This window comes from Mesorhizobium sp. B1-1-5 (assembly GCF_006443065.1).
Lineage (GTDB): Bacteria > Pseudomonadota > Alphaproteobacteria > Rhizobiales > Rhizobiaceae > Mesorhizobium.
On the sequence record NZ_VFWS01000040.1, the window covers coordinates 1 to 42,136 of the forward strand.

Sequence of the window (42,136 nt, forward strand, 5' to 3'; positions counted from 1 at the left end):
CGCCCTGGAATGACGATCGCGATGGGCGTTTCGGCCAATCTCCAACGCATGCCACCTGCCAACGCAAACAGAGCCGACCGGTCAAAATCCCTGTGCCGGGGAACTAGTCAGATCGCCTTGGCATGTAGCGCGCCTCGACAGGAATCGCGCAGATAGCCGAGCGTGGCGTCGGCATCGGCCGGCTTGCCGAACAGATAGCCCTGCCCACCGGCGCAGCCGAACTGGACGAGGCGGTCGGCCTGCGCTTCGTCCTCGATGCCTTCGGCGACGACATCCATGCCGAGCCCTTCGCACATGGCGAGGATGGCGCGGATGATGTGCTCCGAGGGCCGGTCGTCGAGGATGGAGGAGACGAAGGCGCGGTCGATCTTGAGCTTGTCGAAATGGAACTCGCGCAAGCGGCCGAGCGACGACTGGCCGGTGCCGAAATCGTCGAGCGAGACGCGGATGCCGACGCGGCGCAGGTCCTCGACGATCTTCTCGGCCGAGGCCGGATCGTTCATCAGGCCAGTCTCGGTGATCTCGATCTCCAGCCGGCGCGGATCGAAGCCGGTGCGGTCGAGGATGGCCAGGATATGCAGGCCGGTGTTCTGGTCGACGAGCTGCGAGGGCGACAGGTTGAAGGACAAGAACAGCTCCTTCGGCCAGCTGCGCGCCGCCTCGGCCGCCTTGCGCAGCACCAGCTGCGACAGCGGGCCGATGATGCCGCGTTCCTCGGCGATCGGGATGAAGACGGATGGCGGCACGACGCCGAGGTCGCGGTCGGTCCAGCGCGCCAGCGTCTCGAAGCCGATGGTGCGGCGGCTGCTCAGATCGACGATCGGCTGGAAATGCGGTTCGACCTCGCCGGCCGAGACGGCGCGGCGCAGCGCCTGCTCTATGCGGGTGACGCGCTTGGCCGCCTCTTCCATCTCGCGGGTGTAGACAACGACGCGGCCGCGGCCCGAACGCTTGGCGTGATAGAGCGCAGTCTCGGCCTTGTTGAGAAGGATCTCGGTGGTCTCGTCGCCGGAATAAAACAGCGAGCAGCCGACCGAGGCCGAAAGCCTTGCGGTGCGCTCGCCGACATCATAGGGCGCCGACAATATCTCGATCAGCATGCGCGACGTCTCGGCCGCCTGCTCCTCCGAGAACACCATCGGATAGAGGTAGGCGAACTCGTCGGCGCCGATGCGGCAGACCGTGGAATAGCCGTCCATCGAAGCGCGCAGCCGCATCGCCACCTGGATCAGGATGTCGTCGCCGGCCTTGTGGCCGAACAGGTCGTTGATAGGCTTGAATCCGTCGAGGTCGAGGATGCCGACGGTAAAGGGCGCGGGATCGTCGGCGCGGTCGCTGATCAGGCGATCGACCTTGTCGAAGAAGCGACGATGGTTGCCGAGCCCGGTCAACGAATCCGTGAAGGCCAGATCCGTGTTTTCCTTGCCTGGCTGGCCGGTGCCAAACGTCGTTTGCATCATGCCTCTGTTCTGATGTCGGTATTTATGGCCAGAGTGGCAGCAAAGCGTTTAGGAAAGGTATCGGAAAATCGATTTTCCATCGTCCAGAAGCTGCTTGGCTCGCCGGTGGCTCAGCTTTGGACAAGAAATGGCAGCCCAACCTCCAATATTCGTTTATGCATAATTTCTAATAGAAGTATCGAACGGTCTCTTCTGGCATGCAATTGCGCAGCGAAGGCTGTTTCGCACCTTCGGGAATTGCTTTAGCCAGCTTGCTTTACGCGATAGAGCTCGATCGGGCTGCCCTTCTCGCCGACCGGCTCGAGCCAGTCCGGCACGGAGCCGCGCAGCAGGCCGGCAAGGAAACCCTGCGGCGCCTTCCGGGTCAGGATCAGGGTCTCGACATTGCCGGGGCAGATGGCGACGAGGCCGACGCGATGCGCCTCGACGATTGCCCGTGCGTCATCGGCCGAGCCGAGAAAGGCGTCCAGCGCCAGCAGATTGCCGGCGACGTTGCGGTGATAGGGGCCGGCGAAAACGCGATGGCCGCTATAAGCGAGGACCGGCGCTCCGAGATTGGAGATCGTCAGCACGGTTGTATCGGCCATGCCGCCGAGCGGCGCAAAACTGGCCTTCTTCTGGCAAGCCCTGTCCGTGGCGCCACCGTCGGCGGCGGCCTTGCCTTTCTCGAACGCCACCGAGGCGGCCGCGGCGACGCCCGTCCAGACCGGATTGATCGAGACCAGCCAGACGGCCGCAAGGCGCAGCGCCACGCCGAGCGAGGAGCTGGTTTCGGCCCGCGCCCGCCATTTGGCGATCCAGGCCGACAGCGGAACGACGGCAAAGGCGATCGAGAAGGTGGTGCCGCGCACCTGCCAGGCGCCGACCGCGAAGGCGACGACGAGCAGTGCCGCAACGAGGCTGTCCTGCCGCCTCCAGCCGCCGCGGCGCAAGTGCCCTGCCATCAGGACGATCGCGACCAGCGGCGTGGCGTAGCGCGCCGCCACGCGCGCCGGATCGCGGACAAGCAGCGCGAACAGCGACTGGGCCTCGTCGATATGGTCGAGCCACAGCTCCTTGAGGCGCGGATCGAGGGAGGCATAAGGCGCGGAGAGGCATTGCGGGAACAGCACCGCCACAACCACACCGAGCACGACCCCCAGAAGGGCAAGCGATCCCAGCCTGCGCCGCCAGCTGCCGGCGGCGGGCTCGACGGAGGCGATTGCGGCAAGCCCCACGCCGGCAATGGCCGCGACGACGAACTGCGCGACCGAGAAGGCGTCGCACTGCGCCACGCCCCATGCCGAAGGCGGAACGGTGACGGCGAAGACAAGCGCCGCGACACCGGCGAAGCCGAGGCCGAAATCCCGGGCGATCGCCTGTTCGCCGGCTGGATCGGCGACGAACAGCAGCGTCACGCAAACGCCGATGGTGGCGACGTAGGGCAGGGTTTCCATGCCGACGGCGAGCGTCAGCGCAGCGCAGAGGCCGGACAAAAACGCGGCCCAGCGTCGGGAGGGCGCCTCGAGCAACGAAGCGAGGCTCGCCACGGTGAGCATCAGCTGGGCGTTGTGGTGGTCGAGCGCACCGGGATCGTAGATGCCGATGAAGTAATAGCCGGCGGCGCCGACCAGGATGGCGGGAAGCACCGCGCCGCCACCGCCGAAGCTGCGCGCGGCGCGGGCGGTGAAGAACAAGGTCGACCAAAAGAGCAGCGCCGGCCACAGCACCTGCGCCACGTCCTCGCCGAGTTGCCTGCTGCCGGTGAGCGCCGAGGCCGCAAGCGCGATGGCGGCAATCGGCGCGTCGACCAGCCGCGACCAGTGCATGACGAAGCCGCCTTCCAGCCCCATCCGGTATTGGTGCAGGTCGAACCAGCCCTGGCCGGCCAGCAGGTCGCGGACCTCGACGAGGCGCAGCAGATTGTCGTTGTCGCCGCCGGCATCGGTCAGTTGGCCGAAGCCGGCCCATGCATCGATAGCGAATGCGAGCAGGGCCGCAAGCAGCGCCAGCGCCAGATCGGACTTCCAGGCGGCGGCGCCGGTCTCGGCTGTGCCCATTGCTGTGGCCTTTGAAGGGAGAGGATCGGTTTTAAACCTAGCCTTAACGGCTTCAATAAATAGTAAAACGGCTCGACGGGGCCGGCATGAGGACGGCCGGAGGCTGGATCGGGCGTCCGGAGAAAGACATGCCGCATGCAGTCCGCCACGAGCCGGTTATCGCCGTGCTCCTGCCTTGCTACAATGAGGAGCTGACGATCGGCGAGGTCGTGCGGCGCTTCCGCGAGACGCTGCCCTCGGCCGCGATCTATGTCTACGACAACAATTCCAAGGACCTCACGGCGCTGAAGGCCCGCGCCGCCGGCGCCGTCGTCGTGCGCGAGCCGCGCCAGGGCAAGGGCAATGTGGTGCGGCGCATGTTCGCCGACATCGACGCGGATATCTATGTGATGGCCGACGGCGACGGCACCTATGCGCCGGAGGATGCGCCGCAGCTGATCAACGTCCTGCAGACCGAGCGCTCCGACATGGTGGTGGGCACCAGGCGCGGCGTGACCGACGATGCGGGCCGCAACGGCCATGCTTTCGGCAACCGCATCTTCAACCGCCTCTACAAGGGTCTGTTCGGGACCGACTTCACCGATATCTTCTCCGGCTACCGGGTGTTTTCGCGCCGCTTCGTCAAAAGCTTTCCGGCCGTTTCCGGCGGCTTCGAGATCGAGACCGAGATGTCGGTGCATGCCTCGCAGCTCAAGCTGCCGGTGAGCGAGATGGCGCTCGATTACGGCCGCCGCCCGGAAGGCTCGTCGTCGAAGCTGTCGACCTTCCGCGACGGCGCCAGGATACTGTGGATGTTTGCCATGCTGGTGAAGGAGACGCAGCCGCTGCGCTTCTTCGGCACGTTCGCGCTGTTCTTCCTGGCGGCCAGCATCGGCCTGATGATCCCGGTGCTGGTCGAGTTCGCGCAGACGGGGCTGGTGCCGCGCATGCCGACCTGGGTGCTGTCGATCGGCATGCTGCTGTTGGCCATGCTGTCGATGATGACCGGGCTGATCCTCGATTCGGTGTCGCGCGGCCGGGCCGAGCAGAAGCGCATCTTCTATCTGTCGATTTCCTCCGGCCGCGCCGAGCGCGGGATATCCGGGCAGGCCTCGCCCAAGAGCGAGCCGGGCAAGGCCCCACGGGCGGCCTAGGGGGCGGCATAGTGGATCGCCTCGTCCGCTTCATTCTTACCGGCGGCATCGGCTTTGTCGCCGACGCCGCGGCGCTCTGGCTGCTGCTTGCCGCCACGCCGCTCGGCCCGATGGCGGCGCGCCTGCTGTCGATCGGCTTCGCGCTCTGCGTCACCTGGCAGATCAACCGCCATCTGACCTTCGCGCCGTCGAGCCGGGGCATCGCGCAGGAAGGCGTGCGTTATGGCGGCGTCGGCATCGCCATCGGCATCGTCAACTATCTGGTCTATTGCGCCGTCCTGTTCGCCCTGCCCGCCCTGCCGCCGCTGGCGGCGTTGGCCTTTGCCTCGATCGTCGCGATGGCGCTGTCCTTCCTCGGCTACTCGCGCCTAGTCTTCGACCGCTGAGACCGTTTGGAAATTCTACTCTGGCGGCCATCTGATGGCGTTTTCTGCGCTACTGCAGCGCCGCGCGTCCTCTTGGACGCGCAAAGGACGCTGCAGCAATTTTACTTGGCGCATGATCCTTTCCGAAAATCGATTTCGATTTTCGGGGTCATGCGTAGGCTCACGGACCCAAATGTCTGCTCCGCTCCGGTTTTCGAAACCACCACCATATGACTCGCCAGAGCAAATTTCGAAACAGTCTCTGAGCTTCTGCACCAAGCGAGCACGATTGGCAGGCGCCGCCGATTTCCTTATATCGGGCGTCTGAGTTCCCCGGAGACCGCAAATGCCGTTGAAGATCGCCGTCCAGATGGACCATGTCTCCACCGTGTCGATTGCCGGTGACACCTCCTTTGCGCTGTCGCTGGAGGCGCAGCGGCGCGGCCACAAGCTTTTCCACTACACGCCCGACCGGCTGTCGATGCTGGGCGGCAAGGTGTTCGCGCGCCTCGAGGAGATGCAGGTGCGCGACGAGAAGGGCAACCATTACGCGCTGGGCGAGAAGGTGCGCACCGACCTCTCCGAGATGGACGTCGTGCTGCTGAGGCAGGACCCGCCCTTCGACATGAACTACATCACCACCACGCACATATTGGAGCGCATCCATCCGAAGACGCTGGTGGTCAACGATCCGGCCTGGGTGCGCAACAGCCCTGAAAAGATCTTCGTCACCGAATTCCCGGACCTGATGCCGGAGACGTTGATCACCAAGGATCCGATGGAAGTGGCCGCTTTCCGCAAGGAATTCGGCGATATCATCGTCAAGCCGCTCTACGGCAATGGCGGCGCCGGCATCTTTCATCTGCACGAGGCCGACCGCAATCTCGCCTCGCTGCTCGAAATGTTCGGCCAGCTGTTCCGCGAACCCTATATCGTCCAGCGTTACCTGAAGGACGTGCGCAAGGGCGACAAGCGCATCATCCTGATCGACGGCGAGCCTGTCGGCGCCATCAACCGCGTGCCGGCCGAGCACGATTCGCGCTCCAACATGCATGTCGGCGGCCGCGCCGAGAAGACCGAGCTGACCGAGCGCGAGCGCGAGATCTGCGCCCGCATAGGACCGGCGCTCAGGGAGCGGGGCTTCATCCTCGTCGGCATCGACGTGATCGGCGACTACATGACCGAGATCAACGTGACCTCGCCGACCGGCGTACGCGAAGTGCGGCGCTTCGGTGGAGCGGATATTGCAAGCCTGTTCTGGGATTGCATTGAGGGGAAGCGGGGGTAATTCTTCGCGAAGGCGCCAACGGAACGCGCGACGCGCGATGTTCCCGTAATGTTCTTGCCTAAGCCGCAAATCTGTGGTTGTCTGGCGTGAGGTCCTGCGCGGCCTGATCGCAGCGCCGCGCGGGAGCCGGCATCCGGGGGCTTGAAAAGATGGTGGCGCGGGTTCGCACGGTGGCTTTCCAGGGCATCGAGGCTTTGCCGGTCGATGTCCAGGTGATGGTTGGGCCGGGCAAGGTCGGCATGCAGATCGTCGGCCTGCCGGACAAGGCGGTGGCCGAAAGCCGCGAGCGCGTGCAGGCCGCGCTGCATGCGTCGGGCCTGTCGATGCCGTCGAAGAAGGTGACGGTGAACCTCGCGCCGGCCGATCTTCCCAAGGAAGGCAGCCATTACGACCTGCCGATCGCGCTCGGCCTGATGGCGGCGCTCGGCGCCATCCCGGGCGATATGCTCGCCGGTTACGTGGTTCTTGGCGAATTATCGCTCGACGGCACGATCACGGGCGTCGCCGGCGCGCTGCCGGCGGCGATCGGCGCCAATGCCGAAGGCAAGGGCTTGATCTGTCCCTTCGCCTGCGGCCCGGAGGCGGCTTGGGCAGGCAAGGATTTCGACATATTGGCGCCGCGCAGCCTGATTGCCGTCGCCAACCATTTTCGCGGCACGCAGGTGCTGTCGCGGCCCGAGGCCGGCATCCAGCTTGCGGCGCGCGACCTGCCGGATCTCGCCGACATCAAGGGCCAGGAGAGCGCCAAGCGGGCGGTCGAAGTGGCTGCCGCCGGCGGCCACAACCTTCTGACATTGTGGCTAATTAAACGGCGCGCCTTGGTCAGAACTCGGAAATAATCGCTAAGCGACAGAAGCCACACTCTCATCTAATGATCAAGAGCGACCGCCTTGGCCTGCTGCCGACGACAGGATCGCACCGTAGCCAAGGCTGCTCAGCACCGCCCCAAGCCGGGAAGCAGACGGCTTGCGCCACGACCCAAGAAAAGACGACAGAAGACCTGGACAACTGAACGAGCGAACCGGACGGCAGCTCGTAGGGATTTGACTTAGGGACGGCGCGGGTTCAGTCTATTAGCAAATTCAAATATTGAGCGGGCCGCGGGCCATGCAAGAGGGGAAAACGGCGAAACTCCGTTGTCCAACGGCGTCAGCGTTGACTACGACCTCATCGTTGTCGGTGGCGGTCTGGCGGGTTCTTCGCTGGCCATTGCCCCTGTCGGCCGAGGCATCAGGATGCTCGTCGTTGAACGACAAGAAAGTTCCGAGTCCGCATCCGCGTCGAGGCTTCTCTCGGACGCGGTGACTAATATAGCGAGAAACCGATGAGGCTCTTCACCAATGAGCGGGATTACAATTCGTTTGGCTCGCCTGGGCGACGAAATGGCGCTGCAGGACTTCCTAGTGCGGCATGCGGACAGCTCCCTTTACCTGCGCTACTTCATCGACAAAGGTGGCCTTGTCGATGACGGCAAACAGCTTCAGGGTACCTACGCAGCGGCGTTCCTGGGGAGGGATGTCGTCGGTGTGGCAATGCACAATTGGCAAGGCGGAGTGTTCCTGCAGGCCCCAGCTCATGCAGCTGAGCTTTCGAACGCCGTGGTCAAGGCATCAAAACGGGCGCTGATCGCCCTGCTCGGACCTTATTCACAGGTGGAAGAAGCACATCTTGGCCTGGGCGAACGCCCTGCGAGCAAGCGCGCCAAGGAAGGCCTCTTCGCCTTGAGTATCGGCGAAATGATTTGCCTGGACCATGTCTCCCCGTCGCTAGCGTGTCGGCTTGCCCGCAGCGAGGACCTCGCGCTGCTGCTGGATTGGCGCTTTCGCTACGAGATGGAGGCCACCGGACTTCCCGACACGGACAGCACGCGAGAATTCGCTAAGAGCGCAATCGAGGGGCATGTTGCCCGCGAGGAGGCCTTCCTTCTGGAAGCAGACGGGAAGCCGGTGTCACTGTGCACCCGGACCGCCCGAGCCTTCGAATCAATCCAGATCGGTGGCGTCTGGACACCGCCCGAACTTCGCAATCGTGGATATGGCCGGGCAGTCGTGGCGGGAGCGCTCCGAGAGGCAGCCCAGGGCGGCGTCACGCGCGCGGTGCTTTTCACGGATAACCCGGCGGCTCGGCGATCCTATGAGGCGCTCGGCTTCCGCCAGGTCGGTGATTACGGAATTACGATATATCCGCCCTGACCTCAGGCAAAGAGCCCTAATGCCAGGGACCATTTCTATGGCCGGATGCGACGCCTGGAGGCGATGCAGACAGCGATGCTGTTCGAAGGCGGAGACATTGTGGCTGCTTAAACGGCACGGCATGGTCGCGGCCAAAAAGGTCTAGTAAACGTCAAACTGCCGACGTCGACAATCAGTTGCGAGCCGATGGCCTGCTTGAAAAAGGTAGCGCGATACCGTTTTGCAGAAGGTGTTGAACGGCCCGGGTCAGCCCAAGAGAAGGTCATCTCAACCGTCAGTTTTCCAACCGCGTGGAACCAGATCGAGGCGGCGATGGCGTATGGCCGAGGCCGGCCGCCAACTAGTCTGATCGCCGGCAAACCGGGCGTTGCGGCGTAGGGGCCTACGTCGGCGATCCAATGAAGCCTGCGCTGCTGTGCAAAGCTGGTTTCAGGTGGCCATCGCTGTGATCATGGCGGCGATACGGTTGGCCTCTGCGCGTGTTAGGTCGCTGGGAAGGCCATCGATCTTAACCAAGCCGGCCCGGATCGGGATTGCAAGCGTGCCCATCGTGGCCGGCGTTCCGTCGGCCTTGCCTTCGGTCTTGGTGTACTCGGCAAAGCGGTTGATGGCGGCGCGAACACGACCTTCATACGATGCAGCCGTGTTGTCGCCCAGGCCCGTGTTGGCCTTGCGAAACTGGGCAAACAGAGCGTCGAGGTCGATGTTGAAGACGTTCGCCTTTTCTGCATCGGTGGCACTTTCAAACACGCGGCTGAGAGAGCTGTAATACGAATTCGCTGTGTTCGAGGTCAGCTTGCCACGAATGAGCTGCTGACCAATGAAGTGGTTGAGGGTATCAAAGTCCGTCTGCATGCAAGCTCCTTAAAATGCTTTGCAATGCAACTGATTGCATATCAATACGACAAAGGCAAGATCAATCGCGGGATTAGAAACGCCACTCATCGTTGTTCTTGGACCGCCGTAGGCGCTTAGGTTGGGTATTCTTGGGGAGTTGGGGATAGAGCGGTCAATTGGCGGGAGAGCTATCCTGAAGACGGTTATCCAGCTTTTCCATGCCCAAAATGTGAGAATGGGCTCCTCAAAAAAGAAGAACCCCGCCGTGTGAGGGCGGGGTCAAGTCCAGAGCCGGAGGACGCTGCCTCCCAGGCGCTTACATCGCGGCCTTTATAAGATCATACAAGCGACGTCGTTCGTCAGGATTGAGCATCGCAACGAAGCGAACCAAGAGGTCATCGTCTTCCTCCTGCTCCGTGGTCAGGCGATAGGTCGAGCCACTGCGGAAAACAGGATCGCGGCTGATCCTAACTCCAGTTTCATCGAGTTCGTAGCCCTGATCGGACAGGATCGCTCGAACAGCCATGCCAATAAACTGCCGAACCGGATTGGCCTTCAGATCTGGAACTTCTGGGAACTGTTCCTTGAGCATGTGACTGATTTTCGATACGGGAGGCACTTGTTCAGCGACCCCATCCTTCAGCGCCACGATGTATGGTGCGCTAGTTAGGGCGGCAAGAAGCTTGTCCCCGCCCACGATGCTTTTCGAAGCGCGATGAGCCTTTCGCACTAGGGCAGATGTTGGACGCATGTTATGTTCCTTCTGTTCGCGGCCGGGGCGGCAACCCCGATGCGGTTGATGTTTGTCATGTCATGTGACGTCACCTACATGCACCTGCAAATGGACTTCGTCAAGGAGCTATTTGCAGGTTTTTGTTTGAGTCCGAGGATCTGGAAAGGCCAGTTAATGATTATCGCCGTGCGCGGGTGATCTCAGAATCCTCAGCCCGTTCTAATATCTGGCAGCCCGCATTTGCTAACATTGTGGCGAATTGAAAGGGTCCGCCGGTTCGCGGTTCGAACGACTCGCTGAAGCCGTGATCATACAAAGAGGGCCGCCTCGCTTGATTAGTCCGGCACCAATGGGCTCTCCTTCCAGAGCAGTGTCACGATTGGTTCGTTCTTGTTGAACAACCATTATCCGCAGGCTAGTCTTGCCTCAAATCAAAGCCGGCGTGGGGACGCTTGTGGGGTTTCGCTATCGAAGGTCGATGCGGCTTGTGCCGGGCGTTCGCCTGAACGTCACGGGCAAAGGCTTGAGCAGCGCCTCATTCGGCAAGCCCGGGGCCACGCTGAACATGGGCCGCCGGGGTACGCGCAGCACGGTCGGAATACCAGGTTCTGGACTTTCGTATTCCTCGGGAGGGGGCAAGTCCGCTTTGATTCCCGGACTCATTTTCGCGGCGCTCTTTGCGCTTTTCTATCATGCCGCCCGTGGCTCTCGCGCCGCCCAAGTGACTTTGCTGCTCATAGGACTTGGAGCTGTCGTGCTGTTCGTGTCTGCAGGACATCCAGAGGGCGGATCAGCCGGAAGGGAGACGGTCGCCTTGCAAGCACCAACGGTCGCAACAGAGACCCCGCCTTCGTCAAGCTCGACCACTCCTGTCATCGCCAAGAACGAACCGGAGCAAGATCGGCCGGGGGGCACGGCGAGCCCAATCGTGCCTCTAGAAGTTGCACCGCCAGCCGTTCAGACTGACCGATACAGGACCCCGCTTCGTCTGTTGGGGTCGGGCCTGCGGTCTCGACGGTTTCGCCGGCAGCGGAGTCGAGCGTCGTAGTCTTGAAGACCGCTAATGTTCGCTCTGTGCCGTCACTATCTGGCTCTGTTTTGGTCCAGTTACCTGCGGGCACTGAACTCAGCGTCATAGAGATCAGCAGACGTTGGGCAAAGGTGCGCCGCGGCGATGATGTCTTGGGCTGGATCAACCGGGCACTGCTCGAAGGCGCAGGCCCCGCCTATTCCCAGTAACAGCCTGAACTATCGCCCGAGCCACTGTAGGCACTGTTGCCGCCGCACAGAGTTCCGTCAGCCATGAGGTCGTAGGGGCAGTCACACTTGCCGACATAAGGATCACGCACGGGGTAGCCCTTCAAACTTTTGCGCTTAGCTTTCAGAGCGGATTTCGGGAATTGGCTGGAGGATACGTTTGACGGCAATGACGCCGGCTTGACCGCGGTCAGGTAGTTTCGCTGGATCCAGCCAATCCGCGCGGAGACGGTGACATTGTACCAGCCATTGACCCAGTAGTTGGTCTGAATCAGTTCGCCCATGGCGAGCACCTCCTGCGCCGGCGCGGAGGGATCAGGCGCAGCGCGGACGCGAACCTCCGCGTTGGTGTACAGCCACTGGACCTTCGGGCGATTGATGTCCGGAGACTTTTCGGCGATGGACGTATTAGACGGCCGCGTGGAATCCGAGCGTGGCGCCTGTGCCGCCCAGGGTGCCGTGATCGATGAGGATGACGGCTTTGTCGGAAATTTGGCAGGTGACACCCACCAGCCCACCGAGCAAATCAAGGCAATCGCCCAGCCAATCTTTTCTTGGCGCCCCATAACCCTCTCCAGCTGCAATACAAAGCAGATCAATAGAGGAAAGTCGAATCGACCGACGGATTCGTATCGGCAAGTGATTTGACAGCAGAAACCACGATTCGATAGAAAGTGAGTTGGGCGACCAAAAGGGGGAAGATGGGTGTGGGGAGCCGCGCCGATCATTCCCATTGCGAAACGGCGAGACGTAGCTAGGGCGGATTTTCCACCCATTTGGTCAGGCACGTCTGAGTTAAGGGGGTAAGTAGTGTCCAATCCATTCGACCAGGTCCCGTTCGGGGCCGCAGAGTTCGCGGACAATCCGGAGCCGCGGTGTCCTTGCCTGCTCTTGCTTGACACTTCGGGGTCCATGCAGGGTCGGCCGATCGAGGCGCTCAACCAGGGGCTCGTTGCGTTCAAGGATGAATTGGCGAATGACAGCTTGGCAATGAAGCGCGTTGAAGTTGCGATTGTGACCTTCGGACCGGTGAACACGGTTGCCGAATTCCAGACCGCTGACCTGTTCACGCCGACCGGGCTGTCGACCACCGGCGATACCCCCATGGGTGCAGCGATCGAGCATGGGCTGGAAATGCTGAGGCGCCGCAAGGACGAATACAAGGCAAACGGCATCTCCTATTATCGCCCTTGGGTGTTCCTGATCACCGACGGGGCGCCGACCGATAGCGTGGTGGCCGCCGAACAGGCGATCAAGGCGGGAGAGGCGACGAAGGCTTTTTCGTTCTTCGCCGTCGGCGTCGAGGGCGCCAACATGGACATCCTTGCGAAGCTGTCGACGCGTCAACCCTTGAAACTGGACGGCCTCAAGTTCCGCGAACTGTTTTCATGGCTCTCGGCCTCCCTTTCGGGCGTGTCCCAGTCCCAAGTTGGTCAAACGGTCGCGCTTCAGTCGCCGGCGGGCTGGGCGGAGGTCTGATGTCGTGGCGGATTGCGTCGGCGAGCGCAATCGGCACCTCGCATATCTCCGTCGGTAAGCCCTGCCAGGATCATGCCGTCCATAGCTTGTTGGACGGTCCGGAAGGCCAAGTCCTGACGGCTGTTGTATGCGATGGCGCTGGCAGCGCCGCGTATTCTGAGGTCGGGTCCTGGCTCGCCAGCCAGACCTTGCTAGAACTCGTTTTCGTACATTTCGCGGAGCGGAGAACCTTAAGTCAGATCGATCGTCACAAAGTTCTCGGCTGGGTCATTGAGATTGCGGATCGCATCTCTGCCCACGCCGATGGTCTTGACCATTCGGCAAGGGATTATGCCTGTACATTGCTGGCCGCGATCCTCGGACCGGACAGTGCCGTATTCCTGCAGATCGGGGACGGCGCCATCGTGGTGTCCCATGGGCACGAGGACGGATGGTCCTACGTCTTCTGGCCGCAGCACGGTGCGTACGCCAACACGACTAACTTTGTGACCTCACCGGGCCTCTCCGACCTTTTGGAGTTCGAGTTCGCTCCGCGACGCATCGATGAGGTGGCGCTTTTTTCGGATGGCATCGAGAATCTCGTGCTGCATCAGGCCTCCCGCAGCGTGCACCAGCCCTTCTTCGACGCGATGTTTCCGGCAGTCAGACAATCTCGCATGCCCGGCGAAGACCCAGGTCTGTCGAGCGGCCTGAAGGCTTACCTATCGTCGCCACGGATCTGCGAGCGCACAGACGATGACAAGTCCTTGATCCTCGCGACGCGGTCGACATCCGAACCGGCGGTGGTGTCCCAATGACGGCGCACAAGCCTTTGGAGGTTTTCACGCTGCGCGGCGAGGTCATTAAGCTCGGTGCGCTGGTTGGCCAAGGCGGTGAGGGAGCCGTCTACGACCTAGCCGCTCATCAGAACCACGTGGCGAAGGTCTATCACAGGCCGCTTGATCAGCAACGGATCGATAAAATCCGAGCCATGGCCAGCATCAAGACTGATATGCTGGAGAAGCTGACGGCCTGGCCGTCGGGACTTATCTGCGCCAAAGATCGCAAACCGATCGGCCTGATCATGCCCAAGATCAGCGGGCGCAAGAGCATCCACCAGCTCTACAGCCCGAAAAGCCGACGCACCGACTTTCAACGGGTGGACTGGCGCTTCTTGTCGCGAGCTGCCGCCAACACTGCGCGAGCTTTCGCTGCAGTTCATGACAACGCCTGTGTCATCGGTGACGTCAATCATGGTGGCATCCTGGTTGCACAGGATGCCACCGTGCGACTGATCGACTGCGACAGCTTCCAGGTGTCGTACCTCGGCCAGCAATATCTATGCGAGGTGGGGATTGAGACGTTCACGCCGCCCGAACTGCAGAATAGACCATTCGCCGGCATCGTCAGAACCCCCAACCACGATAATTTCGGGTTGGCCGTTCTGACCTTCCTTCTTCTTTTCATGGGCAGGCATCCGTTCGCCGGCCGCTATTCCGGCCCGGAAGACATGCCGATTGCCAAAGCGATCGAACAGTACCGGTTCCCGTACGGAATGAACGCTGCAGCGGTAGGCATGTCACGGCCGCCGAGTACTCCGGAGCTGTCCGTGGTCGGTTCTCGTCTGGCCGGGATGTTCGAACGCGCTTTCTCGAGGGAAGGGACAAGTGGGGGGCGGCCTGTCGCCCGTGATTGGATCGCCGCGCTCGCAGAGTTTGAGGCCAACCTCAAGCAATGCTCAGCGAATTCCAGCCATTGGTCGCTGGCCGGCTCATCCTGCCCTTGGTGCAAGATGGAGGGCTCGACCGGCGTACCGCTGTTTTCGACTGCCGTGCCGGCCGACGGCGGGACATTGTTCGACATCGTCGGCTTTCAGCGCCAGGTGGATGCCGTTACACACCCCGGCCCGGCGCCGAACGTCGCCCAGAAGTCGGTCACACCGGACCCCGAGGCCCAGAAGCTGAAGGGCCACGCGCGCAAGGCAAGGCTAATTGCGGGCATTGCCGCCGCCATCATTGTGGTGATCGGGATCGGCCTTGGGGGCCAGATTTGGTTCTTCGGTGGCGCCGTGGGGTTATTCCTCATCCTGAAAAGCGCTCTGGGCAAGGACAAGGAGGCCAGCGAGTTCCGGCGCCTTGCCACCGAGGCCGCGGCCCAGTGGGACAAGGCGCATGTGACGTGGCTTGAAAGGGCGGGGCCGGCGGCCTTCGAAAAGCAAAAAGCACAGATAGCCTCGCAGCGGCAGGAGTGGGACGGCCTTCCGTCCAAGCGGGCTGCCAAGCTGTCCGAGCTGGAGAGCAATCGGCGCAAGGCCCAGCTCGACCGCTACCTAGACAACTTCGAGATTTCGAACGCCAGGATCGACGGCGTCGGCCCCGGCAAAAAGCAGATTCTGGAGTCCTATGGGATCGAGACGGCCCTCGATGTCGAGTGGAACAAACTGATGAACGTTCCGGGGTTTGGTCCAAAGACCTCTCACAAGGTGGTGAGCTGGCGAACGGCACTGGAGCGTCGCTTTGTTTTCGATCCCAAGAAAGCCATCGACGCACGCGACATAGCGCAAATTGATCAAGCCATACTGGCAGATCGACAGCGGCTTCAGGGTGCCTTAGTCACTGGGCTTGAGCACCTGAAGCGGATCAAAGCTCAGGTCATCGCGGTCCGGGAACAAACCCTCTCCGAGATGGAGCGGCTGCGCTTGGCAGCTGACCAAACTGCAGCCAACGCGGCCATAGCATCGACCTAGCTGGCGATGCGTCTGTCATGCGATCACCGAGAGCCGTCACTCCCGTTCCAGGCGTCGCTAGGATGGGCCTGCCGTGAAGCACGGCAGGCCTATGATCAGCCAAGGAGCGTTTCTAGCGCTATGCAAACGCGGGCAGCGCGGCGCCCAAGGACCACCGTATGCTATGCGATGACTAAGCTTGGGGGGGGCTTCGCCCACCCCGTGATAGCAAAGTGACGGTCAAGTCCGACCGTTATGTTCCGGACTCGCCACGGCTGGGTTTGTCAAATGGCGCGTTTCCGATGCCCGGCCAGCCCTCGATCTGATCGAAGGCCTCTTCGAGGTCGCCTGACAAAATGTTGTCTCTTTTGATCATCTGGTCTGCGAGACGGTGGAGCGCTTTTTGCCGTTCTGCTTCTGATTTTTCGCGCCAACCGCGATCACACACGCCCACAGAATGTGTAAAGCCTTTCGTTTCAGGATCCTCCGGTATCCCCGTTACAGCGACCCTGCCCCTCGTTGCATTCTCCAAGAATGGGGCGCGGTTCGGCGTCCAAACGACCATCGCATCTGCAGATTCCATTTGATCCTCCGGTATGAGAGCGGCTGCAAATAAACCGGACCGCGCCGACCGACAATAGCCCGTTGGGCAACGCGGCGACGCGGTTTGCGACAACTACTCATCTCGCCAGATCACGCGCTTCTCCCATCTGATCTGCACCAGGCGCCGATATCTGATCGTGTGAGCCTGCTCGCCGGTGGCGTGGAATAGCTGCGCGCTCATCCATTCGCGGCTGCCGCACTTTTGACAGCGCGCCTTGTCCCTCACCTCATCGATCGTGACGTTGCCGATGACCTCCCGTAAGTCGAGCGGCTTAAAGTAGCGAGTGATGTTGCATTTGCCGCAGCGGATGCCGGCCACCTGCCCTGCGTCGTGAGCATGCGTCAACGTCCATCGGGCGCCTCTCGGCCACTTCTCGGGTTGCTCCGGCATATGGTGAAATGAGGAACTTAATCCTACTCGGTCAAGAGGCTCTTGACTCCAGCGTTCTCTTTTTGTTCACTGATGTCCTGACAGCCACAGGAGGCCGGTCATGGACATTATGATGGACGCCAGGGGCGCCACCCCTGAAGAAAAACAGCGCGGTCTCACCGCAGCTCGGGCCGTGATCGAGCAATCTGGCTTAACCGCGGAGAAAGCGGCTGAAGGCTCATTCGCCGTCGAAGGCTGGGACGACATGGGCTTTCCGCCGGACCAAGAGCCATCGGAAGACGAGTGTGCTGCCGCTGACGTTTGGTGGGCGGCCAGCAATGCCGCAATCAAGGCATGCTGTGAGGGCTGGTCGGATGAGAAGCGGAGCGAGGTTCGCGGTTTGCAACTGCTGCACGACCCCGAAACGCAGCTTGTGGATCGTGTCACCGCGCTGGCGCGTTTGCGCGCCATTATTCAAGCGGAGGACGGCAAGAACGAATTCTACGACGAAAGGGTCGCTCTGCTGGCCAACGTTGCGACCGACGAGATGGCCGATGGGCAGTTGGCGAGAGAACTCGTCACCGCAGTAACCGTTGCATATACGCCCCTGGCGTGCGCTCAGTTCACTCCCAATGAACCGATCGAGCCGAAGCGCCAGGCAGTGCTCGACGCGATCGACGCGCTCGAGGCGGGATCAGCACCGCTCAATTGATAGAGGCCGTTGAATGTCAACGCACGTCCTTCCAGAGCAGAAAAAGCCGAAGTTGATTGTTGTGGTCGCCTTTGACCGCGACGACGACGGCGAGCTGTTTCCTATGTACGGTCCAGCTGATCAGCAAAGTGAAGAGCGGGCGATCCGAACCGCCAAATCACTGGCCGGCAAACACGTTGGTGTCATCGCTTGGAGCCGGGGACGCCGATCCGTCTCTCGGGGGACTACGGGGCGCCGAATACGCTGTTTGTGAGCGGCGACGTGCCTGACATGGAGTGATCGGCGCCAATGTGCGGACGCTACACGAGATACCTGCCATGGTCGGAGATACACCGCCTCTATCGGCTGACGGCGTCGGCTGACATCGGCCGCAACGACGCGCCTCGCTACAACATAGCGCCGACCGACGAGGTGCCTTTCATCACCGCCGCAGATGACGGCAACCATAAGGTTCGCTCGGGCCGCTGGTGGCTGGTGCCGTTCTGGGCGAAGGAAATGCCCAAGGCGCCGATGTTCAATGCGCGTATCGAGACGGTCGACACCACCCCGGCCTTTCGAGATGCGTTCAAATCGAAGCGCTGCCTGATCCCTGCCGATGGCTTCTACGAATGGACCATCAGCCCGGCCGATCGCGGCAAGGACCCCTGGCACATCTTCATGCCAGGCCATGCGCCGTTCTCCTTCGCGGGGCTTTGGGCCTACAACAAGGCGCTGGATATCACGAGCTGCACGATCATAACCGAGCCGGCCGGCGAGCCGATGCGCCAGCTTCATGACAGACAGCCGTTGATCCTCGATCCAACCTACTACGACGCCTGGCTGAATGCGAAGACGCCGGCAAGCGACCTGAAGAGCCTTCTCACTCACGACATCGACGGGCTGCTTCAATTCAACCGGGTCGGACGCGAGGTGAACTCCGCGGCGATCAACAAGCTGCCCAACGACCATTCCGGCCTTGTGGGACCCATCAATCCGCTATGAGTGACGAAATCAGCCTTCCACGCCTCGAATACGCTACGCCGGGTGGCGTCCAGCACCACCTTTGCGAGCACGACGGCTGCAGCAAGGATGCTGGTTGGGGTTCGCCAAGCCGAAGCAGGCGCCGCACTGGTTCTGCTATGCGCATAGGGCCGAGGGCGAGCACTTCCTTTAGGAGCATGACCGATGTCCCGCCATCAATTCGTTCATGAACTGGAAAGCACTGCCGACCACATTGCGGACGCTTCTCGGGCGGACCTGCAGGTGCTGTTGCGGCGGGCCGCGCTGCTGATCAGAAACGCCGGTGGGTCAGCCTTGATCCCCGCACCGATGACGCGCTGACCAGCCTGGCGGCCGAGATGGGCACTGCCAAGCCGGAACTGGTGGAAATGATCGTCGGCGAATGGCTCGTCGCCAACGCCTATCTGCCGGTGCCGCGACAATTGGACGAAGAGAGCACGGTGGACGGCAACGGATGATCAGCGGACCGAGCCGCGAAGGCGACTACCCCGACCGAGAGGTCGACTGCCAGGAAGCAATGGAGCCCGGCTTTCAGGCAATCGTGGACTGCATGCTCGGAGCAGGACGGGCGCGCGGCGAAGTCCTGCGCTCGCTGCGTCGGCTGATTGCGGCCGACAATATGACCCAGAAGGAAAACGCCAAGGTCGAGGTAGAGCTTGCCATTGCTCGAGCGATGATCCGGGCGGGAAAGGCGCTCTAGTTGTCGCCTTTCGCGAGCGCGCCTTCGTCGAGCTCTGTCTCCAGCCGATCACTCACCGGCTTCGCCTCGCTGCCAATCGGCACGCCGTCGAAGCCCTGCAGCCATGCTTCGGCATGCTCGGCCCAATAGTCAGGCACGGCACGTTCATACATCCACGCGTAGCCGACGCGCTCCTAGCCGACAGCCTCCGCGCAATACTCGTGTGCACTACAGTGTGCATAGTTCAGATGCAGGGCGCTGCTCAGGTTATTTGCTGTGATCGACGAGTGCCAATTGCGCTATTCTGCCCAACACATGCTTGGCAATGTTGTTAGGGAGGGCCTAGTGACCGGCCTCTCGACCTTTCTTCGCGTTCCGGCGGCGCAGTACATCCGCATGTCAACCGAACATCAGCGCTATTCGCTGGACAACCAGGTCGCTGCAATCGGGGAATATGCCGAGGCGCGAGGCTTCGCCATCGTCCGCACGTATGCCGACGCCGGCAAGAGTGGGCTGAGCCTAAAAGGCAGATACGGGCTCCAGCAGTTGCTTGCCGATGTTGTGACCGGCCAGCGGACTTATTCCGCGATCCTCGTATTGGACGTCAGCAGGTGGGGCCGGTTCCAGGATACGGACCAAGCCGCGCACTACGAATTTGTCTGCCGGGATGCCGGGGTCAATGTCCATTACTGCGGCGAAACGTTCGAGAATGACGGCAGCATGGTAGCCAGCATCGTGAAGAACCTCAAGCGGGTAATGGCAGCCGAGTACAGCCGCGAACTTTCCAGCAAGATATACCGGGCGCAAATCCAGCAGGCTCGCATAGGATTCAAGCAGGGCGCTCCGGCCCTGTATGGCATACGGCGGTTATTGGTTAGCCAGGACGGAACGCCAAAATTCTGGCTGAGTTCGGGCGACCGCAAGGGGCTAAAATCGGACCGGGTCATTTTTATGCCGGGACCTCTTGAAGAGCTCAAAATTGTGCGGCGTATTTTCCGCATGTTTGTTGAGCAGAGGCGAAGCGTCGCGAACATCACCAAAACGTTGAACGACGAAAAGATACCATCCTCCGATGGCGCCTTGTGGGGCTGGGGGAGGGTCAAAGGCGTGCTCCGTAGTGAGTTGATGATCGGATACTACGTCTTCAACCGGACTGACCACAAAATGAAAGGGCCGGTGCGTCACAACCCCCCGGACCTATGGGTACGAACCAAGGTGATGGAGCCCATTATCGACCCCAAAACATTTGCCCGAGCGCAGCGTGTATTCAGGTCAAAACGGGCCTATGGCCTGCGTGAACCGGACATGATTAGAAGTCTGAAACGCCTCTTTCGCGAGAAGAAGAAGCTTTCGGAGGCAGTAATCGACGAGTGCCCATATACACCCTCCTCGCATGCATATTGGGTGCACTTCGGCAGCCTACCGGCGCTTTATAGGAGCGTCGGTTTCACGTGCCCTCCGAGAGGACTACGAGGTAGATACTTCTCCGATGACGAGTTGCTAAATGGCATTCGCCGACTGCACGCAAAGTTCGGGTACATCACAATCGCTTTGATCGACAGTGACGGCGATCTTCCAACGTACAAAGTCTACACCAAACGCTTCGGTACGATGCTGCACGCCTATGGCCTGGCTGGCTTCCCTACGACGAAGAGCGAGACTGTGTCCGCGGCCCGACGGCGAGATATCGCCCGAGCCCGCTGCGAGTGAGATGCGCAGCCGAACCAGGTGCCGTGAAAATGTTCATTTTTCAGAACTTGGTGCATCATGGGGGGGTGAGCTTCAGTCTTGTTTCCAAGTGCGCTTACCGCTCCCTTTTCCGACCAACTTTCAGTCTTCCTCTCGAAATCCTGGAGCGACGCGTGCCTTAAATCTTCCTCGCCGCGCAAATGCTTCACGCGGCCGATCAAGCCCTGCTTGACCCATTGCGTCGCGGGCCGCTTCATGCCGTTCGGCGCCCGTCCAGCGTACTCCTGTACACGCTGCCAGAGCCGTTCGCGCATCTCGCGGTTCAAGGTGATGAACGCCGCCCCAACATAGCGTCCTGTGCCTCTTTCGCCCATGAGAGCGAACGCTGGCTTGCCGGGTTCGCGCTCGACGCCGAGCAAATCGTACTCGTCGACGGCGTAGGATTTGATCTTCAGCCACGCCGTCGAGCTGCCGCTCCGATAAACACTGTCCTTGCGCTTCGAAACCATGCCTTCAAGCCCGGCCTGGTCGATAAGATGGAAGACAGCCGCGCCAGTGCCCGGCAGTGCTTCGCTGAACTGAATCCGGCCGCCGGCCGGGATCATCGCCTGCAGGATCCCCCGCCGATCGACGAGAGGCATGTCGCGGAGATCGTGCCCGTTGAGGTGCAGCAGATCAAAGGTCACGAAATAGAGGTCATGCTGGCGCCGGGTGATGTCCTTGCGCAGCTCGCCGAAGTCGGAATGACCCCTTCCTCCAAGACGACGATCTCGCCGTCGATGATGGCGCTTTCGGCGTTGAGCTCGCCGGCGGCCGCGACCAGGTCGCGGTATTTCGCCGTCCAGTCGAGTCCGCGGCGCGTGTAGATGCGTACACCGTCTTCGTCGCGGACGATCTGCGACCGGTAGCCGTCAAACTTGACCTCGTGAATCCAGCCGTCCCCCTTTGGGGGCTTGTCGACAAGCGTCGGTATCAACGGCGGTATGAACTTCAAACGCACCCACGCAACCCCAACGCCAATTCGAATTTGATTCAATATGGCACGGCCGTTTCCGTTCCGTTAGCGATTGCTGAAAAAGCAGATCGGAACATTCGCCGGCACTGGATGTTCTTTTTAACCAGGAGGACCAGCCATGACAGACGACACGAGCAAACGCGATTTTCGTGACCGCGACCGGGTATCGGCCGATGAGGACTACGAGGTCCGCTATTTCGCCAAGCAGCACCGCATCACACCCGAGCAGGTCCGGGAACTGATCGGCGCGCACGGCAACGATCGAAAGACGCTGGAGCGCGAAGCCAGGAAGCTGCGGGGTTGACCAAGCTCTCGGATTTGGGACTGCCGATCATAGGCAGCCTGATGGTGCGGAGGGCAGCCACGGAGGAAGAGCACTTCCAAATCTGCCCGGCCTGAGGGCAGGCATTCGACAGACGTGACTTGCCGCAAGTCATTTGGCACGACCAGCGCGGGCACAAGCCACTGGAGATGACAGTTAAATGTCCTCCGGCTCTTCGACGGATTGACGCCAGAGCAGTTGCGCACGGCTCGCGCCCTTCTGAAATGGTCGCAAGTGCGCCTAGCCGCCAAATCGAACATGAGCGAAGGGACGATCCGCGATTTCGAGAATCGTCAAAGGACGCTGCGCCCCTCGAAAATAGCAGCTATCCGACAGGCGTTCGAATTGGCTGGCATTACCTTCGCGTCAGAGGACGCCAACGGAGCGTGACAAGAAAAGCCCGCCGAACAACGCCGACGGGCCATCTTCCCTCAAACTGCGTGTGCGCCCGTTTCCCTAGCCGGTCCGCCAAAACCCGGGAAATCCGCACAAGCCGTTCTTAATGCGGTCCTGGCAAAAGGGCTGTAGCCGAGCGGCAACAGCGAGCGAGATTCACGGATCAGAAGCTCGCACGCCCGAGCGACCTTTGGCCGTACTCAAGACCAGCTCGCCGGTTTGCAAAATATTGCGTCCTGTGTCACTTTCTGGCTGGGGAGTGGGGAAAATGGTCGGGCGACTTGTATTTTGCCTTGTGGCGGTTATCGCAGTATCCGGCTGCGCCGCTGACTACCTCAACAATTACGATACGATGACCTTAGCGTCAGGTGATGCAAATTATACGAATCGCCTTTTGCAAACGGTCGATCCATTCAACCCGAACAGCAACAACACCCACATCGAAGGCAATGGCCAGCGCAGCGCTGGTGTCGCCCAGCGATATCTCGGGATTCCCCTGACGCCGGCGGGTCAGAAATCCGGTCGAAGCGGCGGTGGAGGCGGTGGGGACTCAGGCAATCATCCGTGCGATCTGCGCACCCAGACCGACAGCGCGGGCCGGCCCTGCGGTGAACGCGCCGCCGAAGCGAGACCGGGCGGCCGAACCGGACATGAGGCGGAGTAGCGATGACGTTTCGATTGCGCCCTCGTCGGCGACGGAGTGCGGCACCGCGGCGCCTCATCTTCGTAACCGTTGCAGCGGTCGGAGCCCTGGCCGCGCTCACGGCCATGCGGCATGGCGACAGCCTGCACGAGGTCAATCTGCAGAACGTTGTCGGCACCACGCCGGCGCCGATCACCGGCGTCGCATCGATCATCGACGGCGACACGATCGAAATTCACGGCCAGCGGATCCGGTTCAACGGCATCGACGCGCCGGAGAGCCGGCAGTATTGCGATGACGCCAAGGGCTTCGAATACCCGTGCGGCCGGCGATCGGCCGAAGCGCTGGATAGCTACCTGGCGGCTTCGCGGCCGGTGCAATGCACATTCGTCGAATGGGATCGCTATCATCGCTTCGTCGGCGACTGCCGACGCGCCGACGGCGCCAGTGTGGCGGCGTGGATGGTCGAGCACGGCCAGGCGCTCGATTGGCCGCGCTACAGCCACGGCGCCTACGCGCCGCAACAGGCGACGGCGGAAGCGGCCAAGGTCGGACTATGGGTCGGTAAGTTCGAAGCGCCGTGGAACTGGCGCGCGTCGCACGCCGACGGCGCGGCGCCCGCGAGCCAGCCGCTCGGCATCGTCAGCCGCAAGCTGGTCGGGCAGAGCAGCTATTCGTGCGAGCCGCGGCGGACGTGCAAGCAGGTCAGCTCTTGCGACGAAGCCCAATGGTACCTGCAGAACTGCTCGTGGGGCGGGAAGCTGGATCGGGACAACGACGGCGTGGCGTGCGAGACGCTTTGCTAAGGCGCGAAGATTGCTGCAACATGCAGCAACTAGGAGGGAACTGTTGACGTACCGAATCGTTGGTCAAGAAATTTATGGCGCGTCAAGAACTTTCGTGTATATATGGCCCCGCAGAGTGCATATCCACTAACCCTTTGAAATATCGTTCTCTTTCCTGAGAACGTGAATCTGATCAAGAGGTTAAGACGATGCATAAGAAGCGAATCGCAGGGGAGAATCGCATGGGTGAGCCAGTCTCGGCGGCAATCGATTTGGAAATCGAAGTGAGCAGTGAGATGGCTGCGGAACGCGTTCCGGGGCTGGGTTGGACCATGCCTCAGGAAACGATCGAGGCTTTGCGCGACATCGATGACAGCATCCGTTCGGCTGAGCAGTTGAGCGGCAGCCTCATATTCGGCTAATAGACATCATTCGGCGGGGGGCGGATGGCGTTTAGTTTTTTGGCGCTTGCCGCGCCAGGCGATTGGGCGAAGCTTGAAGCTAGGCTAAATGCCGAACAGGTAAATCCGAATATACCGGCCATTCTCGTAAGGCGTCTCCAAGAGTTGTCTGCGAAGTCGGTACTTATCGAGGATAATTACCTCGATAAGGATTTTAGTGAGGCGTATTCAGCTTACTATTCCAAGACTTTCAGGCGCCATACCAAACTCTGCACCCGGCTGTTGTTTTTTGCCAGTGATGTGAGTTTTGTAAATTCAGGTGACGCAGGCGAGGTTCTGGAGAAGCTTGAGGCGTCTGCCTTTATCGGCCAAATCGTTCTGCGCCCGATTTCGCAGGCTCCTGTTGGGCAGGCCCTTTTTGCGCCACCGCCACCGCCAGCTAATCATGAAGGGCATCTTCTTGTGAGAGGTGAATACTCCGCGCACGTCTTTGGCGCGGAGCTAAAAGTGGAAGGCGTGCCAATGACGCAGCAGGATTCGCGTGTTGGCGCCTGTGCCCAAGCGTCCATTTGGATCGCGGCGCGGCATTTCCACGTACGCCACCGAGGGCCGTGGCTGTCGACTGTCTCAATCACTAAGGCTGCAGTCGCTCATTCAGAGGCTATGATTAACACCGTAGTTCCGGCGGGGTCAGAATTCCTGAGCGTTGGAAACATGGTCGCCGCCATGCGACATGCCGGAAGGGAACCGCTCATATATGCTGCTACGGGTTCCGTCGCTGGAGTGCCGACCTGGGGGTCCGTCCGGCCGGCGGACGTGATCAACAGATACGTCGATTCCGGCATCCCTGTCATAACGGGGCTAACGTTTCCGGGTCAGAACGTCGGCCATGCTATCGTCACGACCGGACAGGTATTGAGGCAAACTCCATCTGGCCCACTGCCATCCCATCCCACTAGGGCAGAATATTGTGAGACGTTCTATGCCAACGACGATCAGTTAGGACCAAACATTCGAGTAGGTTTGCGCCCCAACAGTCCTCTCTCAGAAGCCAACTATTCGATTGAAGCAAACGTCAACTATTTGATCATCCCGCTGCCCGAGAAGGTGTATCTCCCAGCAGAGAAGGCGGAAGCCCTAGCCTGGGGAAGCCTCATTTCTTATGCGGCGGACTGGCCTGCGTTCAAAGCCAGGCATGCCGGCAAATTAGGTACATCGGAACAACTAGGTGATGTATTGGTCGGCGCGATGGCGTCCAACACCGTCGTTGCCAGGACATACCTGACATATGGTTGGAAATATAAGAAGCGAGGTATCAGAAATCGGTTTTCAAATCCGGTAAAGCAGGTGATCAGGAACTTGGAGGTCCCTCGCTTCGTGTACGTTACCGAATTCGCAACCACCGGCGACACCGACGGTCGCTCCCAATTCGAACGGCGCATCGTGGCGCATTGCGTGGTCGACGCAACTGCCAAAAATCAGGGGCAAGATTCCGTTCTGTTGGTTCATGCTCCCGGTTTCTGTTCTTGGTACGCCCACGATCAAAATGGGTCCTATTCCCAATCAGTTGGTCCCGTGCAAGACTCCACGACCTATTTCCCCAAGGCTCGCGGCTTGACCCACTTTACCGATTTTGCGGCTGCTGGTTTCTAATCTCCGCTTAGGGCGTGCGCCGTTCCTTGCCATGTAGGAAACGTCTGTGGGAAGCCAACGATGCTTTTAGCTAACTTGTTGATTTTGTTGGGGACCCGACAAGATTCGAACTTGTGGCCTCTGCCTTTCGAGAGCATCATCGCCCTCAGGTTTCGCTATTACCGCTTTGACCGGGATTGGCGCTATTGCCCGCAGCCCGTTTCCTCGTCGGGTCGCACGAGTTCGACATGGCTGACACTCAGGGCCTGCGCGATCTTGTATAGTGTCTCAAGACTCGGGTTGCGCTGCCCGCGTTCTAGTCCGCTGATGTACTGCTGACTGATATCAGCCCGTTCGGCGACCTGTTCCTGCGTCAAACCGGCGGCTGCGCGCAGCCGCGCGAAGTTCCTGCCGACCAATTTGCGCATGTCCATGCGCCAACCAATCGACGGTTTCCACGCATGAGTTTATCAACTATAATATGTAAATGCACTGCCGGGTGGACCGTGATGACAGGTATTGCCTCGCTCAAATCGCGCGCTTGCGGGAACGGCTTCGCAAAGGGGATAATCTAACGTGGAAACAAAGACCAAGACTGAACTGATCCGCTGGATAGAGGCAGAATTGCTGACGGCGGACAGCGACAAACGAACATATCTGGAAGAGATTGGACGTTGGTTGCGGAATTCTACTGATCGTCGGAGACACATGTCATGGGGCGCTAGTGACCTCGATTTCTCGCCATCGGCCGATTGAAGAAGGGGAGACGCCTGCATGGCCGACTGGATCGATCAAAACACCTTCATTTCTGACGATGGAAAGGTCGTAAGAAACGGTTTCTACCGCGATCAAAATGGGGCGCTTTGCACCTATTTTGGCCCGAAACCCCTAAATCGACCTCCATCGTCGTCGCAGCTTGGCAGCTGGCCCCAGGAGCAGGACAGGATGTTCGTCCAAGGCCCTGCCGCAAAACCAGCCTTGCGGTCACGCCAGGAATCGTCACAGGACGCTTTTTACGAGCCCGGCGGCAATGTCCCCTCGATAGGTGGGCTCTTGTTGTCGGTAATCGTGTTCTCCATTCTTTTTGGTTTTCTCGCCTTCCTCAAAAATGCTAACAGCCCAGCCCCCCATGACGTGAAAATGAACGCAGATGCAGTATCGGTCGAACTGACGCGATAGGCGGCTTCCGTGTGCTAAGGCCAAGTCACTACTGATCAATCAACCATCGGGTTCGGCAGTATGCCAGCGTCGGTGACAAAAACCGCCGGTGACGATCGTTTAGTTATCTGACGGTCCACTAGGCCTTGGCCGTATGGACCGGTTCCAGCGAGCGAGGCCGTCCGGTCCACGACATCGGCATGTACTTTGGACCAGTTCAGTTTACAGAAGCCACCTCATTGGACCGAGGAGGCTGAATGCTAATTGGCTACGCCCGAACTTCGACGCTTGATCAGGAAGCCGGCCTGGCGGCCCAGGTGCGGGATCTCACCGCTCTGGGCTGCGAGAAAATCTTTAGCGAACAGGTGTCCGCGACGGGTCAGCGCAGGGCGTTGGAATCGGCGATCGATTTCGCCCGAGAAGGTGACACGCTTGTGGTTACCAAACTGGATCGCCTTGCCCGGTCTGTGAAGGACATTTGGGGAGTTCTCGATCGGCTCAGGTGCAAGGCTGTCGCGGTCAAGATTGAGAACATGGGCATCGACACGGGCACCCCGACAGGCAAGCTAATGCTAAGCGTTTTGGGCGGGGTCGCCGAATTCGAACGCGAGATGATGCTGGAGCGGCAGCGCGAAGGAATCGCGAAGGCGAAGACCGAGGGAAGATACAGGGGTCGGAAGCCTGTAGCCCGAGATCGTGGCGACGAGATTCTCGCTCTGCGCAGGTCAGGGGAGAGCCTGAATTCCATCGCGCGCCAGCTTCGGATCGGCAAGGCAACCGTGTTCAGATTCCTGCGCGAAATCGGCGGCAGCGACAAGGCCGGCGGCAAGGCTTCTTCGAACGGCGACGTGCCTATTATATAATGAGAAGATGGCCCGGGTTAGCGCCGGCGCGAAACCATCGGATACGACCCTGGAAGAATTAACATGCCCCTTTCGCTAGCCGACCGCGACGCCATTATCGACCAGATCGTCGAAAGCCGTATCCCTTGCCGGGGGCCGAGGCTGAGCGGTGGCGACGAATTCGAAGAGTCGCAGATTGAAGAAATGCGGCAGGACGCAGCGCGCGAACGCCGTCGTCTCCTCGCTTTGCCGGACGATCAGCTGAGGCTGGAGCTCGAATTTTCGGGCGCCGAGAACGTGACACCAGATGCCCCGCAACCGCGACCACCCCAAGCGTTGCTGGATCATTCGCAAAGCCAGCCGCTTCAAACCCTGCCCAGCAAGAGCACGAAGCTCGCGGCGTCGGTCGAGCTGTTGCGGCTACGCTACGGCCTCGATCGGCCCAGCGGCGTTACGGAAAAAACGATGCTTAGCCAGCTAAATTATGACCTACGTGCAGCCGGGAAGGATCAGGTCAGTGTCGAAACGCTCCGCCGAGCCAAGAAGGAGGCATGGCCAACCTGACAGCAGATGGCATAGTTTGACCAATTTTGACATTGGCGTCGACCGCTGGGTTTCGGCGATCATCGTGAGATCGCGATGAAAACCGAAATCAAGAGGAAACCAATGACCGATTTCACCGACTACGAAGGCAAGCCGGCCAGCAAGGCCAGCATTTTCGACGATCTGGAAGCTATCCGCATCAACCCCTCGGAGGCGCTCCAGCCCGTTTCTGAGGTTTTCACGACCATTCCCGTCCGGAAGCCGGCTCGCCATGAGTTCTTCCGCGTCTGCCCTGACCAGGCGATGTCTCTCACGGTTGCCGTCTTCATCGACAAGCAGGACCGCGACACGACCTATTTCGTTCCGCCGTCAATGCGGAACTGCATGTTGGGCGAAGACCGGATCGCGACGCTCTATCATTTTGTGACCAGCACCGGCGTGATGGGCATCTGGCCGGTTACCCTGCCGCAGGACGGCAGGGTGTGCAATTGGGCGGCGTCGAAGTTGGCCGCCATCGCGGAGTCCAAGAGAGGCTGGGTTAGGATCGCAGGCGACACGAACCTCGGCGCCTACCGCATCTACCGGGCGCTCGGAGATCTCAAAGACGCAACCTTCTCGTCGATCCCGATCAACGAAATGCTGAAGACCGCATTCAACGGACGGGTGATTGATGCGGAAAACCACCCGATCATTCGCCGGCTGCAGGGCATGTGAAACATGGTGCTGTATGAAAAGCAGGACGGCGATGCCATCGCCGCCTTCCAGGAAATCTGGCTTGTCGACTTCGAGTACAACGGCGAGCCAGAAGTGCCAAAACCTGTCTGCATGGTCGCCCTTGAACTGAAGAGCCGGCGTACAATCAGGCTGTGGAGGACCGGGCTCTATGCCGCGAGTCGGGCTCCATTTGACGTCGGCCCGAATAGCCTGTTCGTCGCCTACTTTGCGCCAGCGGAACTGTCCTGTTTCTTGGAACTGGGTTGGCCGTTGCCGGCGCGCGTGATCGACCTTTTTGCTGAGCATCGGGTAGAGACGAATACCTTCGGCGCGAAGGTCGGCAATTCTCTTTTGGACGCGATGGCGATCCGGGGTCTTGGTCACATCGAGGTTGCTGAAAAGGAGCGCCTTCGCGAACTGATTTTGTCCAGGCAGTCTTGGTCGGAATCTGAGCAGTTCCAGATCCTTGGTTACTGCGAGAGCGACGTTCTCGCGTTAGCTGAGTTACTTCCTAGGATGATGCCTGGCCTCGACTTAGACAGGGCATTGCTGCGCGGCCGATACATGGCCGCTGTAGCCGAGATCGTGCGCAACGGAATTCCCGTCGATCACAGGCTTTATCGCCGTGCCAGGGACAACTGGATGGCGATCAAGGGGGAACTGATCGATGAGGTCGATGGATTTTTCGGCGTTTATGAAGGGACGACTTTCAAGCACGACCAGTTCGCCAGGTTCTTGACCAAGGCGGGTATAACCTGGCCGCGTCTCCCTTCGGGCGCTTGTGCGCTGGACGATGAGACTTTCAGCAGGATGGCCGACGGGAACCCGGCGATTCGCACGCTGCATGAGTTGCGCCGAACAGTGGCTAGGATGAATGGCGCTGGCCTTCAGGTGAGTTCCGACGGGCGGAACAGGTGCGGCCTGTCCCCCTTTTCGTCGGTAACTGGACGGAACCAGCCGTCGAACTCCAGGATGATTTACGGCCCGGCCAGATGGATGCGGCAGTTGATTAAGCCTGAAGCTGGAACCGCCTTGGCATATGTCGACTGGGCGGCCCAAGAGATCGGCATCGCTGGTGGCCTTTCTGGCGATGAGCGCCTTATCCAAGCATATTTGACCGGAGACCCATATATGGCTTTCGCAGTAGAAGCGGGGTTGGCTCCGCACGATGCGTCGCCGCGGTCACATCCGAGGATTCGCAGCGTCTGCAAGGCAATCGTCCTGGGCCTCGGGTATGGAATGGGACGAGATGCCCTTGCAGCAAGCGCTGGAATCACCATCGCGCACGCGTCGGAATTGCTGGAGAAGCACAAGCGAATCTACCACCGCTACTGGCGCTTTAACTCGGACTCCGTCGACAGCGCCTACCTTAGCCATGAGGTTCAGTCGACTTTTGGGTGGAAGGCTCGCGTCGGTCCCGGCACCAAGCCGACCTCGCTGATGAACTTTCCGATGCAGGCAAATGGGGCCGAGATGATGCGGATCGCAGCGATTGCTGCCGTTGAACTGGGCATCCGGGTGGCTGCCCCAGTTCATGATGCATTCCTTATCGAGAGCCCACTGGAAGAATTGGACGACCGGTTGGCTGAAATGAGGAGGATCATGGCGCAAGCAGGTGAGGCGGTTTGCGGCCTGCCGATCCGGACGGACTCGGTCGTTATAAAAGCGCCGGGTCGATTTGTCGACGAGAGGGGTGCCGACATGTGGGATCGAATTATTGGCAGGCTTGAAAGGGTGAAGCACGATGGCTAAGCAAATGATCGCCGACCGATCGATCTCGGAAGTCGAGATGGAAACACCATTTTTGGTTGGTCAGGCTGCGAGAAAGAGAGCGAGGTTTTTGCGAGGGCCGATACCATTCGACCAAATATCCGCTGCATCTTGCCTCGACGGGAAGTGCTTAGCCATTTTACTTGCGATTCATCATCAGCAGGCGCTGACTGGTTCGGACTGGGTTTCGATACCGAGGCGCGTGTTAGACGATCTTGGCGTCGACAAGGACGCAAAATCTCGCGGCCTGCGCTCTCTTGCATCTAGCGGCTTGGTCGAGGTTTCCCAGAGACCTGGTGCAAGCGCTCGCGTGCGGTTTGCACCCACCCTAAATACCGGAAAGCCGGTCAGGGAAAGCAATGACGCGAGAGCAGCGAGAGCAGTACAGAAGGGGTCTGATCGATACGATTTCAAAGTTCAGAAGGCCGCTTTTTCATGTAACGGCGATGCTGACGCCCGGGTCAAGGCGCCTGGCCCTTGAAGACGCCCTGGTAGGCTGGGCGGCGCGCGTTGATCGCTTTTATCTCGGCCGGAATTGGCTTCAGTCGGACCGTCGAATGGAAGGTGCTGTGTTTTTCGAACGGTATCCGGACCACCACGCGCACTTGATAGTCGCCGCGCCCGACAGCGCGTCCGGGATTCATTTCCTCATGAATGGCCAGTTCTGGTTCGCGTTTGACCCGACCGTCGAGCTTCGAGGTTGCCGGCCTCGGCCTATCGCACCGAGAGGTAAGATGATGATTCAGCAAATACCAGAGACCGCTGGAGATCTCCGCCGGGTTGCGGCCTACGCCGCCAAGGAAATGGAATACCGACCCGAAGCGATCATGGATTGGAAATTCATTCGAGATCTGTCCCGCCATTGACGGCTGCATCGCAATGTTCATACGGACAACCTTCGCCACGCGTCGGGTGTCTTTGGTTAAGCTCGGTCCAGCACCGCCCCCAGCCGCATGTTCCTGCGGTAGAATGGTGGAATATTGCCGATAAGCAACATGCCATTGCGGACCTGGTCGGCAAAGCCGTTCCTGGCGCGATCTTTTCGAACTTTCCGGCCGAGCCCTGTCAGAGATCATCAAGGCGATGTAGATAGCCGGCTTACGGGGGCCAGAATGTGGATCTGCTTCAACGATAGCTTTGTTTCAATTGTTCAGGATCGAGAACGGCTCGAATCCCTAGTGGTCAGGGCTAGGAATTCAACCCATCTCGAACGCCTTTTCCCCGGTCAGGAAATCGTGATGTCGCCGGGCCGGGATTATTCCTGTCGACATTTCACTTCACCGGATCGGCTGGTCAAGGTCCTCGCCGACAGGATGAACGCGATCGACTACACCAACTTCAAGAACAGTGTTGCCGATCTTCGGCTTCGTCGCCTCTACGGCGAGTTCTGGCGCCTTCACGCCGAGTACCAGAAGCGCAGCGGACCTAGCCTCTAGGCGCGTTCTCCAGCCGGACGACCCATCCATCTACCTTTTGGCTCGATCGAACGCAGAAGCTGAGTTTCTCCAGTGGCAGGGTCCGACTTAATCGGCTGGACAATGCGTTGCAGACCACCGTCTCGAAAGATGACGGCAAACTGGCGCGGTAGTGACCCAACCGTTGACGGGAACTGCCCGGCTGACACAACTGAGGCATTTTCGAGATCAATCCCGAGCGCGGCGACCTCGACACGATCAACCAACGCTTTGAACCGGGCGACTACCCTGGACCTAAGCCGGAACATGTCGCCGCCCCCATCCGGCTTCCGGAGTTGGCCAACCAGGTCTTGGATCTCCTGGCTGCTTTCCTGGAACCGGGCGACGTCTGATTCGAACAAGCGTCGCTCGGCCACCAGCGCTCCCCTTTCGGCGGAAGCAGCTTCGATTTCCCGCTGGTAGCGGGCAAATTCCTTTCTGACAAAGTCAGAGGCCAGCTCGGGGTCAAGCAGAAGCTGAAAGGTTCGACCGCGTTCCTGCTCCAGCTTGGCCAGCCTATCGTCTAGCATATGAACGGCCTTATCGAGCCTGCTGCGGTTTAAGGTCTCCTCATCGCCCTGGATCAGGAGTCGAAGGTCGACCTCCTCCACGAACGTCAAGAACGACGCCTCGAAGTGGCCGTAACGCCAGGCATTATTCGAGCAGCCTATGCCCCGTTGGAATTTGTCGCAGACCAGATAGGTTCCGCCCTTCGACCCCGGCCCCTTGTTGACGTAGTGCATGGGCGAGCCGCAATACGCGCACTTTGCCAGCCCTGAAAACAGGTTGCTGACAAACTCACCCTTCCGGCCAGCGCCCCCCGTCCGACGATTGGCCCGCGCCCCTTGGACGCGAAGGAAGAGCTGCTCGTCAACGATGGCTGGGAAATAGTCCCTGATCGGCTCGCCTTCCGGCATGCGGCGGCCGTCGACCATCTTGTGGGGCTGGTACTCGCCAATCGTAGCCCGGTTCGTCAAAATCTTTGAAACGTAGGATGTTTGCCAGCCCTTCGACCGTCCAAAGGGCGGCGCGGCAGACCGATTAAGGCGCCGAGCAATCGAGAACGTCCCCAACCCGGCGGCTGCATCGTCGAACATCGACCTGACCACCGACGCCCGGTCTTCGTTGATCTGGAACGAGGTCCTGTCAGACGACAGATCGAGCCAAGATGGCGCCAACCGCGTGAGTTTCTTCTGATATGCCCCTCGGCGCTTATTCGTCCAGGCCTCGGCGAGGCGTCGGCTCTTGGTCAGAGACTCTTCGTGGGCCCGGCTCATGATTGCTAGTGAGACGACTAGCTGGCTAAAGTCGGTTTTTTCGGAGGTGTAGACCTGATCATCGGCCAAGGTGACGATCTTGATTCCAGCCTTGATCAGGTCAGTGAAGAGAGACAGCGACGTGAAAACGTCCTGCCGGCTAAGGCGATCGAGGGACTCAAGCAGAAGGTATGAGCCCGATGGAACCTCGCCCTTCCTCACCGAAATCAAGAAGCGGCCGAGGCTCGACTCGACCGCCAGGTTCGCACCGCGAAATGCCGAGACGCCGATGTCCTCTAGCCTGAACTCTTCAACCAGTTCGAGGCCGTGATTTTGGGCGTAACGCTCCGAGAGCTCCAACTGGCGACGCCTGCTATCGCCATTCAACTGGGTTTCGGTCGACATCCGGATATAGGAATAGGCCCTTGGGGCTTGGGCTCCGCGCTTGGTCATCGGCGCTATCTGGGTCGCCTCTCGGCCAATGTCAATTAATTGGCCACAATATGCTCATGGTCGGGCCGCCCGGCTCGGGCAAGTCGATGCTGGCGCAGCGCCTGCCCTCGATCCTGCCGCCGCTGGCACCGAAGGAGCTGCTCGAAGTGTCGATGATCGCCTCCGTCGCCGGCGAGCTCGGCGAAGGCAAGCTGACCGACCGGCGGCCGTTTCGCGCCCCGCATCATTCGGCCTCGATGGCGGCGATGGTGGGCGGCGGGCTGCGCGCACGTCCGGGTGAGGTCTCGCTCGCCCATCACGGTGTGCTGTTCCTCGACGAGTTGCCGGAATTCACGCCGCAGACCTTGGATGCGCTGCGCCAGCCGCTGGAAACCGGCGACTGCATGATCGCGCGCGCCAACCACCGCGTCACCTATCCGGCGCGCATCCAGCTGGTGGCGGCAATGAATCCGTGCCGCTGCGGCATGTCGGGCGAACCCGGCTATCGCTGCCTGCGCGGCGACCGCTGCCGCACCGAATATCAGGCGCGCATTTCCGGCCCGCTGCTCGACCGTATCGACCTCAGGATCGAGGTGCCGGCGGTCTCGGCGAGCGACCTCATCCGGCCGGACAAGGCCGAGACGAGTGCGGCGGTGGCGCAGCGCGTGGCGCGTGCGCGCGCCATGCAGCGCGAGCGGTTGGAAAGACTGGGCGCGGGCGCCACCACCAACGCGCACTGCCCGCCCTCGATCGTCGAGGAGATCGCCAAGCCCGATAGCGCCGGGCTGACGCTGCTCAAGGACGCCAGCGAAAAGCTCGGCTTTTCGGCGCGGGCCTATCACCGCGTGCTGAAGGTGGCCCGCACGCTGGCCGACCTCGACGCCAGCGAAACCGTCGGCCGCATCCATCTTGCCGAGGCGATCTCCTATCGCATGAGCGCGGAGCGGATGGCGCAGGCGGCGTGACCGCAAGCGAGCCTGGCTTTCGTCCCTCTTCAATCTCGAGCCGGGATCAGCTTCTGCAGCGTCGGCGCCAGGATCATGCTGAAGGTCAGGACATCGCCATAGGCCCGCGCCGAAATCATCGCCCCGTGCACGGTCGCCATGAAGGCCTCCGCTTCGACGCGCGGCGCGGCGGCGATCGTCAATGTGCCTTGCGCGGCGCCGCGCTCGATGACGCCGGTCAGCCACCCCGAGAGAAATTGAAAATAGGCTCGGACCTCCGCAGCCACCTCAGGCGGAAGGGCCGGAAGCTCGCTGGCAAGCAGCGCGCAGACGCAAATCGGCCTGCTCGCGTCCTCGATACACTGCGCCCAGAAGCCGGCATAGGTGCGCAGCAACTGAGGCGGCGCAGGCACATTGCGCTCTAGCTCCGTCATGCCTGTCACGGCATCCTCGAGGTAGCGCTTGACCAGGGTTCGCACCAAGTCGACCTTGCTCGGGAAATGATGATGGATGCTGGCTTTGCGGATACCGACCACGTCGGCGATATCGGCGTAGCTGAACCCGTTATAGCCGCCGGCGACGATGAAGCTTCGCGCGGCGGCCAGTATGTCATCGGCGGTGTTGGAGGGCTTGTCCATGGACATGCCTACCTCAACTCGCGACCCGCCGCGACTTGCGAAGAATATCGCCGACAGAAAGCCACACGGCGGACACCAGGAAGTAGAAGGCACCGAAGGCGGCATAGGGCGCGACATTGGCGATGCTGATGGCATCGGCGCCGCCCGCCATCTTGACGAAGAAGAGGCCGGCTAGCGCCGACTGGGCGCCGCTCAGGATCATCGCCCATTGGGCGCCGTTGCTCTTCCAGCGACGCACCGCGGTGAGGAGCTGAAACGCGCCGGAGACGACCGCCCAGACCCCATAGACCGCGAGCACCGCATTCATGCTGCGGCCAAGCGCGATAGCGACCGCGATCGCGGTGAGAATGCTGACGGCGAAATTGAGGAGCTGCGACTTGTTGCGGCCCAAGCCGCCGCTGCGCTGCGCGTCGACATAGTTCGCGAGCGCGTCCCAGGCGGGGTAGGTCACCAGCATGACGGCGGCGAGCGGCGGAACCGACTTGGCGACGGTGAAGGCTACCGCGACCCAGGCCGCCGACACGGCAAACCGCAGATAGTAATAGCTTTTGAGCCAGCCGTTGGAGGACTGGGCATGGTTCGTTCGTGCAGGCATGACGATTCCTTTCACTCAACTCCCTGCCAACTAGTAGGTAGATTGAAAATCGTCAATGCCTTGCGGGCCGGCCGCCGATCACCTCGACATCTCGTTTACGTGATCGGCGCCCGCTTGCGCCGCGCTACTGCTCGCGCGCCTTCAGCTCCAGCCGCCGCTTATGCAGCACCGGCTCCGTATAGCCGTTCGGCTGCACCGTCCCCTTGAACACCAGGTCGCAGGCGGCCTGGAAGGCGATGGAATTGTCGAAATCGGGCGCCATCGGCCGGTAGAGCGGGTCGCCGACATTCTGGCGGTCGACGATCGCCGCCATGCGTTGCAGCGAATCCCTGACCTGGATTTCCGAGCAAACCTTATGGCGCAGCCAGTTGGCGATGTGCTGCGAGGAGATGCGCAGCGTGGCGCGGTCCTCCATCAGGCCGACATCGTTGATATCGGGCACTTTCGAGCAGCCGACGCCCTGGTCGATCCAGCGCACGACATAGCCGAGGATGCCCTGCGCGTTGTTGTCGAGCTCGCGCTGGATCTCGTCCGGCGTCCAGTTCGGCCGCACCGCTACCGGCACCGACAGAATGTCGTCGAGCTTCGCCTTCGGCCGGCTCTTCAGCGCCGCCTGCACGGCATGCACGTCGACCTTGTGGTAGTGCGTGGCGTGCAGCGTGGCGGCCGTCGGCGACGGCACCCAGGCGGTGTTGGCGCCGGCCTTGGGGTGCGCGATCTTCTCAACCAGCATCGCCGCCATCAGATCCGGCATCGCCCACATGCCTTTGCCGATCTGGGCGTGGCCGGCGAGCCCGCATTCCAGCCCGGTATCGACATTCCAGGCCTCATAGGCGGAAATCCAGGCGGCCTGCTTCATGTCGCCCTTGCGGATCATCGGGCCGGCTTCCATCGAGGTGTGGATCTCGTCGCCGGTGCGGTCGAGGAAGCCGGTGTTGATGAACACCACGCGCTCTCTTGCGGCGCGGATCGCTTCCTTGAGGTTGACGGTGGTGCGCCGCTCCTCATCCATGATGCCCATCTTGATGGTGTTCCTCGCCATGCCCAGCAGCGCTTCGACGCGATCAAAAATCTCGACGGCGAAGGCGACCTCTTCCGGCCCGTGCATCTTCGGCTTCACCACATACATCGACCCGGCGCGGGAATTCATCCGCCGGCCGTTCGGGCCGACATCGTGCAGCGCGATCAGCGCGGTGAGCGCCGCATCCATGATGCCTTCCGGCACCTCGTTGCCGTCACGATCCAGGATCGCCGGATTGGTCATCAGGTGGCCGACATTGCGCACCAGCATCAGCGAGCGGCCGGGCAAGGTGATGGTGCCGCCCGCGCGTGAAATGTAGCTCCGGTCGGCATTGAGCTTGCGGACGAAGGTCTTGCCGCCCTTCGTGATCTCTTCCGCGAGGTCGCCCTTCATCAGGCCAAGCCAGTTGCGGTAGACGACGACCTTGTCCTGCGCATCCACGGCGGCGACCGAATCCTCGCAGTCCTGGATGGTGGTCAACGCGGCTTCGAGGAGGACGTCGGCGATGCCCGCCGGATCGGTCCTGCCGATCTGGTTGGCGCGGTCGATCACGATTTCGATATGCAACCCGTTCTTGACCAGAAGCACCGCTTCCGGCGTGGCGGCATCGCCGCGATAGCCGACGAACTGCCTTGGATCGGCGAGCGTCGTGGCGCCGGCGCCCTCGCCGGCTTTCAGCGCGCCATTCGCCACCGACAGCCCATTGACGCCCGCCCATTTGCCGGTGGTCAGCGGCACCGAGTGATCGAGAAAATCCTTCGCCCAGGCGATCACCTTGGCGCCGCGCGCCGGATTGAAACCTTTGCCCTTCTCGGCGCCGCCGGTTTCGGCAATGGCGTCGGTGCCGTAGAGCGCATCATAGAGCGAGCCCCAGCGCGCATTGGCGGCGTTGAGCGCATAGCGCGCATTCATCACCGGCACGACCAGCTGCGGCCCGGCAACGACGGCGATCTCGGGATCGACATGCTCGGTCGAGACGCTGAAGGCCGGCCCTTCCGGCACCAGATAGCCGATCTCCTTCAGGAAAGTCTTGTAAGCCTCCATGTCGAGCGGCGCGCCGTTCTCACGATACCAGCCGTCGAGCTTCTCCTGCATGGCGTCGCGTTTGGCCAGCAGCGTGCGAATCTTCGGCGCGAGGTCGTGGACGATCGCTGAAAAGCCGGTCCAGAATTTTTCCGGATCGATGCCGGTGCCGGGCGTGGCCTCCGCGGCCACGAAATCATGGAGCTCCCGGGCAATCCGCAACCCGGCGATCTCGATGCGGTCGGTCATCTGCACGTCTCCAGATAGGTGGCTTGCCGGGCGTTTGGCATGTTTGGGGTTGCGGGGTCAATTCGGCTTAGGGTGTAGAGGGGCGCGGCCTTTCCCTTCTCCCCTTGTGGGAGAAGGTGGATCGGCGCGCAAGCGCCGAGACGGATGAGGGGTGTTCCAGCGGAGTGAGACGCTGGCTTTCCCTGGAGCACCCCTCATCCGGCCGCTTCGCGGCCACCTTCTCCCACAAGGGGAGAAGGAAAAGGCGCTACACCGCGATCCGCGGCCGTCCCGACGCCACGGCCACCACATGCGCCTCGATGAACATGCGCTGGCCCTCGATGGTCGAGACCTTGAACTCGGTGGAAACGTGGATCTCGGCGCTGTCGGTGCCTGCGTCCTTGGCGCGATCGGCGGCGAGCGCCCGCACATCGGCTTGCGCCGCCTCGATCGCCTTGTCCTCCTCGGTGAAGTCGCGCACCGTCTGGCCCGAGGCGAGGCGGAACAGGCCTTCCTTGGGCTGGCTGACGCGGGCTTCGGCCGAGACGCGCACCTGGCCGACCACGGCGCCGAGCGCGTTGGCGACATCGGTGTCTTCCGGCACGATGCAGCCATTGCCGACCAGCGGCGGCAGGCCGGCATAATGCAGCGGCGCCGAGGCGCCGAGGCCGATGACCGGGCGGTCGAGCGCAACGGTGAAGCGGGCGATGCCGGGATGGGCGTCGACAGCGCGCTGCACCAGCGCATGCGCGACGGTGGCGGCGCCGTCCAGCCCGTCCTCGGCAAAGGCGGTCTCCAAGATGTATTCGGCCGACCAGCGGGTCAGCGTGACGAGCACGCGATCGGAAATCTCCTCCGGCGTCGCCGCGATCGTCTGGCCGCGGCCGTCGCGGCGGCGGGCGAAAAGCTCGGCGCCGAGCCGGGCGGTGGCGGCATCCCAATTGGCCTGCTTGCCGAGCACATGGGCGGCGTCGGACGGCGTGAAGCCCGAGATGTGCACCAGCCCGCGCGCGACCAGCCGGTTCAGCGTGGCGTTCTGGGCGTTGGAGGCGAGCAGCCTGTCGAGCGCCAGCGGCGTGGCGCCGATCGTCTCGTAGAGCTTCGCTTCCGGCCCGGTGAGACCGGCGGCGAGCCGCTCCGGCACGCCGGTGCGCAGGGCAAAGCGCCCGTCCATGCGGCCGGGATTGGGCGCTCGCAGCTGGCGCTCCAGCTCGGTGGTGACCGCCTCGCCATGCACCATGCCGGACAGCGCCAGCGGCACCAGGCGGCGCGGCCCAAGCAGAATTTTTGGGTCGAGCGCGCCGTCTTCCAGCGTCACTTCCGAATCGCCGCCAAGGCCGAATGTGCGCATGGCGACGGCTTCGACCATGGTGCGGAAGCCGCCGACGGTGGCGCCTTCCGGATCAAGCCGCGGCCGGCCGCCATCGAGCACGGCGACGTCTGTTGTCGTGCCGCCGATATCCGAGACCATGGCATCATCCAGCCCGGTCATGTGGCGGGCGCCGACAAGACTGGCGGCCGGGCCGGACAGAATCGTCTCGATCGGCCGCTGGCGGGCAAAGGCCGCCGAGACCAGCGCGCCGTCGCCGCGTACCACCATCAGCGGTGCTGCGATGCCACGCTTGGCCAGAAAACCTTCGGTCGCCGCCACCAGCCGGTCGATCATCGAGATCAGGCGCGCGTTGAGCAAGGTGGTGAGCGCGCGGCGCGGGCCCCCGAGCTTGGCCGAAAGCTCGTGGCTGGCGGTGACCGGCAGGCCGGTCTTGTCGCGGATCAGGTCGCGGGCCGCCAGCTCATGCGCCGGGTTGCGGGTGGCGAAATAGGCGCAGACGGCAAAGCCCGACACCGAATGCCCAAGCTCGGGCAGCGCCGCCTCGAGCCCGGAAAGATCGAGTTTTGCCGCATTGCCGTGCACGTCATGGCCGCCGGGCAAGAAGACCACCGGATCAGTGCCAAGCGCCGTCTTCAGCCCGTCGCGCGCGAGGTCGGCCTCGGAAAAGCCTATCATCACCAGCGCCACGCGCCCGCCCTGGCCCTCGACCAGCGCATTGGTGGCCAAGGTCGTCGACATCGAGACCAGTTTTATCCAGGCAGGATCGGTCCTGGATTGTTCCAGCACCGCGTCGACCGCGCCGGAAATACCGACGGCGAGGTCATGGCGCGTGGTCAGCGACTTGGCCTTGGCCAGCACCTTGCCCTTCGGGCCGCCTTCCTCCGACCACAGCACCGCGTCGGTGTAGGTGCCGCCGGTGTCGATGCCGAGGAAGAGAGGGTGAGGCTTGGCGGTCATTTCTGCGAGGCGGTCCGGGGTCGAGGGCTTTGTTGGGAAGCCCTTAGCCGATACGCGCCGGCGGATAAAGACGGGAGGGATGGGCCACGGGGGGAAGCGCCGGGGTGTTTATTGAGATGTCGGCGCGAGGCCCCCCTCTCTGCCCTGCCGGGCATCTCCCCCTCAAGGGGGGAGATTGGCAGCTTGGACGCCGGCGCCCCCTTTTGCGACGTTGGCGATTGGCGAAAGCGCCGGCGACATTTGATCTCCCCCCTTGAGGGGGAGATGGCCGGCAGGCCAGAGAGGGGGGCCTCGCGCCGGCCTGCGCAGCAGTCCTTTAAGCGCCGCCGCCTATTTCGCCGTGACGGTGCCCGTCATCGAGCTGTGGATCGCACAATGGAACGGATGCGCGCCGGCGGCCGATATCTTGACCTTGGCGCGCTTGCCCTTGGCGAGGTGGCCGGTGTCGAAGGAACCGTCGTCCGCCGTGGCGGTGTGCGTCTTGGAATCGGCGTTGGTGAAGGTCACGGTGTCGCCAACGGCGACACTGATCTTGGCCGGGCGGAATTTCATGTCCTTGATCTCAACCGCGTGGTTTGCGGCGAAGGCGGGCATTGCGAAGGCAAGCAAGGCAAGGGTGAGCATGGTGCGCATGGTGGATTCCTCCTCAGAGTCCTCCCCCTAAGCTAAGGCGGGCGCGGCGTTTGTCATGCCACGAAGCCCACTCTTTTATGCGACCCGTCACAAAACGGCTTGTTGGCCGAGTGCCCGCAGCGGCAGAGGAAAACTTTTGTGGTGCGGGCGATGGTATGCCCCGTGCCGGTGACGATCTCGGCATTGCCTTCGACCTTGAGCGGGCCGTTGACGGTGGGGGTGACCGTCAGCGGGCCGTCCCGCGCCTCCAGCACCTGCGCTTCCTTCAGCGGCGGCTCGCCTGTGGCGGTGAAGCCAGCCTTGATGTGGCTGTTGTCGCAGAACGGCTTGTTCTGCGACAGGCCGCAGCGGCAGAGCGTGGCGCGCAAGAAGGTGTCCTCGCCGAGCACGATCTCGGCATGCACCGCCAGCGGGCCGTTCTCGCGCAACCGCACGGTGTTGACCACCGGCGGCTTCTCCTGCGGCCCGCCATCCTTGCGGCTGTAGGTGATGGCGCCCGAGGGGCAGTTTTGCGCCAGCGCCACGACCTGCTCGACGCTTGCCGCTTCAGGATGGATCCACTCGCCCGGCGCGTTGGGCACGAAGACATGCGGATTGCCGAGCACGCAATTGCGCGAATGGATGCAGCGCTTGCCGCTGAAGGAAACGTCGATCTTCTCGCCTTCGACCGTGCCTGCCATGTGGGTGGGGTCTCCTGTTGGGTTGAGGCGAAGGCTAGGGCGGGGGCGCGAGGCGCGTCAAGCTGGCCGGATGACTACTTCCCCTTCTCCCCTTGTGGGAGAAGGTGGCTCGGCGCGCAGCGCCGAGACGGATGAGGGGTGCTCCAGCGGAGTGAGGAGCCGGGTGGATGCGCTGGCGCGAG

43 protein-coding genes and 3 pseudogenes are annotated in these 42,136 nt (G+C 61.5%); 28 read left to right on the forward strand and 18 right to left on the reverse strand.

What is annotated here, in order from left to right; translation table 11 throughout:
• Window positions 1-107 precede the first annotated feature (107 nt).
• Window positions 108-1,457 (reverse strand): EAL domain-containing protein, encoded by a 1,350-nt coding sequence (locus FJ980_RS14785; protein ID WP_140543902.1) that lies wholly within the window; start codon window positions 1,455-1,457, stop codon window positions 108-110.
• A 245-nt stretch (window positions 1,458-1,702) separates the two neighbouring features.
• Complete coding sequence (locus FJ980_RS14790; protein WP_140543826.1) at window positions 1,703-3,499, reverse strand: GtrA family protein; 1,797 nt, start codon at window positions 3,497-3,499, stop codon at window positions 1,703-1,705.
• A gap of 128 nt (window positions 3,500-3,627) precedes the next feature.
• Between FJ980_RS14790 and FJ980_RS14795 the strand changes: the two genes are divergently transcribed.
• The 5 genes and pseudogenes from FJ980_RS14795 to FJ980_RS14825 all read left to right on the forward strand — a co-directional run bounded on the left by FJ980_RS14795 (window position 3,628) and on the right by FJ980_RS14825 (window position 8,477).
• The gene (locus tag FJ980_RS14795) at window positions 3,628-4,632 is read left to right on the forward strand and encodes a glycosyltransferase (RefSeq protein ID WP_140543828.1); all 1,005 of its coding nucleotides are present in this window, start codon (window positions 3,628-3,630) and stop codon (window positions 4,630-4,632) included.
• 11 nt (window positions 4,633-4,643) lie between these two features.
• Complete coding sequence (locus FJ980_RS14800; RefSeq protein WP_140543830.1) at window positions 4,644-5,018, forward strand: GtrA family protein; 375 nt, start codon at window positions 4,644-4,646, stop codon at window positions 5,016-5,018.
• A 325-nt stretch (window positions 5,019-5,343) separates the two neighbouring features.
• Window positions 5,344-6,285: a glutathione synthase gene (gene gshB, locus FJ980_RS14810; RefSeq protein ID WP_140543832.1), complete on the forward strand. Its 942-nt coding sequence runs from the start codon at window positions 5,344-5,346 to the stop codon at window positions 6,283-6,285.
• 149 nt (window positions 6,286-6,434) lie between these two features.
• A pseudogene (locus FJ980_RS14815) lies at window positions 6,435-7,082 on the forward strand (magnesium chelatase domain-containing protein); the annotation flags it as partial.
• 543 nt (window positions 7,083-7,625) lie between these two features.
• Entirely contained in the window at window positions 7,626-8,477 is an 852-nt protein-coding gene (locus FJ980_RS14825; RefSeq protein WP_140543834.1) for a GNAT family N-acetyltransferase, read from the forward strand.
• Window positions 8,478-8,906: 429 nt separating this feature from the next.
• Here the strand turns inward: FJ980_RS14825 and FJ980_RS14830 are convergent, their stop codons facing one another.
• Window positions 8,907-9,332, reverse strand: a complete 426-nt coding sequence (locus tag FJ980_RS14830; RefSeq protein ID WP_140543836.1) for a hypothetical protein — start codon at window positions 9,330-9,332, stop codon at window positions 8,907-8,909.
• A gap of 298 nt (window positions 9,333-9,630) precedes the next feature.
• Window positions 9,631-10,011 carry a hypothetical protein gene (locus FJ980_RS14835; protein WP_140543838.1) on the reverse strand — a complete coding sequence of 127 codons (381 nt, stop codon included), beginning with the start codon at window positions 10,009-10,011 and terminating at the stop codon, window positions 9,631-9,633.
• 57 nt (window positions 10,012-10,068) lie between these two features.
• Between FJ980_RS14835 and FJ980_RS34680 the strand changes: the two genes are divergently transcribed.
• Complete coding sequence (locus tag FJ980_RS34680; protein WP_181181207.1) at window positions 10,069-10,245, forward strand: hypothetical protein; 177 nt, start codon at window positions 10,069-10,071, stop codon at window positions 10,243-10,245.
• 256 nt (window positions 10,246-10,501) lie between these two features.
• Window positions 10,502-11,095: a DUF4236 domain-containing protein gene (locus FJ980_RS35940; RefSeq protein ID WP_140543906.1), complete on the forward strand. Its 594-nt coding sequence runs from the start codon at window positions 10,502-10,504 to the stop codon at window positions 11,093-11,095.
• Between the two features lie 178 nt (window positions 11,096-11,273).
• Here FJ980_RS35940 and FJ980_RS14850 read toward each other — a convergent pair whose 3' ends face one another.
• On the reverse strand, window positions 11,274-11,870 hold the full coding sequence (locus FJ980_RS14850; RefSeq protein WP_140543840.1) for a hypothetical protein: 597 nt from the start codon (window positions 11,868-11,870) through the stop codon (window positions 11,274-11,276).
• Window positions 11,871-12,114: 244 nt separating this feature from the next.
• On the opposite strand from FJ980_RS14850, the gene FJ980_RS14855 reads away from it, so the two are divergent.
• The 3 genes from FJ980_RS14855 to FJ980_RS14865 are packed head-to-tail and all read left to right on the forward strand — an operon-like array spanning window position 12,115 to window position 15,508.
• Window positions 12,115-12,783, forward strand: a complete 669-nt coding sequence (locus tag FJ980_RS14855) for a VWA domain-containing protein (protein WP_140543842.1) — start codon at window positions 12,115-12,117, stop codon at window positions 12,781-12,783.
• Window positions 12,783-13,580: a PP2C family serine/threonine-protein phosphatase gene (locus FJ980_RS14860; RefSeq protein WP_140543844.1), complete on the forward strand. Its 798-nt coding sequence runs from the start codon at window positions 12,783-12,785 to the stop codon at window positions 13,578-13,580. Before FJ980_RS14855 ends, FJ980_RS14860 begins: the two co-directional genes overlap by 1 nt.
• Window positions 13,577-15,508 carry a hypothetical protein gene (locus FJ980_RS14865; protein WP_140543846.1) on the forward strand — a complete coding sequence of 644 codons (1,932 nt, stop codon included), beginning with the start codon at window positions 13,577-13,579 and terminating at the stop codon, window positions 15,506-15,508. The genes FJ980_RS14860 and FJ980_RS14865 overlap by 4 nt, the downstream gene beginning before the upstream one ends.
• Window positions 15,509-15,740: 232 nt before the next feature.
• On the opposite strand, the gene FJ980_RS14870 is transcribed toward FJ980_RS14865, so the two are convergent.
• Window positions 15,741-16,070, reverse strand: coding sequence for a hypothetical protein (locus FJ980_RS14870; RefSeq protein WP_140543848.1), 330 nt, complete (start codon window positions 16,068-16,070; stop codon window positions 15,741-15,743).
• A 93-nt stretch (window positions 16,071-16,163) separates the two neighbouring features.
• Window positions 16,164-16,409, reverse strand: coding sequence for a hypothetical protein (locus FJ980_RS14875; RefSeq protein WP_140543850.1), 246 nt, complete (start codon window positions 16,407-16,409; stop codon window positions 16,164-16,166).
• Between the two features lie 172 nt (window positions 16,410-16,581).
• On the opposite strand from FJ980_RS14875, the gene FJ980_RS14880 reads away from it, so the two are divergent.
• The 4 genes from FJ980_RS14880 (at window position 16,582) to FJ980_RS14900 (ending at window position 18,871) form a co-directional block, all read left to right on the forward strand.
• Complete coding sequence (locus FJ980_RS14880) at window positions 16,582-17,172, forward strand: hypothetical protein (protein WP_140543852.1); 591 nt, start codon at window positions 16,582-16,584, stop codon at window positions 17,170-17,172.
• A gap of 288 nt (window positions 17,173-17,460) precedes the next feature.
• Window positions 17,461-18,153 (forward strand): SOS response-associated peptidase, encoded by a 693-nt coding sequence (locus tag FJ980_RS14890; protein ID WP_140543854.1) that lies wholly within the window; start codon window positions 17,461-17,463, stop codon window positions 18,151-18,153.
• 183 nt (window positions 18,154-18,336) lie between these two features.
• Window positions 18,337-18,492 carry a hypothetical protein gene (locus FJ980_RS35945; RefSeq protein WP_348640654.1) on the forward strand — a complete coding sequence of 52 codons (156 nt, stop codon included), beginning with the start codon at window positions 18,337-18,339 and terminating at the stop codon, window positions 18,490-18,492.
• 133 nt (window positions 18,493-18,625) lie between these two features.
• The gene (locus FJ980_RS14900) at window positions 18,626-18,871 is read left to right on the forward strand and encodes a hypothetical protein (protein WP_140543856.1); all 246 of its coding nucleotides are present in this window, start codon (window positions 18,626-18,628) and stop codon (window positions 18,869-18,871) included.
• On the opposite strand, the gene FJ980_RS34685 is transcribed toward FJ980_RS14900, so the two are convergent.
• Window positions 18,868-19,023, reverse strand: a complete 156-nt coding sequence (locus tag FJ980_RS34685) for a hypothetical protein (RefSeq protein WP_181181209.1) — start codon at window positions 19,021-19,023, stop codon at window positions 18,868-18,870. The genes FJ980_RS14900 and FJ980_RS34685 overlap by 4 nt on opposite strands.
• Window positions 19,024-19,195: 172 nt before the next feature.
• On the opposite strand from FJ980_RS34685, the gene FJ980_RS14905 reads away from it, so the two are divergent.
• Window positions 19,196-20,560, forward strand: coding sequence for a recombinase family protein (locus tag FJ980_RS14905; protein WP_181181210.1), 1,365 nt, complete (start codon window positions 19,196-19,198; stop codon window positions 20,558-20,560).
• Here FJ980_RS14905 and FJ980_RS14910 read toward each other — a convergent pair.
• A pseudogene (locus FJ980_RS14910) lies at window positions 20,473-21,539 on the reverse strand (ATP-dependent DNA ligase). The gene FJ980_RS14905 and the pseudogene FJ980_RS14910 sit on opposite strands and share 88 nt — an antisense overlap.
• A gap of 133 nt (window positions 21,540-21,672) precedes the next feature.
• Here FJ980_RS14910 and FJ980_RS14915 point away from each other — a divergent pair.
• The 6 genes from FJ980_RS14915 (at window position 21,673) to FJ980_RS14940 (ending at window position 25,754) form a co-directional block, all read left to right on the forward strand.
• Window positions 21,673-21,858 carry a DUF3606 domain-containing protein gene (locus tag FJ980_RS14915; RefSeq protein WP_140543860.1) on the forward strand — a complete coding sequence of 62 codons (186 nt, stop codon included), beginning with the start codon at window positions 21,673-21,675 and terminating at the stop codon, window positions 21,856-21,858.
• Between the two features lie 216 nt (window positions 21,859-22,074).
• Entirely contained in the window at window positions 22,075-22,266 is a 192-nt protein-coding gene (locus FJ980_RS14920) for a helix-turn-helix transcriptional regulator (protein ID WP_281406329.1), read from the forward strand.
• A gap of 274 nt (window positions 22,267-22,540) precedes the next feature.
• Window positions 22,541-22,936: a hypothetical protein gene (locus FJ980_RS14925; protein ID WP_140543864.1), complete on the forward strand. Its 396-nt coding sequence runs from the start codon at window positions 22,541-22,543 to the stop codon at window positions 22,934-22,936.
• Between the two features lie 2 nt (window positions 22,937-22,938).
• A complete protein-coding gene (locus tag FJ980_RS14930; RefSeq protein ID WP_140543866.1) occupies window positions 22,939-23,721 on the forward strand; it encodes an excalibur calcium-binding domain-containing protein in 783 nt (260 codons plus the stop codon).
• Window positions 23,722-23,942: 221 nt separating this feature from the next.
• Entirely contained in the window at window positions 23,943-24,122 is a 180-nt protein-coding gene (locus FJ980_RS14935; protein WP_140543868.1) for a hypothetical protein, read from the forward strand.
• A 24-nt stretch (window positions 24,123-24,146) separates the two neighbouring features.
• On the forward strand, window positions 24,147-25,754 hold the full coding sequence (locus FJ980_RS14940) for a hypothetical protein (RefSeq protein ID WP_140543870.1): 1,608 nt from the start codon (window positions 24,147-24,149) through the stop codon (window positions 25,752-25,754).
• Between the two features lie 182 nt (window positions 25,755-25,936).
• On the opposite strand, the gene FJ980_RS14945 is transcribed toward FJ980_RS14940, so the two are convergent.
• Window positions 25,937-26,167, reverse strand: a complete 231-nt coding sequence (locus FJ980_RS14945; protein ID WP_140543872.1) for a helix-turn-helix transcriptional regulator — start codon at window positions 26,165-26,167, stop codon at window positions 25,937-25,939.
• A gap of 340 nt (window positions 26,168-26,507) precedes the next feature.
• Between FJ980_RS14945 and FJ980_RS14950 the strand changes: the two genes are divergently transcribed.
• The 5 genes from FJ980_RS14950 to FJ980_RS14970 all read left to right on the forward strand — a co-directional run bounded on the left by FJ980_RS14950 (window position 26,508) and on the right by FJ980_RS14970 (window position 30,742).
• The gene (locus FJ980_RS14950; RefSeq protein WP_140543874.1) at window positions 26,508-26,912 is read left to right on the forward strand and encodes a hypothetical protein; all 405 of its coding nucleotides are present in this window, start codon (window positions 26,508-26,510) and stop codon (window positions 26,910-26,912) included.
• Window positions 26,913-27,148: 236 nt separating this feature from the next.
• Window positions 27,149-27,754, forward strand: a complete 606-nt coding sequence (locus tag FJ980_RS14955) for a recombinase family protein (protein ID WP_140543876.1) — start codon at window positions 27,149-27,151, stop codon at window positions 27,752-27,754.
• Between the two features lie 63 nt (window positions 27,755-27,817).
• Window positions 27,818-28,297 (forward strand): hypothetical protein, encoded by a 480-nt coding sequence (locus FJ980_RS14960; protein WP_140543878.1) that lies wholly within the window; start codon window positions 27,818-27,820, stop codon window positions 28,295-28,297.
• Window positions 28,298-28,372: 75 nt separating this feature from the next.
• Window positions 28,373-28,990, forward strand: a complete 618-nt coding sequence (locus FJ980_RS14965) for a hypothetical protein (protein ID WP_140543880.1) — start codon at window positions 28,373-28,375, stop codon at window positions 28,988-28,990.
• A gap of 3 nt (window positions 28,991-28,993) precedes the next feature.
• Window positions 28,994-30,742: a DNA polymerase gene (locus FJ980_RS14970; RefSeq protein WP_140543882.1), complete on the forward strand. Its 1,749-nt coding sequence runs from the start codon at window positions 28,994-28,996 to the stop codon at window positions 30,740-30,742.
• A gap of 479 nt (window positions 30,743-31,221) precedes the next feature.
• Here FJ980_RS14970 and FJ980_RS14975 read toward each other — a convergent pair whose 3' ends face one another.
• Window positions 31,222-31,647, reverse strand: a complete 426-nt coding sequence (locus FJ980_RS14975; RefSeq protein WP_140543884.1) for a hypothetical protein — start codon at window positions 31,645-31,647, stop codon at window positions 31,222-31,224.
• Window positions 31,648-31,998: 351 nt separating this feature from the next.
• On the opposite strand from FJ980_RS14975, the gene FJ980_RS14980 reads away from it, so the two are divergent.
• Entirely contained in the window at window positions 31,999-32,196 is a 198-nt protein-coding gene (locus FJ980_RS14980; RefSeq protein ID WP_140543886.1) for a hypothetical protein, read from the forward strand.
• Here the strand turns inward: FJ980_RS14980 and FJ980_RS14985 are convergent.
• Window positions 32,193-33,923, reverse strand: coding sequence for a recombinase family protein (locus FJ980_RS14985; RefSeq protein ID WP_140543888.1), 1,731 nt, complete (start codon window positions 33,921-33,923; stop codon window positions 32,193-32,195). The genes FJ980_RS14980 and FJ980_RS14985 overlap by 4 nt on opposite strands.
• 41 nt (window positions 33,924-33,964) lie before the next feature.
• Here FJ980_RS14985 and FJ980_RS14990 point away from each other — a divergent pair.
• Window positions 33,965-34,867 (forward strand): annotated as a pseudogene (locus FJ980_RS14990) (ATP-binding protein); the annotation flags it as partial.
• Window positions 34,868-34,896: 29 nt separating this feature from the next.
• Here the strand turns inward: FJ980_RS14990 and FJ980_RS14995 are convergent.
• The 6 genes from FJ980_RS14995 to FJ980_RS15025 form a co-directional block, all read right to left on the reverse strand.
• Window positions 34,897-35,484, reverse strand: coding sequence for a TetR/AcrR family transcriptional regulator (locus tag FJ980_RS14995; protein ID WP_140543910.1), 588 nt, complete (start codon window positions 35,482-35,484; stop codon window positions 34,897-34,899).
• A gap of 13 nt (window positions 35,485-35,497) precedes the next feature.
• Window positions 35,498-36,079 carry a DUF308 domain-containing protein gene (locus tag FJ980_RS15000; protein WP_140543892.1) on the reverse strand — a complete coding sequence of 194 codons (582 nt, stop codon included), beginning with the start codon at window positions 36,077-36,079 and terminating at the stop codon, window positions 35,498-35,500.
• Between the two features lie 124 nt (window positions 36,080-36,203).
• Window positions 36,204-38,372, reverse strand: coding sequence for a malate synthase G (locus FJ980_RS15005; RefSeq protein ID WP_140543894.1), 2,169 nt, complete (start codon window positions 38,370-38,372; stop codon window positions 36,204-36,206).
• Window positions 38,373-38,619: 247 nt separating this feature from the next.
• Window positions 38,620-40,641, reverse strand: a complete 2,022-nt coding sequence (locus FJ980_RS15010) for a hydantoinase/oxoprolinase family protein (RefSeq protein ID WP_140543896.1) — start codon at window positions 40,639-40,641, stop codon at window positions 38,620-38,622.
• 330 nt (window positions 40,642-40,971) lie between these two features.
• Window positions 40,972-41,274 carry a cupredoxin family copper-binding protein gene (locus tag FJ980_RS15020; RefSeq protein ID WP_140543898.1) on the reverse strand — a complete coding sequence of 101 codons (303 nt, stop codon included), beginning with the start codon at window positions 41,272-41,274 and terminating at the stop codon, window positions 40,972-40,974.
• Between the two features lie 53 nt (window positions 41,275-41,327).
• Window positions 41,328-41,954 carry a CDGSH iron-sulfur domain-containing protein gene (locus FJ980_RS15025; RefSeq protein ID WP_140543900.1) on the reverse strand — a complete coding sequence of 209 codons (627 nt, stop codon included), beginning with the start codon at window positions 41,952-41,954 and terminating at the stop codon, window positions 41,328-41,330.
• Between the last annotated feature and the right edge of the window lie 182 nt (window positions 41,955-42,136).

What these genes read in the sequence shown, in the direction of transcription:
- FJ980_RS14785 (WP_140543902.1), bottom strand. Translation starts at nt 1,457, where the DNA reads ATGCAAACGACGTTTGGCACCGGCCAGCCAGGCAAGGAAAACACGGAT.
- FJ980_RS14790 (WP_140543826.1), bottom strand. Translation starts at nt 3,499, where the DNA reads ATGGGCACAGCCGAGACCGGCGCCGCCGCCTGGAAGTCCGATCTGGCG.
- FJ980_RS14795 (WP_140543828.1), top strand. Translation starts at nt 3,628, where the DNA reads ATGCCGCATGCAGTCCGCCACGAGCCGGTTATCGCCGTGCTCCTGCCT.
- gshB (WP_140543832.1), top strand. Translation starts at nt 5,344, where the DNA reads ATGCCGTTGAAGATCGCCGTCCAGATGGACCATGTCTCCACCGTGTCG.
- FJ980_RS14825 (WP_140543834.1), top strand. Translation starts at nt 7,626, where the DNA reads ATGAGCGGGATTACAATTCGTTTGGCTCGCCTGGGCGACGAAATGGCG.
- FJ980_RS14830 (WP_140543836.1), bottom strand. Translation starts at nt 9,332, where the DNA reads ATGCAGACGGACTTTGATACCCTCAACCACTTCATTGGTCAGCAGCTC.
- FJ980_RS34680 (WP_181181207.1), top strand. Translation starts at nt 10,069, where the DNA reads ATGTTCCTTCTGTTCGCGGCCGGGGCGGCAACCCCGATGCGGTTGATG.
- FJ980_RS14850 (WP_140543840.1), bottom strand. Translation starts at nt 11,870, where the DNA reads ATGGGGCGCCAAGAAAAGATTGGCTGGGCGATTGCCTTGATTTGCTCG.
- FJ980_RS14860 (WP_140543844.1), top strand. Translation starts at nt 12,783, where the DNA reads ATGTCGTGGCGGATTGCGTCGGCGAGCGCAATCGGCACCTCGCATATC.
- FJ980_RS14865 (WP_140543846.1), top strand. Translation starts at nt 13,577, where the DNA reads ATGACGGCGCACAAGCCTTTGGAGGTTTTCACGCTGCGCGGCGAGGTC.
- FJ980_RS14870 (WP_140543848.1), bottom strand. Translation starts at nt 16,070, where the DNA reads ATGGAATCTGCAGATGCGATGGTCGTTTGGACGCCGAACCGCGCCCCA.
- FJ980_RS14880 (WP_140543852.1), top strand. Translation starts at nt 16,582, where the DNA reads ATGGACATTATGATGGACGCCAGGGGCGCCACCCCTGAAGAAAAACAG.
- FJ980_RS14890 (WP_140543854.1), top strand. Translation starts at nt 17,461, where the DNA reads ATGTGCGGACGCTACACGAGATACCTGCCATGGTCGGAGATACACCGC.
- FJ980_RS35945 (WP_348640654.1), top strand. Translation starts at nt 18,337, where the DNA reads ATGTCCCGCCATCAATTCGTTCATGAACTGGAAAGCACTGCCGACCAC.
- FJ980_RS14900 (WP_140543856.1), top strand. Translation starts at nt 18,626, where the DNA reads ATGATCAGCGGACCGAGCCGCGAAGGCGACTACCCCGACCGAGAGGTC.
- FJ980_RS34685 (WP_181181209.1), bottom strand. Translation starts at nt 19,023, where the DNA reads ATGTATGAACGTGCCGTGCCTGACTATTGGGCCGAGCATGCCGAAGCA.
- FJ980_RS14915 (WP_140543860.1), top strand. Translation starts at nt 21,673, where the DNA reads ATGACAGACGACACGAGCAAACGCGATTTTCGTGACCGCGACCGGGTA.
- FJ980_RS14925 (WP_140543864.1), top strand. Translation starts at nt 22,541, where the DNA reads ATGGTCGGGCGACTTGTATTTTGCCTTGTGGCGGTTATCGCAGTATCC.
- FJ980_RS14930 (WP_140543866.1), top strand. Translation starts at nt 22,939, where the DNA reads ATGACGTTTCGATTGCGCCCTCGTCGGCGACGGAGTGCGGCACCGCGG.
- FJ980_RS14935 (WP_140543868.1), top strand. Translation starts at nt 23,943, where the DNA reads ATGGGTGAGCCAGTCTCGGCGGCAATCGATTTGGAAATCGAAGTGAGC.
- FJ980_RS14940 (WP_140543870.1), top strand. Translation starts at nt 24,147, where the DNA reads ATGGCGTTTAGTTTTTTGGCGCTTGCCGCGCCAGGCGATTGGGCGAAG.
- FJ980_RS14945 (WP_140543872.1), bottom strand. Translation starts at nt 26,167, where the DNA reads ATGGACATGCGCAAATTGGTCGGCAGGAACTTCGCGCGGCTGCGCGCA.
- FJ980_RS14950 (WP_140543874.1), top strand. Translation starts at nt 26,508, where the DNA reads ATGGCCGACTGGATCGATCAAAACACCTTCATTTCTGACGATGGAAAG.
- FJ980_RS14955 (WP_140543876.1), top strand. Translation starts at nt 27,149, where the DNA reads ATGCTAATTGGCTACGCCCGAACTTCGACGCTTGATCAGGAAGCCGGC.
- FJ980_RS14960 (WP_140543878.1), top strand. Translation starts at nt 27,818, where the DNA reads ATGCCCCTTTCGCTAGCCGACCGCGACGCCATTATCGACCAGATCGTC.
- FJ980_RS14965 (WP_140543880.1), top strand. Translation starts at nt 28,373, where the DNA reads ATGAAAACCGAAATCAAGAGGAAACCAATGACCGATTTCACCGACTAC.
- FJ980_RS14970 (WP_140543882.1), top strand. Translation starts at nt 28,994, where the DNA reads ATGGTGCTGTATGAAAAGCAGGACGGCGATGCCATCGCCGCCTTCCAG.
- FJ980_RS14975 (WP_140543884.1), bottom strand. Translation starts at nt 31,647, where the DNA reads ATGAACATTGCGATGCAGCCGTCAATGGCGGGACAGATCTCGAATGAA.
- FJ980_RS14980 (WP_140543886.1), top strand. Translation starts at nt 31,999, where the DNA reads ATGTCGCCGGGCCGGGATTATTCCTGTCGACATTTCACTTCACCGGAT.
- FJ980_RS14985 (WP_140543888.1), bottom strand. Translation starts at nt 33,923, where the DNA reads ATGACCAAGCGCGGAGCCCAAGCCCCAAGGGCCTATTCCTATATCCGG.
- FJ980_RS14995 (WP_140543910.1), bottom strand. Translation starts at nt 35,484, where the DNA reads ATGGACAAGCCCTCCAACACCGCCGATGACATACTGGCCGCCGCGCGA.
- FJ980_RS15000 (WP_140543892.1), bottom strand. Translation starts at nt 36,079, where the DNA reads ATGCCTGCACGAACGAACCATGCCCAGTCCTCCAACGGCTGGCTCAAA.
- FJ980_RS15005 (WP_140543894.1), bottom strand. Translation starts at nt 38,372, where the DNA reads ATGACCGACCGCATCGAGATCGCCGGGTTGCGGATTGCCCGGGAGCTC.
- FJ980_RS15010 (WP_140543896.1), bottom strand. Translation starts at nt 40,641, where the DNA reads ATGACCGCCAAGCCTCACCCTCTCTTCCTCGGCATCGACACCGGCGGC.
- FJ980_RS15020 (WP_140543898.1), bottom strand. Translation starts at nt 41,274, where the DNA reads ATGCGCACCATGCTCACCCTTGCCTTGCTTGCCTTCGCAATGCCCGCC.
- FJ980_RS15025 (WP_140543900.1), bottom strand. Translation starts at nt 41,954, where the DNA reads ATGGCAGGCACGGTCGAAGGCGAGAAGATCGACGTTTCCTTCAGCGGC.